Origin of the sequence: Providencia sp. CIM-Carb-044 (assembly GCF_033901115.1) — a bacterium.
In the GTDB taxonomy this organism is placed as follows: Bacteria; Pseudomonadota; Gammaproteobacteria; order Enterobacterales; family Enterobacteriaceae; genus Providencia; species Providencia hangzhouensis.
This window is the reverse complement of record NZ_JAXADV010000004.1, coordinates 20978-78648: the sequence shown is the minus strand read 5'-3', so window position 1 is coordinate 78648 and position 57671 is coordinate 20978. Positions and strand designations below refer to the sequence as shown.

Sequence of the window (57671 nt, the reverse complement as noted above, 5' to 3'; positions counted from 1 at the left end):
TTGGACAACTGGTCCCGGATTTATTTTGTGCTGTGTCGTATATACTTATATGGGTTTAAGTATTGATGCCTCAGCGACAACACCGGACAGTATTGCCATACTGATGACGTCTATTGCTAAAGTATATAATTTTAATGTTTTGCTTATTTTGCCACCTATCATTGTACTATACGGCTCTTTGAGCAAGAAACCGCCCATTCCAATGCTTTTTTTATCAACGTTAGTTTCAGTCATTTTAGCACTTGTTTTCCAGTCATTTACTCCTGCTTCTGTAGGAGAGTCTGTAGTAAGTGGCTTTAGGTTAAGTATGGCTGATGGCGTGAATATTTCGGCATTATCTTCAGATATGCCACGCTTACTAGAGCGAGGTGGGGCAATCTCCATGTTTAGCAGTTTCGTTACCGTATTTAGTGCGTTCAGTTTTGCTGGTGCTATGAGTGCAACAGGCTCTTTACATACGGTTATTCATAGAATGACTGAAGGGGTGAAATCTACCTTCAGACTAATACTTACAACGATTCTGAGTGCTTTTACTATATGCGCTTGTACTGCAAATGGCACATTACCATTGTTACTATGCGGGGATGCATTTAAAGATGAATATAAAAGGAGAGGGCTGGCTACTAAAAATCTTTCCAGAACCACAGAGGATGCAGGTACGGTAGTTGAGCCTATAATTCCATGGTCAGCTTCTGGGGTGTATTGTGCCACGATGCTGGGTGTTGCAACTCTCGATTATCTTCCTTGGGCAATTCTGTGTTACAGCGGTGTATTTTTTGCTCTGTTATGGGCCGCTACAGGTATTGGTATTGCTCCTTACGATAAAGATGACGACCCCGAATATCTGGCTGCATCCTGAGCTACAGAAAATTTAATTTAATATCGAGACAATGGTGTACAAAATATGTCTTTATTTGATCAAGCTATTTCCAGAGATCCTATATCCCGCAAAACTGGGCAAATGAAACAAATGTTTGGGACAGATACCGTTATACCTTTATGGATTGCGGATATGGATTTTAGTACTCCCGATGCTATTTTGTCAGAGATGAAATCCGTTCTTTCACAGTCAATTCAGGGATATAATATGGACTACCCTGGTTGGAAAGAGGCTATAATTTACTGGTATAAAAAGCGGTATGATTGCCAGATTAAAGAGGAGTGGATACATTTTATTCCGGGAGTAATAAAATCAGTTGTTTTATCTTTGCTTGCTCTATCTCAACCGGGGGATAATATTCTGACCTTGACACCGATATACGACCCATATCGAGAATTAGTGCCAGGGTGTGAGCGTACTCTTATACAGTCCCAGTTGATTGAAAGTCAGGGTTCTTATGAGATTAACTGGATTGATTTTAGAGACAAATTAAAAAAATCTAGATTATTTTTATTCGTCTCTCCTCATAATCCTGGTGGAGTCTTATGGAGCAAAGAGACACTTTCAAAAATAAAGCGTTACTGCCATGAAGAAAACGTTATCGTAATATCGGATGAAGTACATAGTGATTTAATATTTTCTAAAACATCACATATACCTTTTTTTAACTTAGATGATGACATGGTTAGCCAGTCGATAGTCTTGCACTCTCCCGGAAAAACATTCAATGTACCGGGGGTGCAGGGTGGGTTCATGATTATTAAGAACCCACAATTACGTGAAAAGGTATTTGGTTTTCTTGATCAATGTCATCTTGCTGAGACAAATTATCTTCAACAGGCAGTTATTTTTTCATCATTCATTCATTGTGAAGAATGGTATCAGAAATTACTGGGGTATCTGGCAGATAATATAGCATTTGTAAAAGCAACAATAGAAAAACATTGTCCAGACCTCTCTGTTGTACATGGAGGAGCTTCTTATTTATTATTTTTGAACGCTGAAAAATTAGGTATGGATGATGAACAACTAGCGACCTTTTTTACCAGAGATGCGGGATTGGGGCTCTCCCCAGGAAAGCAATACGGTCCCGGGGGGGAACAACATATGAGACTAAATGTTGCGTCTCCACGGGATGTACTGGATCATGCTATGGAAAACCTCAGGGCTGCTTATAAAAAACGGCATGTTTTACCCGCACAGTAAGGTTGATACGGGTAGGTTCGAGTTGAATTTAGTTAAGTTGAAACATTGGGCGAGTGCTGACTTCAAGTAGATACAAAGCAAAAACCCGCCTTTTGGGCGGGTTCTTTAAAGAAGTGGTGCCCGGACTCGGAATCGAACCAAGGACACGGGGATTTTCAATCCCCTGCTCTACCGACTGAGCTATCCGGGCAACGGAGCGTATTAAACCTGATTTCATTGGTTGAGTCAAGGCGCTTTCAATAAACTTTTGACTGTATGCGCTTTTTTTCAACATGTTAGCTAGTTTTTAATCGAAAACACATAAAATTATTAAGGTTAATGACTAATACCAGCCTTAAATCAGATTTTGGCTGGCATTCACTATTGGAAAATTTTAACGTAGATAATTTTTCTGTGCTTTGTTCACTTTAATCAGGTAATTACGTGACTCTGCAGCAGGGTGCTTAGTGGACAAGGTTTCATACACTTCACCCGGTTCTAAATTATTAATACGCTGCGCGGCTTGCTTTTTATCGCTGTGGAACACCCGCAGAACGCTGCCTGCGCCGCCATTATATGCGGTAATAACAGCATAACGGCGTGAGGTTTGATTACGAATATCGCCTAAGTAGCTGTTCTGCAATATAGCTAAGTAAGCCGTACCCGTATCAATATTTTTTTCTGGGTCAAACAAATAGCTACGGCTAGGAACACCAGATTTCCCTTGTGAGCGGAAAACATCTTTGCCGGCGGTATTTGGCATAATTTGCATTAAACCAAGCGCATCAGAGCGGCTAACTGCATAAGGGTTGAAACTCGACTCAATTTGCATAATCGCGAGGATTAATGACTCATCAACACCATATTTGGCCGCAGATTTCTTAATATAAGGTAAATATTTATGAGCCCGTTTATCTAAATGGTTTGGTACTAATTGCATAGTCACGGACCAAACAATATTCATACCAGACTGTCTGCGCTGCATTTTATTTTCAATCAGATAATCAGCAAACTTTGTGGCTCTCCATTCCCAACGAATCGCTTCTCCTGTGTTATCGAGCACTTGGCCAAATAAAAAGGGTTCTTTGCTGTGAGGAATATCATTGATATCAGAATAGAGGTCAATGGAATTGGGGTCGTCCCCCATTAATAAGGTGGTGACAATAGCTTTCTTTAAGTGCTGTGAAGGCTCTACCGCTGAAATAGTCTCAACCGTAATGGTCCCTGCATCAAAATTAATATGGCTACGAGTTCGGTATTCATCGGTATATTTTACGTAGTCTTTTGGACCCGCAATTAATACTTCTTTAATGCCCCAAATATTTTCAATATTGTGGGCAAATTGACCCATTAATATATCGAACCCATTGGTATCTTTGACATAATCAGGGTTAAAGTCAGATTTTTGCTTGCTAGAACAAGAAATAATTAGAGGGATCAACAAACTCAGCGCAAATAGTTTTTTCATACGATTCACAGTCTTGGGGCAAAAGTCTACCTACTAAGTAGGTAGACAAACAGATTATTTTTCAGGTGTATAGCCATCAATATGGATATCGTGGCCTTCAAACAAGAACTTAATCATTTCTTGTTCTAACATTTTACGGTCATCAGGGTTCATCGTATTAAGTTTCTTTTCATTAATGAGCATGGTTTGCTTTGCCATCCACTGGCTCCACGCCTCTTTTGAAATCTCGTTAAAAATACGTTTTCCTAACTCACCTGGGTAAAGCTGAAAATCTTGCCCATCTGCATCACGTTGTAAAAATGTACAAAAAATGGTTCTACTCATTAATTTTTCCTCAAATATCAGGTAGTAAGGCGAGCTGTTTTAGTAAACTTTCAACTGGGGCAGCAAGGCCGATAGTTGCGCCTAAGTGTAAGTTATACCAGAGTCCTTTGCCTTCATCCATGGCAGAATTAAATGCCTGAATCTTAACTTTTACAGGGATAATATCTAAATGAAAATGGCTAAATGTGTGACGGAAAGAAATTAATTGCTCTAATTGAGTATACTCAAAGCCAGATTCGTTCAGCCAATCATTGAGTTGCTCTAAAGAATCAAACTGTGGAAAGGCAAATAATCCCCCCCAAATACCGGATGGTGGGCGTTGTTCTAACCACACATCATCGTCGTGCTGAATAATTAGAAACCAAGCACTCTTTTCAGGGATTTTCTGTTTTGGTTTTTTACCTGGGTAGTTTTGCCATGAATGATTAGCATAGGCCATACAGCCAAAATTAAGCGGGCATAGTTCGCATTTTGGTTTACTGCGAGTGCAGATCATTGCGCCTAAATCCATCATCGCTTGGTTAAAAAATTCAACTCCCACTTGTGGGGTGACATCCGTGCTGATTTCCCACAAACGGTTTTCGACTTCTTTTTTACCCGGCCAGCCATCAACCGCATAAGCTCGAGCTAATACGCGTTTAACATTACCATCGAGGATAGGGTAATGCTGTTTTTGCGATAATGATAAAATTGCCCCAGCAGTGGACCGGCCAACCCCAGGCAGCGCTAAAACCTCATCAAATGTAGTGGGAAATGAGCCCCCATATTGAGTCGCGATCACTTGAGCGGCTTTATGGAGATTTCTAGCCCGGGCGTAATAGCCGAGCCCTGTCCATAAGTGCAAAACTTCATCAAGAGGAGCGTTGGCAAGGGCGCTCACATCTTCAAAGCGAGAGATAAACTTCTCAAAATAAGGGATTACAGTACTCACTTGGGTTTGTTGCAGCATAACTTCTGATAACCAAACATGGTAGGACGATTTTTCCTGTTGCCATGGCAACGTCTTACGACCATATTTGTGATACCAGTTAAGTACTGCAGATGAAAATTGTTGAGCTTCCATTAATAATTTTATTTTTTATTGATATTTCCAGTCATGGTAGGAATTGCAACATAGACGAAGGGGGCTGTAAACCGCTATTGTGTTGTTTAGTGTAAAGTTAGCGAATTATCAACTGCATCCTTGTGGAAGTTTTGCTAAACTCCGATATCCATCATGCCTCAAGGGTAAAGTTAATCACTACAACTTGGGCATTTAGGGCTGTAAATTGATAGGTTTGGTAACCAATCACCTTATAAACTTGATTGTTGGCACATTAACTTAATTGGGCACTCATTTTAGAACCTTTATTATGATCAATAATGTTATCTCCCCCGAATATAATGAAGATGGGCGGGTTATGCGCCGAGTCCGTAGTTTTGTCCGCCGTCAAGGGCGTCTGACAAAACGTCAGGAAGACGCATTAGAAAAAGAATGGGCAGAAAAAGGCATCGATTTTATCAATGAACCTTTTGATTTTGCCAAAGTATTCAATAACTCAAATCCAGTTACCTTGGAAATTGGGTTTGGGATGGGCGCCTCATTGGTGACCATGGCATCTCAGAATGCAGATAAAAACTTTTTAGGTATTGAAGTTCATGCTCCCGGTGTTGGCGCATGTTTAGCATCAGCAAAAGAAGAAAACGTCACCAATTTACGGGTGATGTGCCATGATGCAATAGAAGTTTTAGACTGCATGATCCCAAACGGTAGCCTTGCGATGGTTCAGTTATTTTTCCCTGACCCATGGCATAAAGCGAAACATAATAAGCGCCGTATTGTGCAAGTTCCGTTTGCAGAAAAAATTCGTAGCAAACTAGCTATCGGCGGTGTTTTCCATATGGCAACAGATTGGCAGCCTTATGCAGAGCACATGCTTGAAGTGATGACGAGTGTCGAAGGGTATAAAAACTTATCACCATCAGGTGATTACGTTCCTCGTCCAGAAACAAGACCAGAAACAAAATTTGAAAAGCGCGGCCAGCGGTTAGGGCACGGTGTATGGGATTTAATGTTTGAGAGGATCAAATAATGGCTAAACAACCACGTAGTCGTCGTTTACGTAAAAAATTACGCTTGGATGAGTTCCAAGAGTTAGGTTTTACTGTTAAGTGGAGCTTTAAAGAAGGTACGCCGATTGAGGAAGTTGACAGCACCGTTGACCAACTGATTGCAGAAGCGATTGAACCGAATGGTTTGGCGTTTGAAGCAAGTGGCTATATGAACTGGGAAGGGATTGTTTGCTTACAAAAAATTGGCAAATGTACCGAAGAGCACCGTCAAATTGTTGAAAATTGGCTAAAATCAAAAGGCATGAATGACGTCGTTGTTTCTGAGCTGTTTGATGTTTGGTGGGAAGAATAATTTTATTGAGTCAATCTCAATAAATAAACTGAGCTTTCAGTCGCTTGAAGAGGCATCCAAAAATTGGGTGCCTTTATTTTCTGTTGCAAATACTATCTGGAGTCAACGTTTTGAGCGCCATGTTTTCTAACCAGCTACTCAACGATATCCTAGACCAAGTTCGCCCACTGATTGGGCAAGGTTGTGTTGCAAATTATATTCCTGCTTTAGGTTGCGTACCTTCCCACCATTTAGGCATTGCGGTATCCACGATTGACGGTGATATTTTCACCGCAGGGGACGCATATCAACGTTTTTCAATTCAATCTATTTCAAAAGTATTAAGCCTCACGCTTGCAATGACACGTTATGAGGAAGAGGAAATTTGGAGCCGCGTAGGTAAAGAACCCTCAGGGCTACCCTTTAATTCGTTAATTCAAATTGAAATGGAAAAGGGGATACCTCGAAACCCGTTTATCAATGCGGGAGCCATTGTTATTGCTGATATGTTGCAATCACGTCTAAGCGCACCTAAACAGCGCATGCTAGAGTTTGTCCGAAAGTTGTCCTGCGAACCGGATATCAGTTATGACACGGTTGTCGCTCGCTCAGAATTGGAACACGCCAGTCGTAATGCAGCTATTGCTTATCTTATGAAATCTTTTGGGAATTTTGAAAATGATGTTTTAACGGTTCTCGAAACTTATTTTCATTATTGCTCTCTAAGTATGAACTGTGTTGAATTAGCGAGGTGTTTTTCCTATTTAACATCGCAAGGGATGTCATCTTGCTCCATTGACCCCATCATCACGCCACTACAATCAAGGCAAATCAACGCATTAATGATGACTTGTGGTATGTATGACGGTTCTGGTGAGTTTGCATTTCGGATAGGAATGCCCGGCAAGTCTGGTGTTGGTGGCGGTATTGTTTGTGTGGTTCCAAACCAATTTACCGTAGCGGTTTGGTCACCTGAGCTAGACTCGGCGGGGAACTCTTTAGTCGGCTGTGCGGCTTTAGAGTTATTATCGAAACGAATTGGGCGTTCTGTTTTTTAATTAATGCTCTACTAGGAGATTTTATGTTACGCCGTACATTAATTGCATTTTCACTCCTTGCTTGTGCGACGAGCCAAGCTGCAGATTATAACTGTTCTGTAACACCAAAGGATGACATCGTTATGACACCTGAAAGTGTGCAAGTTATTGGTGCAAGTGGCGATTTAAAAATTACGCCAAATGGTGATATCACGCTTAACGGTAAAAATGTTGCTGCAACAGAGGCCCAAAAGCAGCAAGCTATTCGTTACCAAGCCTCTATCCGTCAGGATTTACCTTGGATAAAACAAGAATCAGAAAAAAAATTATCAACTTCAAGGGAAACGATAGACAAAGTTGTCGTTAAAGTGGTTGGTAGCGATAGCAATATCCGTAACCGGTTAACAAAACTAGAAAAAGAGCTTAATGGGCAAATCAATCAAATTATTGAGACTCGCCCTAATGGTTATGTATTTCACCATGAAGCCATGAAAACTGTTGAAGCGAAAGGACGCGAGCTAGTTAATGAAAGCTTGGGGGGCATTTTACAAGACAGCATCAACGAAATGGGGCGCAAGCAATTATTATCGGGTGGTGATGCTAATAAAGCGCTACAAGGTATGTTAGGGAACTTAGGCGGGTTACAACAAGAGCTCGAATCTGAATGGAAAAAACAAGAGAAAAGCTTCCAGCAATTTGGCCAACAAGTTTGTTCTAAAGTAACCTCAATAGAGCAACAACGCGTCTCATTACTTAATTCAATCAAAAGTAGCTGATAGCACTAAAATCACAATAACCTTATGAGCAGTAATGTATTTTTTGTACATTACTGTTTTTTTATTTTATCTGTATTATCTCTATCATCAATTTGTGTGATATTAATTCCATTAATGGGAATGAAAATGAAATTGATTCTTATTTGATTGACATCTAAGCTGCTCACTTTACAATGCGGGTTTGGCTTAATGACTAAATTGGGATCATTTAAATGAAAAAGTTCATTCCTGCTCTGCTTGTTTCTGTGTTGTCATTCTCTGCGCCTTTCGCTCTCAGCGCTGAATCTACCACTTTCACGCCAAATGCGGTTACAGCACAAGGTGTTGAAAAAGTGACGATCAAACACCTATCAGGTGAAACTGAAGTCGTGAAAAAACCACAAAAAGTGGTTCTGTTTGATTTCGGTGTTTATGACTCAATGCAAAAACTCGGCTTAGGTGACAAGGTTGTTGCACTACCCACTGGCAATGCTCCCGCTTATATAAAAGGCAGCATTCCTGCATCAATGGAAAATGCAGGTGGAATGAAACAACCGGATTTAGCCAAAATCGCGCAATTAAAACCTGACCTGATTGTGATCACGGGTCGTCAAGGTAAGTCTTATGATGAGTTATCAAAAATTGCACCCACCATCAATTTAGGCTCTGATAGCAAGCACTATATTGATTCTGTAAAAGCCAACATTGGTGTGATTGGTGAGCTCTATGGTAACCAAAAAGCGGTTGATGAGCAGTTGGTTCAATTAGATAAAGTCATCGCAGACGCCCAGAAGAAAGCGGCTGATTCCAATAAGAAAGTTTTAGTACTGATGCATAATGACGGCAAATTAATTCCAAATAGCCAAGCCGTTGTTTACAACGTTGTGAAAGCGCAACGCGCTGACCTACCGGTTGATGAAAGTGCAGATAAAGCAAAACGCCGTGTTGTGGATACCAAAACTATTGCTCAAGCGAATCCAGACGTGATCCTGATTGTTGACCGTAGCGAAGCGATTGGTGCAGGTAAACTGGATAAAACGGTATTTGAAGACAGCAATATTCAAGAAACCAAAGCTTATAAAGACGGCAAAATTACTTACCTGCAATCTGACTTATGGTATTTGTCAGGTGGTGGTTTAGTTAGCTTAACTGAACAAGTTAATGCGGTAGTTAATGCACTGTAACTGATATCTGCCACTGTCTTATTGATGGTGGCAATATGTATTACCTCAATTGTTATTCTTGTCTATTTCATTTTTATCTCTAAACAAAAGCCCACGTCAAATAAAGTGGGCTTTCATCTAATTTATAAGTGAAATGATATTATAAATAAATCGAATAACCGCTACTCTTCACCTAAAAATAACTCTAATAGGGAATTGAGAAACAATTTTCCATGCTCTGTGATCTGCCATTCATTCACGGTTTCTGTGATATAGCCTTTAGCTAAGGCTTCATCAATAGCCGCTCTAACTGTTGATTCTGGTAACCCTGTATATTGGGTAAATTCAGCGCGAGGCATAGCTTCAAGCAGGCGAAAGCGGTTCATGAAATATTCAAATGGCCTATCGGAGGCATCAACATCATAGGATTGGTGCATATAACGCCCCTCCATATAACCTCGAGGGTGTTTTGTTTTTACGGTTCGTAAAATTTGACCATCTTCAAAAGAAATTTTTCCATGAGCACCACAACCGATGCCTAAATAGTCACCAAAGCGCCAGTAATTGAGATTGTGTTGGCATTGGTAACCGGGTTTAGCATAGGCGGATGTTTCATATTGCTGATAACCTGCCGCACTCAATAATTTATGGCCTTCGGTGTAAATATCCCACAGTGTATCGTCATCGGGTAATACCGGAGGACGTGAGCCAAACTGAGTGTTGGGTTCAATGGTTAATTGGTACCAAGACAGGTGCGGAGGTGCAAGCTCAATGGCTTGGCGCAGGTCAGATAAACCTTCAACTTGAGTTTGCGCAGGTAACCCATGCATTAAATCGAGGTTAAAGCTTCTTAAATTAAGATTAGTGGCCAACTGAGCGGCGCGTTTCGCTTCATCAGCGCCATGAATACGCCCTAAAGTGATTAATTTGTCATTACCGAAACTTTGTACGCCAATAGAAATACGGTTGATTCCTGCTGCTTGGTAACCTGCAAAACGGTCAGCCTCAACAGAGCCGGGGTTTGCTTCCATGGTGACTTCTGCGAGAGGGTCTAAATCAACTCTCTGACGTACGCCATCCATTAACGCTTGCATTGACTCAGCACTTAATAAACTGGGCGTTCCACCCCCAATAAAAATGGTTTTTACCGAACGCCCTGCAACTAATTTTGCATCAATGTCTAAATCGGCCAATAAGTGTGCCACATATTCTTGCTGAGGAATTTCCCCCTTAAGTGTGTGTGAGTTGAAGTCACAATAAGGGCATTTTTGCACACACCAGGGGATATGGATATACAGGCTCAGCGGGGGTAATTTAAGCATTCTTCAGCGCATCCAACATCATTGTGAGGGCTCTTCCACGATGTGAAACGGCTTGTTTTTCTGCTTTTGTTAACTCTGCTGAGGTGCAACCTAATTCAGGAACATAAAATATTGGGTCATAACCGAAGCCGCCTTGGCCTTTGCGTTCATGAGTTATGACACCGTGCCAACGACCATGAAAAACCAATGGCGTCGGGTCTTCTGCATGGCGTAAATAGACTAGAACGCAGTTGAATTGAGCCTGACGTTGGTCGTCAGGCACATTTTTCATTGCTTCAAGTAATTTTATCAGGTTTTGCTCATCGGTCGCATCTTCCCCTGCATAACGTGCAGAGTAAATGCCAGGTGCGCCACCGAGTGCATCAACAGAAATTCCTGAATCATCAGCAATTGCGGGTAACCCGGTTTGTGCTGCTGCATGGCGTGCTTTTAAGATCGCATTTTCAATAAAGGTTAAGCCTGTTTCTTCTGCAGATTCAACACCTAATGAGGTTTGTGCGACGATATCCATCCCAAAATCACGTAGTAGGTCAGCTAACTCATTCACTTTCCCGGGGTTACCGGTGGCTAAAACAACTTTTTGCATTATTTAAAACTCGTTTTTACATAATACCAATGGAATACATCATTGCAGTCAATGATGGGTCAATCATCAGTGAGATATCAACACGCAGATAATTCAGCGCGATTAAAATAAACATGACAATCATTGCGGAGAAATCTAACCCGCCCATAGCAGGGATAATACGACGAATTGGCGCCATTAAAGGTTCTGTTAATTGGTATAATAAATAGTCTACAGGATTACGGCCTTGGCTGACCCAGCTTAAAATTGCACGGATTAAAATCATCCAAAAAATCAATTTACCGGTATAGGTTAATAATAAAATCAGCCCCATAGGTAAAATACTTATGCCTAAAATAGGGAGCAAGTTAGTCGCCCACATACCAAAAATAATAGCTGCAATGGATAAAATAAATGCCACAACCACTGAAGCGGTATCTATCGCGCCAAAAGAAGGAATGACTCGGCGCAATGGTGCGACGATAGGCTGTGTTGCTTTGACAACAAATTTCGAAAAGGGATTGTAAAAATCTGCACGCACCCACTGCATCCATACGCGCAGCAGTAATACAAAAATATACAGTTGGATCAGGGTAGTAACGACGAATACTAAGGTCTGCATGGTGAGTTCCGCGATTAATTTAAAAAAGTTTTTCCATTTCTTCAGCTCTGTTTATTGCGCTTTGCATTGCATCGGCAACAATCTGCGGAAGATTTCCATTATAAAATTGCTCTAAAGCCATCGCGGTGGTACCGCCTTTAGAGGTGACTTGTTCACGTAGAGTCGAAAAAGCCGTGTCATTTTGTGACTTAGCAAGTTCTACAGCCCCCTCAATCGCATGAAGAACGAGCTCTCTAGCTTGTTGTTTATCATAACCGAGTTGCTCTGTTTTTTGCTGCATTGATTCCATAAATAGAAAAAAATAGGCAGGAGAGCTACCAGTAATAGCAATAATGTTATTGATTTCTTGTTCTTGTTGGCACCAAATCGTCGAGCCGACACTTTGCATCAGTTCTTGTGCAAATTGTTTGTCTTGCTCTGAAACTTTCCTTTGAGCAAATAATCCACTAACGCCTTTTCCCACCAATGATGGCGTGTTTGGCATGATGCGTACTAAATTCAGCGAATGAGCGAAATAGTCGTTATAACGTTCTGCTGGGATCCCAGCCGCAATGGTTAGGACTAATTTTTGCTCAAAATCAGCCGCATTTTGCAGTGGTTCACACACTTCTTTCATCATTTGCGGCTTAACGGCAAGGACAATCACATCCGCAGCTTTAACAGCGGCTAAGTTATCATGACTGCTGATAATGCCATATTGTTCAGCCAGTTTATCTCGACGCACAGGTGTAGGAGAACACACTGTGATCATCGATGCAGGGTAACCATGGTTAACCAGCCCAGCAATGATGGCGTGAGCCATATTTCCGGCGCCGATGAAAGCAATTTTACGATGTTGCATTCTGTTCTCCTATTTATTGGTGATATTGGCGCGCGCCAAAAATAGCGGTTCCTATGCGAACAAGTGTTGAACCGCAATGGATTGCTGCACGCATATCGTCAGTCATCCCCATTGAAAGAGTGTCAACCGTGGGATAAGTGGTTTTTAATTGTTCAAATGCCTCATTCATCTGATGAAACACGGCACACTGGCGTTCATAATCCGTTTCAGGCGCAGGGATCGTCATCAGGCCGCGTAACACTAGGTTTGGCATAGTAGCGACCTGTGCAGCAAGTTCTGCGACTTCTGCTAGTGTTATACCCGATTTACTGTTTTCATCGCTGATATTAATTTGAATTAGCACATTGAGAGGGGATTTTTCACTAGGACGTTGGTCATTTAAGCGCTGAGCAATTTTCGCTCTGTCTAAGGTATGAAACCAGTCAAAATGTTCAGCGACAAGGCGGCTTTTATTTGACTGTAATGGGCCAATAAAATGCCAAATAAGGTCATTTCTATGTGAAAAATATTGAATTTTCTCAACACCTTCTTGAACATAATTCTCACCAAATTGGCGCTGACCTGCCTCAATGGCTTCTGAAATAGCTTCACAAGGTTTTGTTTTACTTACCGCGAGTAGCGTAATGTCCTGTGGTGAGCGCTGACACTCTGCGGCAGCATGCTCAATACGCGCGGTGACATCAGAGATATTATTTTGAATGGTCATTATTTTATTCAATATGGTTTATTCAATACTATTTTATTCATGTCATACATGAATAGCGACTGTAGACCATAGTGTAAAGCAAATTACATCAGAACGGCACCATGGCGTGAGGTTAAGCTAAAAATAACCACGCAAAATACGCAATAATTACATCTGTTGTTCAAACCAGCTTTCAAGGATCACCACGGCAGAGGCTGAATCAACTTTACCTTTGCTTAGTGCTCGATAACCGCCTTGTTCAAAAAGGCCTGCTTTTGCTTCAACCGTGGAAAGACGTTCATCATGTAATTCGACTTTAACACCAAAACGGCCATGAATCCGATTTGCAAAATTACGGGCTTGGCTTGTAACAAGTTGCTCGGTACCATCCATATTAAGGGGAAGGCCGACAATAACCAACTGAGGTTGCCATTCTTTAAGTAACTTTTCGATTTGTTGCCAATCAGGACGGCCGTCACTGGCTTTTAGTGAGGTTAGTGGTCGTGCAGTACCTGTAATTTCTTGCCCAACCGCTACACCGATACTTTTGGTTCCAAAATCAAAGGCTAACAAAGTTCTTCCAGACATTAAGCATGCCCCGCTTGCATTGAAATTGTATGAATATCAACACCAATTAATTTAGCCGCGGCACTCCAGCGTTCATGAATGGGTGTGTCAAAAATAAGCTGAGGAGAAGCTTCAACGGTTAGCCAGCTATTTTCCATAATTTCACGCTCAAGTTGGCCTGGTTCCCAGCTTGCATAACCTAGCGCCACTAATGAGTTGGTAGGCGAGTGCTCACTTCCTAAAGTCTCTAAGATATCTTTTGACGTCGTCACCATAACGTCATCATTTAAATGCAGGCTAGATAAAAAGCCTTTAATTGGTGTGTGTAAGATAAACCCATGTTCTTCTGCAACAGGGCCTCCCGCAATGACGGGCTTTTTTAAATTACGGTTATCAATTTTATCTGAAATCGTAATTTCGAGTTTTTTGAGCATCGTATCGACAGAAAAGTCATCAATAGGTTTGTTAATCACGATCCCCATCGCCCCTTTTTCATTGTGCTCACACATATAAACGACCGACTGTTCAAAATAAGGGTCTGTTAAGGATGGCATGGCGATAAGAAAATGGTTTTGCAGATTCAAACTTAGACTCCAGCAAATTTAAAAACAATTGATAGAACACAATAAAAGGCAAAACTATAAGGTGGTAAATAAAACTGATGACTTTTACCGTTTGAAAACAATATATCGCGTGAGGTAATATCTCTTGTAAAAACAATATATTGCATGGAAAAAATAAAAATCATCAGTAAGAATAAACCACTGCTATAAATTATTTATTGAGACGGCGTTCAATGGCATCCATTAACATACCGGTAATGGAGATATCAAATGCGGCTTCAATTTCCCGTGCACACGTTGGGCTGGTCACGTTAATTTCAGTTAAACGGTCACCGATGATATCAAGACCAACAAAAATTAAGCCTTTTTCTTTTAATGTTGGCGCGACAGCACGCGCAATGGCCCAGTCACTTTCACTTAATGGACGCGCTTCCCCACGGCCACCCGCAGCAAGGTTACCTCGGGTTTCGCCTTGAGCTGGAATTCGTGCTAAACAATACGGAACGGGTTCACCATCAACAACTAAGACACGTTTATCACCATCTTTAATTGCTGGCAGGAAGTTTTGTGCCATGCAGTAGCGGGAGCTATGTTCTGTTAGCGTTTCAATAATCACACCCACATTTGGGTCATCTTGTTTGAGGCGGAAAATCGAAGCGCCGCCCATACCATCGAGTGGTTTAAAAATGACATCGCCATGTTTTTGGTGAAATTCTCTCAATTTTTGTGGGCTGCGAGTGACTAATGTGTCCGGTGTTAATTCAGCAAACCAAGCCGTAAACAATTTCTCATTACAGTCGCGTAGGCTTTGCGGCTTATTCACAATTAGGGTGCCGGCTTGTTCCGCTCTTTCTAAAATATAAGTCGCATAGATAAATTCAGTGTCAAAAGGCGGGTCTTTACGCATTAAAATGGCATCAAGTGAGCTTAGGGCGATATCTTGTTCGCCATGAAATTCATACCATTTTTCAGGGTTTTCTTCGACCGTCACGATTTTTGTTTGTGCGCGAGCTTCACCTTGGTGTAAATACAGGTCATTCATTTCCATATAATGGATTTCATAACCACGACGCTGAGCTTCCAACATCATTGCAAAACTGGTGTCTTTCTTGATTTTGATGGATGAAATAGGATCCATCACTATACCGAGCTTGATCATTTTTTCTCCTTACCCCAGATCACCTAAGCGCACTTGCAGTGCTGTGATAGCGGTTAGCGCAGTCGTTTCTGTTCGTAATACTCGAGGCCCTAACAGTATATCGGTAAATTGATAGTTTGCTGTCATGGCAATTTCGTCTGCTGACAAGCCACCTTCAGGGCCAATCAACAATCGTACTTTCTTTAGTTCAGTGGGTAGCGTATTAATACTTTCTGTCGCCCGTGGGTGTAAATTGACTTTAAACGCACCGTCATTCTCGGTGCACCAGGCTTCAAGGGTTTGCACTGGGCGAATTTCTGGAATTCGATTGCGGCCGCATTGTTCACAGGCTGCAATTGCAATTTTTTGCCATTGTAGTAATTTTTTTTCGAGTCGTTCGCCATCTAAGCGAACACCACAACGTTCTGATAATAAAGGTGTTATTGTATTAACTCCGAGTTCGACAGATTTCTGGATGGTAAATTCCATTTTTTCCCCACGAGACATGACTTGCCCTAGGTGCAAATCGAGCGGGGATTCTCTATCATCAATTTGGCTATTTTCAATGTGTACGAATACGTTTTTTTTAGTTGCTTCAGTAATTTCAGCACTAAAGGTCTGATTGCTGCCATCAAAAAGTTCGAGTTTTTGGCCTGCAGTCATGCGTAGCACCCGGCCGACATGGTTTGCGGCATCATCACCAAGAGAAATTGTTGTATTTATTTGAAGAGGCTCTGGGTGATAAATGCGTGGAATGCGCATAGCTTTTCCTTAGTACAAACTGGGTTAATAAATAATATAACTTTGATGAATATGGGGGTTGAATTGTTAAACTCAAGCGCTGCTACCTAGTTTATAACGAAATACAGGCCTTTTATAGTATGTCTGTGCCATTAGCGACATCTTAAACTGTGATGAAGTCCACTAGGGGATACTGATATTCGAATAAACCGATTCTACTCTACGGAATTAAAGTGTTGGGGGCATCGGAAATTCACAGTATATTTATTTTTATCTCCATAAAGGAATAAGGAGTTAATATGAGGGAACTAATCTGTATTTTTATATCATCAGCTATATCTATTATTTCACCTTCTGAGCAGTTTATATTATCATGCCAAAATGAGAAATTTACAAATCCGTTTGATTTTGTTTGTATTTTTTCTGTTTTGATTATGTTGTTAATCTCTTTTTTCTCGACTAAAAAGCTGCTTGTTTATTTACCAGTTGTTTTTTTTGATAAATCAAAAATTTTTATTAAAAATACTATTCTACTTCTAATATATGGCTTATTAATTTTTATAATATATTGGACGTCTGATGGTTTATATATGGTTTTATTTTTAACACTATATATTAATTTGATAATTCCATTATTCATCATTGATAATAAAATAGGTTATCTCCCTGATATTCTTACATACCCATTATTATGGTTGGGGCTGTTATATCAAATTCATTTGCCAAATGGGAATGTGGTTTCAGCTATTTACGCGGTGCTGATCAGTTACTTAGTAATGCTTATGGTGGTGACATTGGTTGAAAAACAAACGTCTCAGCCACAAATGGGGAGGGGGGATTTTAAACTCGTTGCCGCTTGTTCTGCCTGGCTTGGGGTTTGGCAGCTTCCTTACTTTCTGGGGACTGCCGCAGGGGTAGGGCTATTACAATATTGGGTAATCTATGGGTTATTGCCTAAAATATATCAAAAGAAGCAACAGGCGAATCAGGCCTACCCTGAGACATTATCTGGGGAAAAAATAGCTAAAAAAACGAAGACGATCCCATTTGGCCCTGCGCTAATTATTAGTGCTAGCATATGGTTGTATTTATCAATAATTGAATATTAAATTAAAAGACAACCATACGTGCATGCATGAAAGGGGTGAGTAAAAATCGGAGTTGTAGTTGTTAAGACGCTGCTGTTACTAGAGAGTCTAAAAACTGCTGCCATTTACTCGGCTCACCGAGGTAATTTTGTAATGGAACACGCAACCATCTATCCTGTTGTTGTATTAACAGTGTTGGAAAACCGGATGCACCTGACTGCGCTAACAGAGCCTTACTTGTTCCAATGTGGGCCGCAGTTTCATGTTGCTCACACTCACTGTAGTCGGACACATACTGGGTTACATCGAGGCCAATTTCTTTGGCGAGCTCAAGAAGTACCGCGGTATCTTTAATATGGCGTCCTGAAATATAGTGTGCTTTTTGAATGGCTTTAAGCATTTCAAAGCCTTTGCCTTGCTTGGTTGCCGCTAATATAGCGGTTTGCGGTGGTGTTGAGTCCATAACCAAATTAGGTTCGTGTAGCATTTTTATATAGTCATCGCCAAACACTTGCCCTGTCATTGATGCAATGCGCTTATCGGATTGCAGAATATATTGGCGAAAATTATCATCTAAATGTAGACGAGCGTCACCTGCTAGCATGCCACCACCATGCATTTCAATGTTGATACTTGGGTGTTGCTTGGCAATTTCGACTAAAGGCGCAGCGGCATAGCACCAGCCGCAATAAGGGTCATAAATATAGTGTAGGGTGATGTTACTCATAATCGTTCTCTTTATTTGCTATTTTTAAGTAATTTGAATTAAGTTGTATCATTATCATCAAAAGATTAATACCACTGTCATCTAGTTAAATCAGCCAAATTGTTTTAGGTAAGTCATTCAGTGTGTAGATACGGGACATACCGCGCAACTGGCTGAAATAGTGAATATTACTTAATTACTGAGGCCATTTCATTTCGCCTTTAATGACTTTTGCACTAAGTTCTAAGCTTGATTTATCATCTAATTGTGGATACTTCGCTGCAACTTTTTGGATGAGCTCACCTGAGTTTTTACTTGTTTTATATGCACTTTCAAAGTCCTGTAAATATTTTTGAGTGAAAGAAACCGTCGCTACATCTAATTTAGACGCCCCCGTAAAGTGGCCGGGAACAACGGTTGCTGGGTTCAGAGCTTTGATGTCTTTTAATGTTTGCAGCCAATTTTTGCGTGACTCTTCTGTTTGGGTATCCGCTACCCAAACATGAATATTGTCAGAAACAATAACGCCACCCACAACGGCTTTTAATGATGGAACCCAGAGATAAGTTCTATCTGGTGACACGCCATCAAGGCCTTTAATTTCAAGTTTTTCGCCATCAACGGTGAAGTAGTCTCCTTTAATCACTTCAGGGACGATAACATGGGCAGGGGCTTCATCTTTTAATACACCGCCCCAGTAAGCCAGCTTGCCATCTTTAGTGGCTTTAATGGCTTCAACTGTGTTTGCTGTTGCGATCACTTTAGCCTCTGGGAAGGCGTTTGTTAGGGTATCTAGCCCAAAATAGTAGTCTGGGTCAGAATGGCTAATGTAAATCGTAGTTAATTTTTTATTGAGTTTTTTAATCTTATCAACCAATTGTTGTGCATCATTTTTTTGAAATTGTGCATCAATCAACACCACTTCACTTGAACCGCTAATTATTTCAGAGGAAACTGGAAATACGCTGTTATTTCCAGGGTTATAAACATCTAGTGTGAGTGTTTCAGCTTGGGCCAGATTTATCGTTGTGGCAAATAGCGCGGTTGCCGCTAATAAGGTCAATTTCATGTTGTATCCTAAAATGAAGTTATACAGAAAAGTTTGTTTTGCATGTCGTGTATACTAAATTGCAATGATGAGATGAAAAACCCCATAATTAGGTGTTGTTTGTTGCATAATTCGGTCAAATGAGAATGGTATGGATAGATTAAAAGCGGCTGAGGTATTTATTACTATCGTTGAACAAGGCAGCCTAAGTGGAGCCGCAGAAAAACTGGATATGTCTAGAGCGATGGTGACACGCTATTTGTCAGAAATGGAGCAATGGGCGGGAGTACGTTTATTAAATCGCACCACACGGAAATTAAGTCTAACTTCAGCAGGGGAAGGGGTATATCAACAATCTTTGCAACTTAATGCTATTTCCCAAATGGTGCCTGTGCAGCAAGAGCTTGATGCAAAAGCATTATCTGGTTTAGTGCGTATTAGTTGTTCACAATCAATCGCCCAAAGTGCGCTTTCTGTGGCTATTTCTGAGTTTATGAAGCTCTACCCGAATATGGCTATTGATATGCAAATATCGAATAAATCGGTAAATTTGATAGAAGAACGAATTGATTTGGCAATCCGTATCACGAATCAATTGGAACCGAGTTTAATCGCAAAACCCTTGTCAACTTGCCATTCTGTCATTTGTGCTTCACCTGACTTTTTAAAAGGAAAAAAACAGCCTGAAAAACCAGAAGATTTAGTTTTGCTTGATTGCTTAACCTACAATTTTTTTGGTCGTAGCTTATGGGTATTTGAAAAAGCAGGCATGCAGCATAGTGTGTTAGTTGATGGGCGCTTAAGTGCTAACGAATCCGTATTTCTCGCTGAAGCAACATTGCAGGGAGCGGGTATCTCTATGCAACCTTATTATTCAGTTGCTAATCATTTGGCTTCGGGTGAGTTAGTTCAGTTATTACCTGAATATACACCAATGCCACTAGGTATTTACGCTGTGTATACTAGCCGCCAAAAAATGCCAACCGCCCTGAGAGTGGTGATTGATTATCTCGCTAATTGGTTTGAAACTTCACCTCATTGGCAGTTATTGATGCAACAGCGCGGAAGTTAGCTGAGTTTTTATTTGATTAAAGTTATCCTCTAAATGTTGAGTAAAAATATTGGTCAATTGTGATGAAGGGCGGTGAATTGGCCTTATTAAACTAACAGTAAAAGGAATCGAAAAACTGAGTGGGCGTAGAGCTAACTTCCCAGCTGATTGCTGATGAAAATCTAATGCAGTTAACGGGTTAACAATAGAAACTCCAATCCCTTTTAGTGCCATGGCGCAAATGGATGATGCCGAATGTGTTTCCATGACCATTTTTCGTTCGACGTGGTGTTCCGCAAAGGTTGAGTCAATCAACTGACGGTAGCTGTCAGTTAATGACAGGCTAATAAAACGTTGGCCTTGAAAATCGCTGGGTGTTAACACTTCTTTTTGGGTTAAAGGGTGGCTCGCCGGTAAGACACACACTTCATTTAAACTTCCTAGTGTTTGTTGTTCAGTTCCTGGTGGCATTTGTAGATGCTCTGTTAAGCCGAAATCGTAACGCTGGGCTGACAACCATTCCTCTAATACAGGGGACTCTTGTGGGATCACCGTGATACTGACATCAGGGTAATTTTCCATAAACGATTGGCAAACCTGAGGTAATAAAGATTGGGCGAAAGCCGGTAGACAGGTTATCGATATTTGCGCATGTTCGAAGCGCCGGATGGTTTCCGCTGAATTTTTAATGCGCTCTAAGCCATAATAGGAGCGTTCAACCTCTTCAAGAAACCGTAAACCTTGTGCAGTAGGTTGTAACCGCCCTTTGACTCTATCGAATAACTTAAACTGCAAAAGGTATTCTAAGCGTGCAAGTTCACGGCTAATAGTGGGTTGCGAAGTGTTCAGCAGCGCAGCGGCTTCCGTCAGGTTGGGGGTGGTCATCACCGCACGGAATATTTCGATGTGCCGCCATGAAATGGCTTGCATAAAAAGTCCTTAAATAAAGTCTATATCAAATATGAATAGACTTTAGCAAAATAGATATTTTTTTTCCCGTATTATTCTTTGAATAATAGCTTTTAATATAATAAAAACTTGCAAACGAGAAAGACAATGACTTCATTCGCAACGACAACAAGCCAATATTTAACCCCTGAGTATTTACGTGTATTACCTGAGCAGTATGGTAGCCCTGTTTGGGTTTATGATAGCGCGGTGATCATTGAGCGTATCAAGCAATTACAAGTTTTTGATACTGTGCGCTTTGCACAAAAAGCGTGCTCGAATATTCATATCCTGCGCTTAATGAAGCAGCAAGGCGTTAAAGTCGATTCCGTTTCCTTAGGGGAAATTGAACGTGCGCTGGTGGCAGGGTTCCAGCCTGGGCGTGAAAACTCAGAAATCGTCTTTACAGCGGATGTGCTCGATAGAACGACATTAGCGAAAGTCACTGAGTTAGATATCCCTGTGAATGCTGGCTCGATTGATATGCTTGAACAAATTGGCGAGCAAAAAGCTGGCCATCCTGTTTGGCTGCGTATCAACCCTGGTTTTGGTCACGGTCATAGCCAAAAAACTAATACTGGCGGCGAAAATAGTAAGCACGGTATTTGGCATGAAGACTTATCTTTAGCGTTAGAAAAAATTCGCCATTACAATTTGTCATTGGTTGGTATTCATATGCATATTGGTTCTGGGGTTGACTATCAACATCTTGCCGATGTGTGTGATTCTATGGTGGCGCTAGTCACAACCGCAGGGGTTGACCTTCATGCCATTTCAGCAGGTGGTGGGTTATCAACCCCTTATCGTGAAGGTGATGAATTAATCGATGTGCAGCATTATTACAGCTTATGGGATAACGCTCGCCAACGTATCGAACAACACTTAGGGCACAAAATTGAACTTGAAATAGAACCTGGCCGATATTTGGTTGCGGAATCAGGCGTATTGTTAGCTGAAGTGCGAGCCGTTAAAGATATGGGTAGCCGCCACTATGTGCTTGTAGACAGTGGTTTTAATGACCTAATGCGCCCAGCGATGTATGGCAGCTATCACCATATTTCAGTATTACCCACGGATGGACGTAACGTTGATGGGGCTCAACTAAAAGACACTATTGTCGCTGGCCCTCTGTGTGAATCAGGAGATGTATTTACCCAGTTAGAGGGCGGTTTAGTGGTAACCCGCGCTTTACCCGAGGTGAAAGTTGGCGATTTTCTGGTTTTTCATGACACTGGCGCTTATGGTGCATCCATGTCATCAAACTACAATAGCCGCCCATTATTACCCGAAGTGATGTTTGTGAATGGTAAACCAACACTAATTCGCCGCCGCCAAACTATAGAGGAATTATTGGCGTTGGAGTTGTAATTTAAATAATTCCTCAAAAAATTAATGGGTCCAGCTATTAAATAAATGGCTGGATTTTTTTGTTTTTAATTAAGGTTAAAACTACTCTTTTAGGTTATTTACAATACTTTTTTATATGTAAAAATAAATTTATTTTCTTCTAATGATTGATTTTATTTAAATGAGAATAATATGAAATTGATGATTTTTATACTTGGCTTAGCCTTTTTAGAGTGTAAAGCTAATGATTTTAAAAGAGATATCATTATGCCATCATATAGGATGTTATCATTTAATTATGATAGTAAGTATTTAATATATGAACCATCTATTAGTGATGAGTACCCACCACCAAGAAATGAAAAAGATTTCTTTTTGTTAGTTGAAAAGGCTGCATCAGGAGATTCAAATAGTAATTTATTATTATTTAAATTATTCCTTAAGGATTCTAATTGCAAGTATTTTGATTTTAAGCCTTCGATACCTAATTTCATATGTAAAAAAGCTGTTAATTACTTAATTGAATCAGTTAATATAAATCCTGATAATAATATGGCGTTATTTGAAATGAGTAAACTTTATCATAAAGGGGTTGTATTGAATGAAAATGTAAATAAAGCAAATCTAATTCTAGATAAGATAATAAAAAAAGGAGGGAGAGATTCTGTATTAGTCTGTGATTACTTAGTTGAAATTACTCTTTTTGATGATGATGGAAATATAAAAAATATTGATAAATCTAGATATTATGCAGATATTGGTGCTAAAAATGGTAGCGAAAAATGTAAAAAATATCTCAATGATATAGATAACTATATGAAAAATTAATAGAGATAAAAGGGGGGATGTATGGATGTTAAAGAATATATACCAGAACATTATTTACAAAGCGTAAATGAAGGTGATAGTCGATTGTTTGAATTAGATGATAATGGTTTCTCTAGCTATGGAGGACCTAGCTTTACTATATTTGTTTCTCCGCCAGATAGCCAATATATAGATGTTGTAGGTGATAATACAAATATAGGGGATTCTTCTTTTGGTCATGTGTTTATTGGTCTTAAAGGCATAAATCCGGAAAGTAACCAATTTGAAAGCGTATCTATAGGTTTTAGTGCTGGTAATAGTTTTTTGACCAATACGGATAATATTTCATTCGATGAACATAATAAGTATTCAGAAGCATCATCTTTGACAATTGTGGGACAAGGACCTGTGTTTGATAATGATTTAAATAATTTATTTAAGACATATAATTCAATCAAAAATAATTCGGATGGTAATGAAAATTATAACTTGATATCAAATAATTGTATTGACTTCGTGAGTGAGTTTCTTGAGAAGTCTGGTGTCAATGGTATTAAATTAGCAGGAACACCGAAGAAAAACTTAAAGAAAATAAAGGAAATAGCAAAGGACTATAAAACACCTTTAATTATTGACTTAAATAATAATGGAGTGGAAACTTTATCATATGATTTTGGTGTGCTATTTAAATTTAATGGAGAGCTAAAAAAAACCGGATGGGTTTCTCCCAGTGATGCATTATTGGTGATGGATAAAAATAGTGATGGAATTATTAATGATTCTAGTGAGTTATTTGGGGGTGATTATCTGAAAGAAAATGGTTGTTTTGCATTAAATGGCTTTGATGGCTTAATGGATTTTGATAGCAATAATGATGGATTTGTTAGTAATGATGATTTTCACTGGGAATATCTTAAGTTATGGCGAGATAAAAACAGTGATGGTAAAACGCAGTCTGAAGAATTATTAGGTTTGAGTAAGGCCGGTATTTCATCAATAAGCTTAAATTATTCATTTTCTGATTATGTGGATGGAAATAGTAATCAACATAAATTAATATCAGAGGTAACTTGGATTGATGGAAAAAAAACAGATATTGTTGATGTGTGGTTTAAACAAAAAGATATAGCTCATCCTGAAAATCAACTAGCAGAGTTGATTTCATTATTTAATAGTGAGTCATCTATAAGCTTAAATAATGTATTAATGACTACAATGAAAAATACACTACCATTTTTAAAATCAAATAACGATCGCGTATTTAATGGGTTAATATGAAATGGTTATTGGTTGTGCTAGTTTTTATTCTCAGTGGATATGATTCATATTCATACAGTGAAAATTTTTTACAAAGTAGTGACGTGAAACCTCCGTCGTATAGGATGCTTGCTTTTTCTACTAATAATATGAAGCATGAAGAAGAGAAAAATTTTTTTCAGGCCATGACACCAATTGAGACAGCAGAGAAATTTTATTTACTCAAAAATAAAGTAGATGAAGGTGACGCCAAAACCCATTATCTTTTATTTTTATTATATTTTGATGATTCGACCTGTTCTGAAAAAAGTCTAGTCAATTTAAAGCGAATTGCAGATGAAAATTGTTTAATTGGTTTAGAATATTTAAATAAAGCTGTAATGATTGATCCTAATTTCCAGCTGGGTTTATACCGATTAGCTTACTTTAATAACCACGGAGTTGGTATGGAGATTGATTTGGAACAGTCAATAAAATATTGGGAAAGGTTGATAGAAACTAAAGGTTATTACCGTCTATTAGCGTTAGAGGCCGCCTCTGAAATCTATTTTTATGAATTTGGAAAAATAGACAAAGCAAAAGAGTATCTAACAATTTGTGCAAATGAAGGTAGGGAGATTTGCCAATTTAAGCTAGGTGACTGGGATAATAAAATTAAATTACGACCTTATATATTAGAGGCTAAACAACGAGCAAACTCCCCGAGTACGTAGAAAATTGATGTATAATTTGCACTAATAAAAAACTCAAGGGGCGAATAACTCCTTGAGTTTTTTTATTACTTAATAAACTTAATAATTAATTAAGCCGCTTTCTTTTTCTTACTAGTTTCTTCATTTGAAGGTTCATCTGGTGACTTTTTTGTCGGAAGTACACCCAAATCATCAAACTCAAACTCATCGACATTGATCGTCCGTAACCGGCTTGCTTCTGCTTTACGCAAGATATCAGCTTCTTCTTGCGTAATTACGTTTTCAGGAAGTAGTTGGTCAGCAAGCTTATCTAAGCGAGTAAAGCTGAGCTTACGCTCTTTTAAGCGGCAAATACGTTCGAAAATAGGTTCAGCGGCAATGATATCCAGCAAGGCTTGGTTAACTAAGCCATGAGGGTTGTTTTCCGTAGGTGTTAAATACTGCCCACGGCCCAATCTGTCGCGTGTTTCTGATGGCTCCATCAGAATTTGAGCCAGTTTATGGTCTAGTCGGTCTGATGGTGTCGACATCGCACGGCCAGTAGGGAACAGTGTGATGCGCATGATCCCGGCAACCAATTTGTTAGGGAAGTTTTTCAGGAGGTCATCCATCGCTTTTTCTGATTGATATAAACAATCTTCAACCGCCCATTTCACTAATGGTAAGTCTGCTTTCTGGCGACCTTCATCTTCATAACGTTTTAAGGTTGCAGATGCGAGATACAAGTGGCTTAAAATATCCCCTAAACGAGCAGAGATACGTTCACGGCGTTTCAAGCTACCGCCTAACACACCCATGGCAACATCGGATAGCAATGCTAAGTTGGCACTTTGGCGGTTTAGCATTTGATAGTAACGACGTGTTTCATCTTTGGTTGGTGCATGACTTCCACGGCCATTGGTTAAACCAAGCCAGAAGCTACGGAATTGGTTACTAACCACATGTCCAATATGCCCAAATACGGCTTTATCGAATTTATGTAAGTTATTGTCCTGCGCTGCGGCCATTTCTTCTAATACAAAAGGATGGCAACGGATAGCGCCTTGACCGAAGATGATCATACTGCGGGTTAGGATATTTGCCCCTTCAACTGTAATGGCGATAGGTGCGCCTTGATAGGCTCTGGCAACAAAGTTTGAATCCCCAAGACAGATTCCTTTACCACCCGTAATATCCATGGCGTCAATAATTGCGCGCTGGCCTCGGTGTGTACAATGGTATTTAACAATAGCAGACAGAACGGCAGGTTTCTCACCTAACATAATCCCAGAGGTAATGAGAGTTGCAGCTGCATCCATTAGATAAGTATTACCAGCAATACGTGCGAGAGGCTCTTCAATACCTTCCATTTTACCAATAGGTAATTTGAATTGACGGCGAATATAGGAATAAGCGCCCGTTGCCATTGCAATGCTTTTTAAGCTCCCCGTTGAATTGGATGGCAATGTAATGCCACGACCCACTGAAAGGCACTCAACCAACATTCTCCAACCTTGGCCAGCCATTTTTGGCCCACCAATAATGTAATCGATTGGAACAAAAATATCTTTTCCACGTGTAGGACCATTCATAAATGGAATATTTAGTGGGAAGTGGCGGTGACCAATTTCAACACCTGGGGTATTAGTTGGAATTAACGCACAGGTGATACCAAGGTTTTTCTCGCCACCTAAGAGTTTATCAGGGTCTGAAAGTTTGAATGCGAGACCTAATACAGTGGCAATTGGCGCTAAGGTAATATAGCGTTTGTTCCATGTTAAACGCATTCCTAATACTTGCTCACCTTGCCATTCTCCCATACAAACGACACCTGAATCTGGGATTGCACCAGCATCTGAGCCTGCTTCAGGGCTCGTTAATGCAAAACATGGAATTTCTTCACCCGTCGCTAAGCCCGGTAAATAGCGTTGTTTTTGTTCGTCAGTCCCATAATGCTGTAGTAGTTCGCCAGGGCCTAATGAATTTGGAACACCAACAGTGATAGCAAGAATACCGGATACGCCAGCGAGTTTTTGTAGAACTTGAGACTGTGCATAAGCAGAAAACTCAAGGCCACCATATTCTTTTTTGATGATCATAGCGAAGAAACGGTGATCACGTAGGTATTGCCACACTTCAGGAGGAAGATCCGCAAGTTCATGGCTAACTTCGAAGTCATTGACCATACCACAAACAGTTTCAACGGGCCCATCCATAAAAGCTTGTTCTTCTGCGGTTAATTGTGGTTTTGGGTAGTTATGCAGTTTATTCCAATCTGGAGCACCACGGAAAAGGTCACCTTCCCACCACGTTGTCCCTGCGTCAATGGCTTCTTTTTCTGTACTTGACATTGGCGGCATGACTTTTTGGAACATTTTCATCGCGCGGATAGAGAAAAGCGATTGACGTACGGGAGTGAAGACAAAAGGAAATAAAACCAAGGCAACTGGCAGTAACATCCAGTAGCTCCAAATATTGATGACCCCCATAACCGCGGTATAGGCCAATAATAATATTGAGCTAAAAACTAAAGAGGTTTTGTGGTAACAAAGTACGCCGATTAAGGCGAGAAATAACACAATGCTGAGAAGGATCATAGTTAAGCTCCTGTCCACTTGTAAGAGGTCTGACCTGTTTGTTACTTTAATCTATACCTATTAATAAAGGATTAGCAATGTATTTACATCTTAATTACAACTTAGCTCACAAAAACGTCATATAAAGGAAATTATCGTAGTAATTAGTCTTATTTGTTTTATGAAAAGTCAGGTTATTGGTTATGAGATACGGTGAATTTTGTCGATAGGGTCATGACAGCACAATCAAAAGTAGAAACAAAATTATCCCTGTGCAACAATCTGACTATTAAAGATTAATTACTGATATCTATCTGAGTTTTGCCATGGAACGCCATTTTTCTTTTAGGATAATTTGGATGTAAATTAATCGTAATTTCTGTAACGTATTCTTAATTAAGAGGAAATCTCATGTATCAAGACTTAATCCGCGGCGAGCTGACTGAAGCGGCCGAGACGTTATCGAATTTCCTTAGCGATGATGCCAATATTAATGCTATCCAACAGGCTGCAGTTCTACTTGCTGACTCTTTTAAAGCAGGTGGCAAAGTATTATCTTGTGGTAATGGGGGCTCTCACTGTGATGCAATGCATTTTGCTGAAGAATTAACAGGGCGTTACCGCGAAAACCGCCCAGGTTATCCTGCGATTGCTATTTCAGATGTGAGTCATTTATCTTGTGTGAGTAATGACTTCGGCTATGAGTATGTTTTTTCGCGCTTTATCGAAGCTGTTGGCATGAAAGGTGATGTTTTACTCGGAATTTCTACCTCAGGTAATTCAGGAAACATTATTAAAGCGATTGCCGCTGCGCGTGAAAAAGGTATGAAAGTCATCACGCTAACAGGTAAAGATGGCGGGAAAATGGCTGGAACCGCGGATATTGAAATTCGTGTTCCACACTTTGGGTATGCCGACCGTATCCAAGAAATTCATATTAAAGTTATTCATATCTTAATTCAGTTAATCGAAAAAGAGATGGTGAAGTAGCGTTATTATTGTTTCAGGAGCTTTTAAATGTGCGAGTTACTTGGCATGAGTGCCAATGTTCCAACCGATATTTCGTTTAGCCTAAGTGGGTTAATTTCCCGAGGGGGGCAAACAGGCCCACATAAAGATGGTTGGGGAATTACCTTTTATGAGGGGCTCGGGTGTCGCACATTTAAAGATCCTCAACCCAGTTTTTTATCACCTGTCGCTCGTTTTGTGCAGGAATACCCGATTAAATCAGAAAGTGTTGTTGCGCATATTCGCCAAGCAAATCGGGGGGATGTGTCGTTAGCAAATACTCACCCCTTTACTCGTGAGCTATGGGGACGTAATTGGACTTATGCACATAATGGGCAATTAAAGGGGTATCGTACACTGAAAACTGGACGTTATTGCCCAATAGGTGAAACTGATAGCGAATGGGCATTTTGTTGGATACTTCATCAACTCAGTGAAAAATACCCACGCAGGCCATCGAATTGGAAAAGTGTGTTCCGTTTTATTGCGACATTAGCTGACCAATTACGTCATAAAGGGGTATTTAATATGTTGCTGTCTGATGGGCAATATATGATGGCCTTTAGCTCGACGAATTTACATTGGTTAACGCGTAAGGCACCGTTTGGTAAAGCAAAATTACTTGACCAAGATATTGAAATCGATTTTGAGCAGTGCACGACCCCCACTGATGTGGTCTCTGTTATCGCAACGCAACCACTAACGGGTAATGAAAACTGGCAGCGAATTGACCCAGGTAATTTCGTCTTATTCTATCTTGGTGAGCGCATATTGTGATTTAGACCCTAACAATTTTGTTGGGGTATCAGCTTGGTCAATAACCGCATATTTACCTAAAGCGACCGACACCTCGGCAGGCCTTCCTGTGCGGTTGAAATACTCGTAAGCGGGTTGTAGCTGCTTCCAGAAGGCATAATGGCTGGAATTACGGTAGCGCAGCATATTTTCATTTGTCATTTTAAATGGGTAAATGTTGACATTAATGACCGACTGCCCGCTGAGTAAGGCCGTTTCTACTGTTTGGTAAATCTCACCCATATATTTATCGGTCATGGCATAACATCCCACCGAAACGCAACTGCCGTGGATCATGAGATAGCTACCGCTATAGCCTTGCGCTTTATCAAACTCATTAGGAAAACCAATATTGATAGATCGGTAATACCGACTATTAGGATTGAGCTGTTCCGCTGTAATTTGATAAAATCCTTCTGGACTTTTCAGGTCGCCTTCAATTTTTTTGGGACCTAGCCCTCCTGAAAACTTACAAATTGGGTAAGTTTTCGACAGTTTATATTTTCCTGATGGTGTTTTTTGGTAGAGTTCTAATAAACCTTCTTGCTTAAATATTTGAATAAAAATGGATGAGTTTGAGCTATCCGAGACGTTATTATTAAGTAGAAATGAATAGTTACTTGCCTGAATAGCAGGAGAATATATGAGTACAAATAAAAAAATTGCACTAAAAAATTTACTTAATTTCATATTTAAGCCATATCAAGAAAATGTTTTTGAACAAAAAGAGTACATATTTTATGCATTCTAGACGAGTAAATCGAAAATTAATATAGTTTGTTAATAGTTTTTAAATGAACCTTTATTGTGTAAATAATAAACAATGATCGATAAATATGAGCTTAAATATCGATAATACCGAATTGTTAACAGAAAAATTTAAATATTAATGCAATTTGCTTGAACTATGTCACTTCTATAGCCGGACATAGAGAGTGGGAACTGATAAAATTGTGGGTGGCAGAAGATAAAATTTAGTAACAATTATGTGAGAATACCTGCTTAAGTGATGACGATTACTTGAGCTATTTTTTATTTAATGAGTCGCTATCATTCATTGCTGAATCGTTAGCTTAGGGTTTAACTGATAAACTTGTGCAGATCTTATGATTAAAATTAAAAAAGGCCTCAACCTTCCTATCGCAGGTGAGCCAGCCCAAGTGATAGAAGACGGCCCGAAAATTCAACACGTAGCTGTGCTAGGTGAGGAATATGTCGGAATGCGTCCTTCGATGCTGGTTAAAGAAGGTGAGCGTGTAGTTAAAGGACAGGTTCTTTTTGAAGATAAAAAGAACCCAGGGGTTTTATTTACAAGCCCAGCCTGCGGTAAAATTGTTGCTATTCATCGTGGTGAGCGTCGTGTGCTTCAATCTGTTGTCATCGAAATTGATGGTGATGAACAAGAAACATTTGCAGCTTATACTCGTGATGAGCTATCAACATTAACGCAACAACAAGTCGAAGATAACTTGATCAAATCGGGTCTGTGGACATCTTTAAGAACGCGTCCATTTAGCCGTTCACCACAACCGGGTTCTTCACCTATCGCTATTTTTGTCACTGCAATGGATACTAACCCACTTGCAGCGGATCCTGTTTTAATTATTAAAGAGCAAGAACAAGCATTTAACGATGGGCTTTTGGTTCTAAGTCGTTTAACAGAAGGTAAAATCCATGTGTGTCATGGAGAGGGAGACTTACCGAAGAATACGGCACATAACCAAATTTCTTATACTCAGTTTGCAGGGCCGCATCCTGCTGGTTTAGCGGGAACTCATATTCATTTCTTAGAACCTGTGAGTATTAAGAAAAAAGTTTGGAGCCTTAATTACCAAGACGTTATTGCTATTGGTAAGCTATTTGTTACGGGTCACCTATACACAGACCGCGTGATTTCATTAGCAGGGCCACAAGTTGAAAAACCTCGTCTTCTGCGTACTCGCCTAGGTGCTGATTTATATGAATTAACACAAGGTCAGCTTAAAGCGGGTGAAAATCGTATTATTTCCGGTTCAGTCCTTTGGGGCGTGACATGCGATGATACCCATCACTATCTTGGTCGTTTTCATAATCAAGTCTCAGTGTTAGCCGAAGGTCGCAATAAAGAGTTATTTGGCTGGATTATGCCTGGTGTTAATAAATTTACGATTACTCGTACCACAATCGGGCATTTCCTGAAAAATAAACGTTTTAATTTTACAACGACAATGAACGGTGGCGAGCGTTCGATGGTGCCAATTGGTAACTACGAGCGAGTCATGCCTCTCGATATCATGGTCACTCATTTATTGCGCGATCTCCTTGCTGGAGACACTGACTCATCACAAGAATTGGGCTGTTTAGAGTTGGACGAAGAAGATTTAGGTTTATGTACCTACGTTTGCCCAGCGAAATATGAATATGGTCCGGTGCTACGCGATGTTCTGACCAAGATTGAGCTAGAAGGGTGATTCCATGGGTCTGAAAAATTTATTTGAAAAGTATGAGCACCATTTTGAGCCCGGTGGAAAGCTAGAAAAATACTATGCGTTATTTGAAGCAGTTTCGACTGTTTTTTACACGCCGGGTACGGTAACAAAAGGGCGTTCTCATGTCAGGGATACTATTGACCTGAAACGTATGATGATATTGGTGTGGCTAGCGGTTTTCCCAGCTATGTTCTGGGGAATGTATAACGTTGGTAACCAAGCCATCCCAGCTTTGCATCAATTATATAGCGGGGCTGAATTACAGCAAGTTCTAGCTAGTGATTGGCATTATAGCTTAGCGCAGTTTTTAGGCGCATCACTTTCGATGGATGCGGGATGGGGAAGTAAAATGCTGCTGGGTGCAGTGTATTTCCTTCCTATTTATGCAGTCGTTTTCTTAGTCGGTGGTTTCTGGGAAGTGTTATTCGCCATGATCCGCGGCCATGAAATAAACGAAGGCTTCTTTATTACCTCGATTCTATTTGCCTTAATTGTGCCGCCAACCATTCCTTTATGGCAGGCTGCATTAGGTATCACGTTCGGGGTTGTTATTGCGAAAGAAATTTTTGGCGGTACTGGGCGTAACTTCTTAAACCCGGCATTGGCTGGACGTGCTTTCTTATTCTTTGCTTATCCTGCTCAAATATCAGGTGACTTAGTTTGGACCGCTGCAGATGGTTTCTCTGGTGCAACACCATTATCACAATGGGCAACAGGTGGTGAGCATGCGCTAATGAACACAGTGACTCATGAGCCTATTACTTGGATGCAAGCCTTTTTAGGTAATATGCCAGGTTCAATTGGTGAAGTGTCAACTCTGATGCTGTTTATTGGTGGGGCTCTTATCATGTTCTTCCGTATCGCATCATGGCGCATTGTTGCTGGTGTGATGGTTGGTATGATTGCAATGTCCTACCTATTCAACGCGATTGGCTCTGATACCAACCCGTTATTTGCTATGCCATGGTGGTGGCACATAGTACTCGGTGGCTTCGCATTCGGTATGATTTTTATGGCGACAGACCCGGTATCAGCTTCATTCACAGACAAAGGTAAATGGGCGTATGGCATTCTGATCGGTGTAATGTGTGTTCTTATCAGGGTTGTTAACCCAGCTTATCCAGAAGGGATGATGCTGGCGATCCTATTCGCCAACCTGTTTGCTCCTCTGTTTGACTATCTGGTCGTTCAAGCAAATATTAAGCGGAGAAAAGCTCGTGGCTAATGAAAAACCAATTAATAACGATAGCGTCGGCAGAACATTTCTAGTTGTTTTTATTCTTTGTCTAGTGTGCTCTATTGTCGTCGCAGGTGCTGCCGTTGGTTTAAAACCACAGCAGCAAGAACAGATTCAGTTAGATACTCAACGTAACATTTTAAGTGTTGCTGGGTTGCTACAGCCTAAAATGACCGCTGAGGAAGTTCAAAATGTGTATAAGGATCGCATCGAACCTAAACTTTTGAATTTTAAAACTAATGAATTATCTGATAGCACTAGCCGTTATGACTTAAATAGCGAGCTACGCAGCGAAGAAACGAGTATTGCACTCTCTCCTGCAGAGGATATTGCAAAAATCCGCCGTCGTGCAAATAGCGCTGAAATCTATTTGGTTAAAGATGAAGCAGGAAAAGTATCACAAATTATTTTACCTGTTTACGGTTCTGGTTTGTGGTCTGTCATGTATGCCTTTATTGCGGTAGATGTAGATGGTGTTACCTCTCGTGGTATTACTTACTACGCACATGGTGAAACACCAGGGCTGGGTGGTGAGGTTGATAACCCTCAGTGGAAAGCACAATGGCCAGGTAAAAAGCTGTTCAATGAACAGGGGGTTCCGGCAATTAAAATCGTGCGCGGTGGTGCTACAGATAACCCATACGGTATCGACGGCCTTTCAGGTGCGACTCTAACATCGAACGGGATCCAACATATGTTTGATTTCTGGTTAGGGGATAACGGTTTTGGTCCGTTCCTGAAAAAAGTACGTGAAGGAGCGCTGAATAATGGCTGATTCAAAAGAAGTAAAACGCGTCCTACTTGGGCCGCTATTTGATAACAACCCAATTGCTTTACAGGTATTAGGGGTTTGTTCTGCACTTGCAGTGACAACGAAGTTAGAAACCGCACTCGTTATGACGATTGCTGTAACCTTAGTAACGGCTTTTTCTAACTTCTTTATCTCACTTATCAGGAACTATATTCCGAGCAGTGTGCGTATTATTGTTCAAATGGCGATTATTGCGTCTTTAGTTATTGTCGTTGACCAAATTTTACGTGCATACGCCTATGAAATATCAAAACAACTTTCTGTATTTGTTGGCTTGATTATTACTAACTGTATCGTCATGGGACGTGCTGAAGCTTACGCAATGAAAGCACCACCAATTGAAAGCTTCATGGACGGTATTGGTAACGGTCTTGGTTATGGTGTGATCCTTGTTTTAGTCGGCTTTTTCCGTGAGTTATTTGGTTCCGGCAAATTGTTTGGTATCACAGTTTTTGAATCACTACAAACCGGTGGTTGGTACATGCCAAATGGCTTGTTCCTCCTCGCGCCAAGTGCATTCTTTATCATTGGTATGCTGATTTGGGGACTACGTACTCTGAAACCAGCTCAGGTAGAGAAGGACTAATCACATGGAACACTATATTAGCCTGTTTGTTAAAGCCATTTTTATTGAAAATATGGCATTAGCGTTTTTCTTGGGAATGTGTACTTTCCTTGCGGTGTCGAAGAATGTAAAAACCGCTTTTGGACTGGGTATCGCTGTAACGGTAGTTCTGGGGATCTCTGTCCCAGCCAATAACTTAGTATACAACTTGGTGTTACGTGATGGTGCGATTGCCGAAGGTATCGATTTATCCTTCTTGAACTTCATCACTTTTATCGGTGTTATTGCCGCGTTAGTTCAGATTCTTGAAATGATTTTAGACCGCTACTTCCCGTCACTGTATAACGCGTTAGGTATCTTTTTGCCATTGATTACCGTTAACTGTGCCATTTTCGGTGGTGTTTCTTTCATGGCTCAGCGTGATTATAACTTTAGCGAATCGATTGTGTATGGGTTCGGTTCGGGGATCGGTTGGATGCTCGCAATCGTATTGCTGGCGGCTATCCGTGAGAAGATGAAGTACTCAGATATTCCATCGGGTCTAAAAGGGTTAGGTATCACCTTTGTGACAACCGGTTTAATGGCATTGGGCTTTATGTCCTTCTCCGGTGTGCAGCTATAAAGGCGAGAAGAATTCATGGAAATTATTATTTTAGGTGTCGTGATGTTTACCCTGATTGTCTTGGTGCTGACAGGTTTAATCCTGTTTGCTAAATCCAAGCTAGTCAATACAGGGAACATCAAAGTTGAAGTTAATGGCGATCCAGACAAAAGTTTTGAAGCTCCGGCGGGCGACAAACTGTTAGGCATGCTATCAAACCAAGGTATTTTTGTTTCATCAGCATGTGGCGGCGGTGGCTCTTGTGGTCAGTGCCGTGTGAAAATCAAAGAAGGCGGTGGTGATATTCTGCCAACTGAGCTTTCACACATCAACAAACGTGAAGCAAAAGAAGGCTGCCGATTAGCGTGTCAGGTCAACGTTAAGCAAGATTTAAAAATTGAGCTTCCAGAAGAAATTTTTGGTGTGAAAAAATGGGAGTGTGAAGTTATTTCTAATGATAACAAAGCCACTTTCATTAAAGAGCTTAAACTGAAAATTCCAGAAGGAGAGGTAGTTCCTTTCCGTGCGGGTGGTTTTATTCAGATTGAATGTCCGGCACATGTTGTCAAATACGAAGATTTTGATGTACCAGAAGAGTACCGCGAAGATTGGGATAAATTTAACCTGTTCCGTTATGTGTCTGAGGTTAAAGAGCCAACTGTTCGCGCCTATTCGATGGCAAACTACCCGGAAGAGTATGGCATTATCATGCTAAACGTGCGTATTGCTACGCCACCACCTCGTAATCCAGATGTCCCACCGGGGATCATGTCTTCTTATATTTGGTCATTAAAGCCAGGGGATAAAGTCACTATTTCTGGGCCGTTTGGTGAATTTTTTGCTAAAGAAACGGAAGCAGAAATGGTGTTTATCGGTGGTGGTGCGGGAATGGCGCCAATGCGTTCTCACATATTTGACCAACTGCGTCGTTTGGATTCTAAACGTAAGATCAGTTTCTGGTATGGTGCGCGTTCAGTCCGTGAAATGTTCTACACTGAAGATTTTGACCAACTTGCCGCAGAACATGAGAACTTTACATGGCATGTCGCGCTTTCAGACCCTATGCCTGAAGATAATTGGGATGGTTATACAGGTTTCATCCATAATGTCTTATATGAAAACTACTTAAAAGACCATCCAGCGCCAGAAGATTGTGAGTTCTATATGTGTGGACCTCCAATGATGAATGCTGCTGTGATTAAAATGTTGAAAGACCTCGGTGTTGAAGATGAAAATATCCTGTTGGATGACTTCGGTGGTTAAGCAACTTAGCTGATTTTATTAGACTTATCAAAGTCAGTAGACAGTAACACTTTAAAGAGGGAAAATATTTTCCCTCTTTGTGATTTTAGTAAATCTATTAAGTGCTAATTAGTTAGCGCTTAATAGGTAGATTTATAATTATTTTGACTGGAACATTCTCTGCATGGGTGACGATGTAAAGTGTGTTAATAGTCTGGGCGGCCTTAACAAAATGCGCTCATGATTGACGCGGAGAAAATTATGCTAAGTAAAAGAATCTATACCCCAATACTGCTATTTGTTGCAGCTCTGTTTCTTACTGCCTGTGGTGGACCTGAACAACAGAATCTTCAGGGGCAAACGATGGGGACGTACTATTCGGTTAAATATGTTACAGATTCTTCGGAGCCAAAGCCTGAAGTCATTCAAGCCGAAATAGATAAACGTTTGGAAGAAGTTAACGACCAAATGTCAACATATCGCCCAGATTCAGAATTAAGTCGTTTTAACCAATTTAAAGAAGTGAATACGCCGTTCCCAGTTTCTGCAGCAACCGCAACTGTGGTTAAAAAAGCCATTGAAATTAATAAACTTACTAATGGTTCATTAGATGTAACGGTTGGGCCTTTAGTTAATTTATGGGGTTTTGGCCCTGAAGGAAGAGTGACTAAAGCGCCTTCTGATGAAGAGTTGGCTAAGCGTAGAGCCTGGACTGGTATCGAGAAACTCTCGGTTCAGGATAATAACCTAATTAAAACGATCCCTGAGCTGTACGTCGACCTTTCCTCAATTGCTAAAGGTTATGGTGTTGACGTTGTTGCTGAATATTTAGAATCATTGGATATCAATAATTATATGGTTGATATTGGTGGTGAAGTGCGTACGAAAGGAACAAATGGTAAAGAAGTACCATGGCGTATTGCAATAGAAAAACCTGTCGCGGATGGGGTAAGCCAAACAGCACAAGAGATTATTGAACCAGGTGACCGTTCTATCGCTACATCAGGAGATTACCGTAATTATTTCGAGCAAGATGGTGTTCGTTTTTCTCATACCATTGACCCAAAAACAGGCAAGCCAATCACTCATAATTTAGTTTCTATTACGGTGATTGCAGAAAATTGCATGAGTGCTGATGGCCTATCTACGGGGCTAAATGTTTTAGGGCCTGAAGTTGGCTTTGATTTAGCTGAAAAAATGAATATTCCTGTTTTTATGATTGTTAAGACAGATAAAGGTTTTGAAGAGCGTTATACTAAGGCATTCGAACCATTTTTAACTAAAAAACAGTAGTTTTGGGAGGATAAAAGATGCTAAATGTTTTTATTGCAGCCTTTGTACTGTTTTTGCTGGCCTTTTTAGGCATGTCACTTGGATATATTATTAAGCGTAAGAGTATCCAAGGTAGCTGCGGCGGGTTAAGCAGTATTGGTGTTGATAAAGTGTGTGATTGCCCTGAGCCTTGCGATGCACGTAAAAAGCGTATGGCACGTGAAGAAGCCCGCCAAAAAATACTGGATAAAAACCGTATTATTTGAATAGTAATATTTAACGGTTCTATAACTAGTAATGAGCCGGAGATGTCTAAATATAGTTATTAGACATCTCCAAATATTACTTTCCCGTTATACAGTCTAAATTAATTGCATTTTCTTAGCACATGAAACAGAGACAGGGTAATTAACATGCATGCTTTTTGTCTCACCATCAAATCTAATCGTGACCTTTCCATTATCATTGTTGTTAATTTGGCAAGGTAAAAAATCACCACTACTCCACAGTTCATTACTTTTCGTAGTAATTTTAGCTTTCCAAGCACTTTTACCTGTTGTTGAGTAAGGGAATGAATTTACGTTAGAGCTAGATGTGGCATGTGCTAGATTATAAAATATAAACACATTATCATAGGGGTTATCACTATTATGATAATGTATTTCAACTTTCCTTAATGTTTCATTCCAATAATTCTCGACAATCATTGTTCCAATATTTGACATATAAAACCTTTTTTAAATTATTTTAAATAGAATTTTTGTGATGGATTAAATATATCAAGTTTTCTATAGCAGTAAATTAAGAACAATTATTATTAATTGATGAAAAGAATGTTTTTAAGATGTGATTTAATTCCTAAGCTATTATTAAAGTAATAATAGCTTAGGTGATGTTATTAGATTATTTTTTAAATGCTTTTGGGGAATCAACCATTACAGCATCAACACCAATTTCTTTTGCGAGTTGGTAGTCACTGTCATTATTAACACCAAAGACAATGATATAGGCATTACCATTTTTTCTAAAACAGTCGATGGCCTCTTTATCCCATGAAAGGGTAGCTGGTGAGCGTGCCTCACCTAATGTATATTTTTCAACTACTTCAACTTTACGATGTAGCTCAAAGCCATACCAACGAGTAGTGGTTTTGTCATTTTCTATTGAGCATTGATGGTTCATCACGATATTTGCCAACATAGTCCGAGTTTCATCACGGCTTTCAAATAGTGAAATTTTTGATGAAAGGGATTTTAGCGCTTTTAAAAATTCATCATTAGTGGAATAAAAACGTACTTGGCTAAATGAATTAGTTTTATCTAGTAATGCAAGGATAGCTTGTGCTTGGATATTAGGGTCTGCATCAGGTGATTTTAAATCAATATAAAAAGTCGTATCAGGGTATTTTTTTAAAATAGTTTCTAGTCTACTAATAGTAGTATCTTGCATAGGTAGTTGCAGGTTATTTTTTATATTGTATTTATATGCAGCATTTATACGGTTAAGTTGCAGGGCACTATATTTTGATACTGGACCTTCATGGTCTGTAAGTGAGCTTAAGTCACTTGGACGATATAAAACGAGTTGATTATCTTTACTTAACTGAACGGTAAGCCAAATAGCGTCAGCATTATTTTTCTTTGCTAAATCAATTGCATAAATTGTATTTTCTGGTGCATCAGCCGTTCCTGCACGGTGAGCAACAATTTTAGGGGATAGTGCAAAAACGGTTTGGCTAGCAAACAGTATTATGAGAGTTGCCATAAATTTAAAATATTTTGATGTTGATGTAATTGCCATAGAGATGATCCATAAATAGTTTTTCAAGGTATTGTCGTTGGTAAAACAACTCTTTTTATTACTTTTTTGTTTAAAAGTAAGTATTAACACTTATTTTTAAGACAAACTTTAAATAAAATCTTTATTGGATAGATTGGCAGATGATTATTGCAATATGATGAATTACCTAGTTATCATTAAGTTAGCTTGTTATTCATCCATTTATGGTGGTCTGATAATAATTGCATGGCTATTAAAGATACTGTATATTTAAACAGTTGATTGATTGTTAGGGTATACTCGTGCGTAAAATTATTCATATTGATATGGACTGCTTTTATGCCGCCATCGAGATGCGTGACGACCCAAGCCTTCGCAATGTACCTATTGCGGTGGGAGGTAGCGCAGATCGCCGAGGAGTGATTAGTACTGCAAATTATGAAGCACGTCGCTACGGTGTTCATAGTGCGATGTCTACAGCGATTGCACTTAGGCTTTGCCCTCACTTGAAAGTGGTTCCTGGGCATATGGCACTTTATAAAGAAACCTCTCTTCATATTCGAAAAATATTTGCGCGTTACACAGACCTCATAGAACCGCTTTCTCTTGATGAGGCTTATTTGGATGTTACGGATTGTACGCAATTACACGGCTCTGCAACGTTAATTGCTGAGGCTATCCGTAAGCAAATCTTTGATGAATTACAGCTCACTGCTTCAGCGGGGATCGCTCCAATAAAATTTTTGGCAAAGATTGCTTCCGATATGAACAAACCGAATGGCCAATTCGTGATCACACCACAAGATATCGATCAATTCGTTCTTAAATTGCCGCTAAAAAAAATACCAGGAGTGGGTAAGGTAACAGCCCAAAAATTAGCGGATATGGGGTTGGTGACTTGTGCCGATGTTCAAAAATATGATGTAGTTGCGTTGATTAAAAGCATGGGGAAATTTGGGCAGGTACTTTGGGAGCGTTGCCATGGTATCGATGAACGTGCGATTAACCCTGATAGGCTTAGGAAATCGGTAGGAGTTGAACGTACACTTACAGAAGATATCTATCAATGGGAAGATTGCTTGCCGTTGTTGGATAAATTATACGATGAACTCCAACTGCGTTTAGCAAAGGTAAAGCCTGACCTTCGTATTGCTCGCCAAGGTGTAAAATTTAAATTTGCAGACTTTCAGCAAACGACACAAGAACATGTATACCCAGTTCTCAATAAACAAGATTTGGTACAAATAGCGAAAAAAGCTTGGGATAATCGCCGCTTAGGGCGTGGCGTTCGGTTAGTTGGTTTGCATGTGATGCTGCAAAGTCCTCAGCTTGAACGGCAATTATTACTTGAATTGTAAAAAACACCCATCGTATGATAGGTGTTTGATTTACAATTAATTAGTTGTTTATTCTTTAACTGGAATTGCTTTTAAAACCGCAGTTAATAATTTCCAATACTCACCAACGCTTGCAATATGCACACGCTCATCAGGGGAGTGCGCACCACGAATAGTTGGCCCAATTGAAACCATATCCATGTCTGGGTAAGGCTTTTTGAATAAGCCACACTCAAGGCCTGCGTGGATCACCATCACATTAGGAATTTTACCGAATAGTTTGTTGTAGGTATCACTGACTAAATGCATCACTGGTGAGTCTGCATCGGGCTGCCAACCAGGGTAACTGCCTTCTGCTCGATATTGGGCTTGTGCTAATTTACTGATAGATGTCAGCATGTTAACAACGTAGTTCTTGCCGCTATCGATAAGTGAGCGAACAAGGAAGATAATTTCTGCTTTATCTTCAGTTAGGCGTACCACACCTTCATTAAGTGACGTTTCAACCACGCCAATAGCCACATCGCTCATGCGAATTACACCGTTCGGTGCTGCATTTAAGAAGAAAACAAAACGCTTTTGGCAATCATCAGAAAGGGCTTTTAGCTCACTTTGCGTTTCGTCAAGTAGCAGAACAAGGTTAGGCTCAACAACAGCTAATTCATTTTTCAGAATATCTTCATAGCGCGTTCTCAGTGCCGTTAATTCAACAACTTTGTCTGCTGGAACAGCAATAATGGCATAGGCTTCACGAGGAATCGCATTGCGAACAGTACCCCCTCTAAAATCTAATAATTTTAGGCTTAAATCTTCTTCGTGCCCTGCTAGAAATCGAGCTAACAGCTTATTGGCATTACCTAAACCTAAATGTACATCACCACCGGAGTGACCACCTTTTAGGCCTTTTAGGGTCATTGTGAAGGTTTTATAGCCTTGTGGTAATGCTTCACGAGTCAGGTCAAACGTGGTTGTAAAATCAACACCACCAGCGCAACCCATGTAAATTTCACCTTCTTCTTCGGAGTCGGTGTTTATCAAAATATCTGCTTGTAACCAGCCTGCTTTCAAGCCAAAAGCACCTTCCATACCGGCTTCTTCGGTCATGGTCAGGAGAACTTCCATTGGCCCATGCTCAACGCTATCGTCAGCAAGAACAGCCAAAGCAGAAGCTAAGCCAATGCCGTTATCAGCACCTAAAGTGGTGCCTTCAGCAGTAACCCACTCACCATTAACATAGGGACGAATTGGATCTGTTTTAAAGTCATGTACCGTGTCGTTATTTTTTTGTGGCACCATGTCCAAGTGAGCTTGTAAAACAACACCTTTACGGTTTTCATAACCAGGCGTAGCAGGTTTACGGATCAGAATATTGCCTACTTCATCACGTTCAACGTGAAAGCCTTTTTGTTTTGACCAATCAACAATATGCGCGGCTAAGGCTTCTTCGTGATACGAAGGGTGTGGGATAGAACAGATTTTAGCGAAGATATCCCATAGCGGTTGGGGGGATAATGTAGCTAGCTCAGACACGTCTCTCTCCTTTTATTTTCCCTTTATATTTCAATCTGTAGCGTTGTTGGCTTCATTCATAAATCCCAGTCACATACTTATGTATGCTCCTAGGATTTACTCATTTGCCGCCTAGCTACAAATTGAACTATTTAGGGATAATATCCTGAATAACCCAGTAGGAGCTGATTGGCAACCAACGTTAATTTCAGCTTCAATTTTAAAAGGAATATTGCTGTAATTATGACCTAACAGCCTGAAGTTTCGAATTAAAGGCTGCCTCTTTTATAAACTCAGGATAACACTTTCTTTTGAGCAATGGACAGTGTAAATGATAATAATTAATGGCGAATGGTGCTTTTTGCTGGTTTTTAACCGGCCAAATCACTATAATCTCGCGCAACCTTTTTTCCGCAAGACACTTTTCAGATTTACTCAGCAGTCGGGACCCGAATTTTATGAGCGAAAAATATGTCGTAACGTGGGATATGTTGCAAATACATGCCCGTAAACTCGCACAACGTTTATTACCAGTAGAACAATGGACCGGTATTATCGCGGTTAGCCGTGGTGGCCTTGTTCCTGGAGCACTGCTTGCACGCGAACTTGGTATTCGTAACGTTGATACCGTTTGTATTTCTAGCTATGACCATAATAACCAGCGCGAATTAACCGTGATTAAACGTGCAGAAGGTGATGGTGAAGGCTATATTGTCATCGATGATTTAGTAGATACAGGCGGCACAGCTCAAGCTATCCGTAACATGTACCCTAAAGCACATTTTGTCACCATCTTTGCAAAACCTGCAGGCCGTCCATTAGTTGATGACTACGTAGTTGATATTCCACAAGATACATGGATCGAACAACCATGGGACATGGGTGTCGTTTTTGTTAAACCATTGTGTGAACAAGATAAATAAATCTGTTTTTCATGAGCGTTTTAGGTGAAAACATTGTAATTATAAAGCGTTATAGGTTTTATTGATTGCAAAAACACATTAATACCTAAAATTTTTGAGCTAAACACGATATAATTTGGGGAGTGCATTTTTGCATTCCCTTTATTTTTGGCCAAATTCAACTCTGATCGACAAGGAAATAGGGATGACTCAGCAAAACCTTTCAGAAAAACTTTTCAAACCTAAAGTCAGACAAGTTGAAACATCAACATTAGTCTCTTATTCATCTCAAACAATTTCTCAAATTAAAGAACACAGTGTGTTAAGTGGCTCCCATCATGCGGGTTGGTATCGTATGATTAATCGCTTAATGTGGATTTGGCGAGGAATAGACGCCTTAGAAATTGAAGAAGTACTAAGTCGTATTGCTATCTCAGATGCTGAGCGTAGCAATGATAACTTGTTGGATACGGTCATTGGCAACCGTCGTGGAAACTGGTGTTTCGAATGGTCCCAGCAAGCCATGCGTTGGCAGCAAAAAGCATTAGAATTTGAAAAAGGTGCAGAGGCAGGGGAGGCTTGGTTACGTTCTGCTAATTTGTACAGCATTGCCGCTTATCCTTTTATTAAAGGTGACGAGCTGGCTGACCAAGCTATTTTGCTGGCTTGCAAAGCTTATGATAGTGCCGCAAAATTTTCTCAATATCGCCTAAAGAAAATTCCTTTCAAAGTTGATGGTGGGAAAGAAGTTTGCGGTTTTTTACATATTCCTTCACAGGGGCAAGGGCCTTATCCGACAGTGATGATCTGTGGCATGTTAGATAGCTTACAGATTGATTTTTGTCGCTATTTTCGCGACTACCTCGAACCACTCGGTATTGCAATGCTAACACTGGATATGCCGTCAATTGGTTATTCGGTTAAACACAAGCTTACGCAGGAAACGAGCACCTTACATGAGCAAATCGTTCGCCAGCTTGGGGATATTGCTTGGATTGACCATACGCGTTTTGGCATCGTTGGTATGCGTTTTGGCGCAAATATAGCGTTAAGATTAGCTTATATGTGCCCTGATAAGATTAAAGCGGTTGCTGTCATAGGGCCAATTGTCCACAGTTTATTGCATGAAGAGAAATATCAACAAGATATTCCTCGGATGGTTTTGGATGTATTCGCCAGTCGTTTGGGTATTTATCAAGTTGATGGTTCTGCTTTACGTCATGAATTAAGTTGCTATTCACTTAAAAATCAAGGGCTTTTGGGGCGGCGCAGTAAGGTTCCAATGCTATCGGTTAGTCTTAAAGATGATATTTACAGCCCCAAAGCAGAGTCTGATTTAATTCGACGTTCATCGATGGATGCTGACACGATAATGCTACCAAGCCAGCCCGTTTTTGCTAATTTTGAAAAGGCGCTAAGTGAAACTACTAATTGGTTAAAAGCAAAAATACTTTAATTTTATTTAATAACTTGCTTATTTTTTCCCATTTGTTAAAAAGGTGTCTTCCCAAGAAGGAGATCCTTAACATGGCTTTACCGACTGATTACTCAAATGGAAAGTATTTAAAGAAGTTTGCTTCGATAGGACCTTATTTACGTGAAAAACAATGTTTAAATGGCTGTTATATATTCGATAGCCTCGTTGTTTGCGTGAATGCAAATATTGCCCCAGAAAAACGTGAATTTTGGGGGTGGTGGCTAAAATTGGTTGCAACTGATAAGGGGTTTGAATTTACTTATCATTTGGGCCTATACAACAGCCATGGTAGTTGGCAAGTTAAAGCATTAAAAGATGCACCAACCATTGAGGCGACAGAGCAAAATTTAGTGTCTTTTCACCAAGCCCTTGCAAAACAACTATCTGAACTTGAGTTAAGCCTCTTTCCCTCCCCGCTAATGACAGAATTAAAACTGGAATTAAGCGCATAAATTTGTTTTAAACCAACTTTTGTTGAATTTTGCGTTATGCCTGTTGGCATAACGCGCTTCTCCTGATAAAAATGATACCTACTTTTTGGTTTATTAATCCTAATGGCAGAAAAATGATGAAAAATAGCCAGACGCTGGTAGTTAAATTAGGGACCAGTGTATTAACAGGGGGCTCGCGCCGTTTAAATCAAGCTCATATTGTTGAGCTGGTTAGGCAGTGCGCGCAGCAATATGAAAAAGGGCATCGTATTATTATTGTGACTTCTGGGGCAATTGCCGCAGGTCGCGAACACTTAAATTACCCCGAACTGCCGGCTACCATAGCATCTAAACAGTTGCTTGCGGCGGTCGGTCAAAGTCGTTTAATCCAGTTATGGGAACGGTTATTCTCCATTTATGGCATTCATATCGGGCAAATGTTACTGACACGAGCCGATTTAGAAGACAGAGAACGTTTCTTAAATGCACGAGATACCTTGCAAGCACTGCTAGATAACGGAATCATTCCAGTTATCAATGAAAATGATGCTGTGGCTACCGCAGAAATCAAAGTCGGTGATAATGACAATCTATCCGCTTTGGCCGCGATTCTTGGCGATGCAGATAAACTGCTATTATTGACAGATATCGAAGGCTTATATGATGCTGATCCACGCAGTAATCCAAATGCAAAATTGATCCCTGAAGTGTATGGTATCAATGATGAACTTCGCGAAATGGCGGGGGGAAGCGTTAGCGGGTTAGGAACCGGTGGAATGGCAACTAAATTACAAGCAGCAGATGTCGCGGGCCGCGCAGGAATTGATGTTATCATTGCAGCAGGCAATAAACCGGATGTTATTAATGCGGTTATTGAAAATCTTCCAGTTGGTACCCGTTTTTATGGGCAAAAAAATCCAATGGAAAATCGTAAACGTTGGATTTTCGGTGCTCCAGCAGCTGGAGATGTGTACATTGATGATGGTGCACAACTGGCAATTATGGAAAAAGGCAGTTCATTATTGCCAAAAGGTATTAAGAAGATTGAAGGCGATTTCTCCCGAGGCGCAGTGATCCGTATTCGTAATATGGTAGGGAAAGATCTTGCTCATGGGGTCAGCCACTATAACAGTGATGCACTTAGAATGATTGCTGGGCACCATTCACAAGAAATCAGCAAAATACTTGGCTATGAACACGGTTCTGTGGCTGTTCATCGTGATGATATGATAGTGAGTTAATTATGTTAGAGACAATGGGTAAGGCAGCAAGAGTTGCTTCATGGCAATTAGCTCAGTTAAGTACCAAACAAAAAAATGCAGCACTATTACAGATTGCTGATCTACTAGAACAAGATAATGCAATTATACTTGCAGCGAATCAAAAAGACATGGCGCAGGCAAAAGCAAGCGGTATGACTGAGGCGTTACAAGACCGCTTATTGCTGACGCCAGAGCGTTTAAAAAGTATTGCTGATGATGTTAGAAAAGTATGTCAATTAGCTGATCCTGTTGGGCAAATTATTGATGGAAGCCAATTGGATAGCGGCTTAAATTTACAGCGCCGCCGTGTCCCATTGGGGGTTGTTGGTGTTATTTATGAAGCTCGCCCTAATGTTACCGTTGATGTGGCTTCGTTATGTTTAAAGACAGGTAATGCGGTCATTTTACGTGGCGGTAAAGAGACACACCATACTAACCTTGCGGTGGTGGAAGTTATTCAAAAAGCATTGGAAAATAGCGGCTTGCCAGCAGATGCAGTACAAGCTATTAATAATCCTGACCGTGAATTAGTTGCACAATTACTCAAATTAGATCGCTACGTCGATATGCTAATCCCTCGCGGCGGTGCGGGTTTACATAAATTATGTCGTGAGCAATCAACGATCCCAGTAATTACTGGGGGAATTGGTGTTTGCCATACATTTGTTGATAAATCGGTAGATTTTAATAAAGCCATTAACGTGATTATTAATGCAAAAGTTCAGCGCCCAAGCGCTTGTAACTCACTGGAAACATTATTAGTTCATAAAGAGATTGCGAATGAGTTTCTGCCGTTTTTAAGTGAAAAAATGGCACAACAACAAGTCACATTACATGCGAGTGAAAAAGCGCTTCCATTGCTAAAACAAGGTCCAGCTAAAGTTGTTGATGTAAAACCTGAAAACCTTGTCGATGAGTGGCTCTCACTGGATCTTAACGTAGACATTGTTGAAGATATTGACGCTGCTATCGACCATATTCGTCATTATGGTACAGCTCATTCTGATGCTATCTTGACAGAATCTATTCACCAAGCTGACTATTTCGTTCAATGTGTAGATTCAGCCGCGGTATATGTTAATGCAAGCACTCGCTTTACCGATGGTGGGCAGTTTGGTTTAGGTGCAGAGGTCGCAGTGAGTACGCAAAAATTACATTCACGTGGCCCTATGGGGTTAGATGCACTAACAACGTACAAATGGATCGGGTATGGTGACTTTTTAAGTCGTCCATAATGAGTAAAAATGATGAGATAGCCACACTTGTGTGGCTTTCTTTTTTTATTTGCCAAACTAGGCAGTTTATCATAAGCAAATTTGTAATCGGTATTGCTTAGTATTTATGATGATGGGATGAAATTTAATGTTTTACATTATCGGTCCAAGAGGTTCGGGTAAAACCACAATTGGTAAAAAATTTGCAGAATCTAAAGGTTATCAATTTGTTGATACAGATAAATTGATTTTAGAAAAAGCGGGAAAAAGTATCGCAGAAATTGTTGAACAGCACGGGTGGGATTACTTTCGCCAGCTAGAGACTGACGTCCTTAAGTCGATTACGCAAAGCGATATGATTGTTTCAACTGGTGGGGGGCTTGTTCTTGCAGAAGAAAATCAGCAAATTATGCGTAATAACGGCACCGTGATTTACTTAAATACCCACCCTGAAGTTTTAGCAAAACGCCTTGCTGCGGAACCGCAAGCGGATCAGCGACCAAGTTTGACAGGAAAATCTTTAGTTGAAGAAATTGAAGAAGTGATGCAACAAAGGGAGCCTATCTACCGTGCGACAGCACATCATATTATTGATGCGGCTCAGCCTGTCGACGACATCATCGTACAACTTAATGATTTAACTTAAACTCATGAGTGATAAGCCAGCGGTGTTTTCGGAATATACTAATTAGAGTAAAGGGAGTAGCTCAGTAAGATAGAAGTCACTAAAGGTATAGTCGTATCACACTAATATATAAAAATATAATCATAGTATAGGGACTCATTATGTTGGCAAAGATAGTCAAAACAGTACTTAAATTTTTGTTTCGCGTACAAGTTATTGGCGACGCGAAAGAATTTAATCAAGATAAATGCTTAATTACGCCCAATCATGTTTCTTTCCTAGATGGTGTATTAATCGCACTTTTTTTGCCTGTCAAACCTGTATTTGCTGTTTATTCAACATTTGCCACACCGAAAATGGTGAAGCGCCTTAAGCCCTATGCGGATATTGTCCCTCTTGATCCTGCCAACCCTCTAGGTATTCGTCATCTAGTTAAAGAGGTAGAAAAAGGGCGCCCAATAGTTATTTTCCCAGAAGGCCGAATTTCGGTTCATGGCTCTTTAATGAAAATATACGAAGGAGCGGCTTTTGTGGCAGCAAAGTCAGAAGCAAAAGTTGTTCCTATTCGTATAGAAGGTGCACAATATAGCCATTTTGGGCGGCTGAAAGGAATTTTTCCATTAAAATGGTTCCCGAAGATCACATTGCATATCTTGCCAGCACAAGAAATTCCAATGCCAGAAGCTCCTAGAGCGGTAGAGCGTCGTGCTCTGGCTGGTGAAAATCTGTACCAAATCATGAAGTCCGCACGTATGTCTTGTTTACCACAAGTCACATTAGTTGAAGAATTTATTCAAAGTGTTCAGTTTTTTGGGCGTCGCACGCCTTGTATTGAAGACATCGCATTTAAAGAGGATTCATATCAATCTCTATTGAAAAAAACCTTAGGGGTTGGCCGTATTATTGAACGTTATACTCATGAAAATGAAAGAGTTGGCCTATTATTGCCAAATGCGACAGTCACCGCAGCTGCGATTTTTGGCGCTTTAATGAGAGGCCGAGTACCTGCCATGCTTAATTACACTGCTGGCAGTCACGGTATTAGTAACGCTTTAAAAGCTTCAGCAGCGAAAGTGGTCTTTACTTCCCGCCAATTTTTGGAAAAAGGCAACTTAACGCATATTCCAGAACAAGTGCCAGAAGCAAGTTGGATTTACCTTGAAGATTTAAAAGACACGGTAACATGGCAAGATAAAATATGGATTATTAAGCACTTATTTAATCCTAAAAAAGCCATTATTCCCCGAAAACCGTCCGATGAAGCGATTGTTTTATTCACATCCGGCTCGGAAGGTACACCGAAAGGTGTTGTCCACAGCCATGCCAGCTTGATGGCAAACGTAGAGCAAATTAAAACGATCGCTGATTTTACACCTCGTGACCGTTTTATGTCGTCACTTCCATTATTTCACGCATTTGGTTTGACGGTTGGCTTATTTATCCCTCTATTTTCAGGTAGCCGAGTTTTCCTTTATCCAAGCCCATTACATTACCGGATCATTCCTGAATTAGTCTATGACAAAAACTGTACGGTATTATTTGGAACATCAACCTTTTTAGGTAACTACGCACGATTTGCTCATCAGTATGATTTTGCACGTTTGCGTTATGTGGTTGCGGGCGCAGAAAAATTATCAGATAAAACCAAAAAAATCTGGTTCGATAAATTTGGCATCCGAATTCTTGAAGGCTATGGGGTAACTGAGTGTGCACCTATTGTTTCAATTAATGTGCCAATGGCCGCTAAAGAAGGCTCTGTAGGGCAAATTTTACCCGAAATGGAAGCGCGAATTATCCCCATTTCTGGTATTGAACAAGGTGGTAAATTACAGCTTAAAGGCCCAAATATCATGAAAGGGTATTTGCGTGTGGAAGCGCCTGGGGTACTTGAAACACCACGAGCTGAAAATGCACAAGGTGAAATAGAGGAAGGTTGGTACGACACAGGTGATATCGTTGAATTAGATCATAAAAATTTCTGTACGATAAAAGGCCGTGTTAAACGTTTTGCTAAACTTGCGGGTGAAATGGTTTCTCTCGAAAGTATTGAGCAAATGGTGGCATCTCTTTCTCCTAATGCAAATCATGGTGTGGTTACAAAGCCAGATAGCAGTAAAGGTGAAGCGCTTGTTTTGTTCACAACAGATAAAGAACTAGAGCGTAGCGCATTATCTAGTGCAGCCAAAAGCAAAGGGTTAACCGAGTTAGCGGTTCCACGTGATATTCGTTTTGTTAAAGAGTTGCCAGTACTGGGTAGCGGTAAAACGGATTTTGTCACATTAAAGCAAATGGCATTAAAGGATGAATAATATGCAAGAGAATGCGTCCAATGTACCGTTAATGAGCAGAGGAATGAAAGCTGTACTTGCTTCACAGTTTCTTTCTGCATTTGCAGATAATGCTTTATTATTTGCCATATTAGCCCAACTTAAAGCCGAGTTTTATCCTGAATGGAGTCATCCTATCTTACAAATGGTGTTTGTTTTCACTTACATCGTTTTAGCGCCATTTGTTGGGCAAATTGCAGATAGGTTCTCAAAGGGCCGAGTGATGTTGTTTTCTAACATCTTTAAGTTTATTGGGGCATTAGGGATTTGTTTTGGCCTAAACCCATTCCTTTGCTATGGGTTAGTGGGAATCGGCGCTGCTTCATATTCACCAGCTAAATACGGTATTTTAGGTGAGCTCACTGGTGGAGATAACCTTGTTAAGGCCAATGGTGTCATGGAGGCTTCAACAATCGCAGCCATTTTAGTGGGATCGGTTGTCGGAGGAATGCTTTCCGATATTAACTTAATCTTAGCGTTAGGCACATGTGCTGTATTGTATGCGTTAGCCGTTATTGCGAATTTTTTCATCCCACACTTAGCTGCCGCGAGGCCTGGAAAAGGTTGGGATCTTAAACTGTTAATTACTTCTTTTTTCAATGCCTGCCGGGTGCTATGGGCTAACCAAGAAAGCCGTTTTTCACTAGTTGGAACCAGCTTGTTCTGGGGAGCTGGGGTAACGCTGCGTTTTCTGCTCGTTGCATGGGTGCCTGTGGCATTGGGATTACAAGACAATACAACGCCGACTATTTTAAATGCGATGGTTGCCGTGGGAATAGTTGCAGGAGCCGGGCTTGCTGCCAAGTTTATTACCTTAAAAACGGTTTATCGCTGCATTCCTGCGGGAGTTATTATAGGTGTGATGGTGGTGTTACTTTCGTTGCAAACTAATATTATTCCATCCTATTTTATTTTAATCATCCTTGGGATCTTCGGCGGTTTGTTTGTTGTTCCGTTGAATGCATTATTGCAAGAAAAAGGGAAGGAAACCGTTGGAGCAGGGAATGCGATTGCAGTACAAAACTTAGGTGAAAATAGTGCAATGCTAATTATGTTAGGCTTGTACTCATTAGCAATTAAAGCAGGTTTGTCAGTTGTGAATGCCGGTATTGGTTTTGGTGCTGTATTCGCAATTGCGATTGCGGGTTTATGGGTTTGGGATCGCGCTCGTAAAAAAATGGCATAAAGGTAGATAACATCATGATAGATGAGAAGCGGCTTGAAACTCTGAGTATTCAGGTTGGGCTGAAACTGAAAGAACAGGGTAAAACAGTCACAACCGCAGAGTCATGTACCGGGGGCTGGGTTGCCAAAGTTTTAACCGATATATCGGGTAGCTCAGATTATTTTCAGCGTGGCTTTGTGACATACAGTAATGAAGCAAAGCATCAAATGATCGGTGTTAAAGATGAGTCTTTACAGCAGTATGGCGCTGTAAGCCAACAAGTCGTTACTGAAATGGCGACAGGCGCTTTACAAGAAGCCTGTGCAGATTTTGCTGTTTCAGTTAGTGGAATAGCAGGCCCTGGGGGCGGTAGTGTAGAAAAACCTGTTGGTACAGTATGGTTTGGTTTTGCACAGAAACAGGCAGACCAAACGGTATTAGTCACAACACAACATCAAGTGTTTCAAGGAAACAGAAATGAAGTTCGTTTTCAATCAACACTTTATATACTTGAAACACTTTTAAAGCAGTTAAGTTAAAAATTTCCTTGATACTGTATGATTATACAGTATAATTAATTTCAACAAACCGAATTCAATCGTTTTATTTGCAGTGGTCAAATCATTGCACTTAGGGAGTAAACATGGCTATTGATGAAAACAAACAAAAAGCACTTGCAGCAGCATTAGGCCAAATTGAAAAGCAATTTGGTAAAGGTTCCATTATGCGTCTTGGTGAAGACCGCTCTATGGATGTTGAAACTATCTCAACAGGCTCCTTATCCCTTGATGTTGCATTGGGTGCTGGTGGCTTGCCACTAGGTCGTATTGTTGAAATCTACGGCCCTGAATCTTCAGGTAAAACAACACTAACTCTGCAAGTTATTGCTGCAGCGCAACGTAGTGGTAAAACATGTGCTTTCATCGATGCTGAACACGCTTTAGACCCTATCTATGCTAAAAAATTAGGCGTTGATATCGATAACTTACTATGTTCTCAACCGGACACCGGTGAGCAAGCGCTAGAAATTTGTGATGCATTAACTCGCTCAGGTGCGGTTGATGTGATCATCGTTGACTCCGTTGCTGCATTAACACCAAAAGCTGAAATTGAAGGTGAAATTGGTGATTCACATATGGGCCTAGCTGCTCGTATGATGAGCCAAGCAATGCGTAAGTTAGCTGGTAACTTAAAAACATCTAATACCTTACTGATCTTTATCAACCAAATTCGTATGAAGATTGGTGTTATGTTTGGTAACCCAGAAACAACAACAGGTGGTAATGCATTAAAATTCTACGCATCTGTTCGTTTAGACATCCGCCGTATTGGTGCTGTTAAAAATGGCGAAGAAATCGTCGGTAGTGAAACTCGCGTTAAAGTGGTAAAAAACAAAGTTGCAGCACCGTTCAAACAAGCTGAATTCCAAATTTTGTATGGTGAAGGTATTAATACCTTCGGCGAGCTAATTGACTTAGGTGTAAAACATAAGTTAATTGAAAAAGCAGGGGCTTGGTATAGTTATAACGGCGATAAAATTGGCCAAGGTAAAGCTAACTCAACAAATTATTTAAAAGAGCACCCTGAAGTTGCTCAAGAAATTGATACCAAACTGCGTGAAATGTTATTGAATCACACTGGTGAATTTAGTAGTGCAGCAACAGACTTTATCAGTGATGCTGATGAAGAAGAAACACCAGAAGAATTTTAATTTTAATCTAATTAATTGATTAATAAGTAAATTATAGGCGCTCCGCTGATGTGGTGGCGCCTATTTTATTTTTAACCTATTACATTAATAGTTTATTGAACAGTTTTTCTGTGGAAAAATACACCAGTGCAAGGTATAAACATACTTTCAGAAAATATCTAGACGCTTTACAATGAAAGCTGCGAATGGATGTATCTATATTTTACTTCTGCACAAAGAGACTTTATCTTATCAGTCACTTTTTAATCGGAGAGTTGATTAGAGGTGATGTTACATTCCATCTCAACAATTCGTAATTCTGTTTCCAGCTTGATATCGGGATAAATATGAGTAAAAGCACCGCTGAGATCCGTCAAGCGTTTCTCGACTTTTTTCATACAAAAGGTCATCAAGTGGTCTCTAGTAGTTCACTAGTGCCAAATAATGACCCTACACTATTGTTCACAAACGCAGGGATGAACCAGTTCAAAGATGTATTTCTTGGTCTGGATAAAAGAGCATATTCCCGAGCGACAACCGCGCAACGCTGTGTGCGTGCAGGTGGTAAACATAACGACTTAGAAAATGTAGGCTATACTGCCCGCCACCATACATTTTTTGAAATGTTAGGCAATTTTAGCTTTGGCGATTACTTTAAGCATGATGCTATCCGTTTTGCTTGGGAGTTATTGACTAGCGAAGAATGGTTTAACTTACCAAAAGAAAGGTTGTGGGTGACCGTTTACGCAACTGACGATGAAGCTTATGATATCTGGAATAAAGAAATTGGTATTCCAGTTGAGCGTATTATTCGTATTGGTGATAACAAGGGCGCACCATATGCGTCAGATAACTTCTGGCAAATGGGTGATACCGGTCCCTGTGGCCCATGTACCGAGATTTTCTATGATCACGGTGACCATATATGGGGGGGGCCTCCAGGAAGCCCAGAAGAAGACGGTGACCGCTATATTGAAATTTGGAACTTAGTCTTCATGCAATTTAACCGTCAGTCTGACGGGACAATGGAGCCTCTACCAAAACCTTCAGTTGACACAGGAATGGGCTTAGAGCGTATTTCTGCGGTATTGCAGCACGTTAATTCAAACTATGAAATTGATATCTTCCGTGACCTTATTGCTGCGGCAGCTAAAGCAACAGGTGCGACGGATTTAGAGAATAAATCATTACGTGTTATTGCTGACCACATTCGTTCTTGTGCATTCCTTGTTAGTGATGGTGTTATTCCATCAAATGAAGGTCGTGGTTATGTTCTGCGTCGTATTATTCGACGTGCTGTTCGTCACGGTTATATGCTTGGTGCCAAAGACACTTTCTTCTACAAATTAGTCGCGCCACTGATTAAAGTCATGGGGCCTGCGGCCGATGAACTTGCACGCCAGCAAGCTATGGTTGAAAAAGTTCTCAAGACCGAAGAAGAGCAATTTGCACGCACGTTAGAACGCGGTCTTCAATTATTAGATGAAGAACTTGCTTCACTGAAAGGGGATACTCTGGATGGTGAAGCGGCATTCCGCTTATATGACACCTATGGCTTCCCAATCGATTTAACGGCAGATGTTTGCCGTGAGCGCAATATTAAAGTCGACGAAGAAGGTTTTGAGCGGGCGATGGAAGACCAGCGTCGTCGTGCGCGCGAATCCAGTGGTTTTGGTGCGGATTATAACTCTTTAATTAAAGTTGATAAGCGTAGTGAATTCTCCGGTTATCAATATGATGAGCAACAAGCCACTATTACTGCATTATATAAAGATGGCCAACCTGTAGACAGTTTGAATGCGGGTGAAGAAGGCTTAGTTATACTAGATAAAACTGCATTTTATGCAGAGTCTGGTGGGCAAGTCGGTGATACTGGTTACTTAAATAATGACAATGCGAGCTTTAAAGTCACTGATACACAAAAATATGGTCAAGCAATTGGGCATATTGGTAAGGTAGAGGCGGGTTCACTGGTTGTTAACCATAGAATTACCGCTTTTGTGGATAGCGCTAGACGTGATGCGATCCGTTTAAATCACTCAGCAACACACTTACTGCATGCGGCATTACGCCAAGTATTAGGCGACCATGTTTCTCAAAAGGGTTCATTGGTTAATGACAAATACTTGCGTTTTGACTTCTCTCATTTTGAAGCGATGACACAAGAGCAACTACGTCAAGTAGAAGATATTGTGAATGCACAAATCCGTAAAAACTCAGAAATTGAAACTGAACTGATGGATTTAGAAGGCGCTAAAGCAAAAGGTGCTATGGCATTATTCGGTGAAAAATATGAGGAACGTGTACGTGTTCTGAGTATGGGTGATTTTTCTATCGAGTTATGTGGTGGTACACATGCGCGTCGTACAGGAGATATTGGTTTATTCCGTATCTTGAGTGAATCTGGTACGGCTGCAGGTGTTCGTCGTATTGAAGCGACTACAGGCTCAATGGCGATTGAAAGCATTCACAATCAGTCAGAGCAACTTTCAGCAATTGCACACTTAGTGAAAGGTGATATTAATAGTCTTGTCGAGAAAGTAAAAGCGGCGTTAGACAAATCTCGCCAACTCGAAAAAGAAATTGTGCAACTAAAAGATCAACAAGCATCTCAAGAAAGTGCTTCACTAAGTAGTAAAGCGAAAGACGTGAAAGGCATCAAATTATTAGTCACTCAATTAGCGGATACTGATCCTAAGTTGTTGAGAACTATGGTTGATGACCTTAAAAATCAGTTGAAATCAGCGATTATCGTGCTTTCAACAACAAGTGGTGATAAAGTCAGTATGATCGTTGGGGTAACTAATGATTTGACTGCTAAAGTTAAAGCAGGGGACTTAATTTCCTATATTGCAAGTCAGGTAGGTGGTAAAGGTGGCGGTCGCCCAGACATGGCTCAAGCGGGAGGTACTGACGTTAGCGCATTACCTGCTGCTATGGCAAGTGTCGAAGAATGGGTCGAAGCGCGTCTGTAAGCACTTACAAAGTTGCCTCATTAAAATATGAGGCAACTTTAATCTGTTGCGGCATTGTTAATGTATCGTTTGTAGTGCTATATTTTGCTTGTAAATAATTAGAATGCTTGTATTGATGGCATCAATGCTTTAGGTGAATGTCATTGCTTTACGTTTTCACGGTGTGTGATGGACAATAGCGGGGATACCTAGAGACCCGACTCTTTTAATATTTCAAGGAGCAAAGAATGCTTATTCTGACTCGTCGAGTTGGTGAAACACTCATGATAGGCGATGAGGTAACAGTTACTGTATTGGGTGTCAAAGGCAACCAAGTTCGTATTGGTGTTAATGCCCCAAAAGAAGTTTCTGTTCACCGTGAAGAAATTTATCAACGGATCCAGGCTGAAAAGACTCAACCAGATAATCAATAATAATGAATAAGCGTCCAATGATTGATCACACAGCAAGAATGGGCGCTTGTCTTACTCACATTATTTCTAAAAATATCCTTTCGTTTTTATAATTCTCTAGCATCAAACTCACTTTATTGTTTAGTCTTCGGTTCTCTTGTACGAAATCTTGTTTTCCTTTGTATGAAATATAGGCTAATCAATCCAGTGAGCTCATTTTTATTCACTTATAGAATAATTTTTTTTCTGTATTTTTGTTTATAAAGTTAGTGTCATAAGGGCTGAAAAATATCTTTTTCGGTGTTAAACTAAGCATCTTGCTTGTGAAATGTGCAAACAGACAACGGAATGCAAAAAGTTTGGAAAAATTGTTTGACTTCTAAGTCTAGGAAAGTAATATGTGCGCCACACAGCAACGAGATGTTTGAAAAAACAAATCGTGTGTAACTAAAATATGGTGAGGTGGCCGAGAGGCTGAAGGCGCTCCCCTGCTAAGGGAGTATGCGGTCAAAAGCTGCATCGAGGGTTCGAATCCCTCCCTCACCGCCATTTTAGATTATGCATCCGTAGCTCAGCTGGATAGAGTACTCGGCTACGAACCGAGCGGTCGGAGGTTCGAATCCTCCCGGATGCACCATCTTTAACCCTATGAGAGAATCTGATGGGGTTTTGTTTTGGTTTTAGCAACCAAACAAAGCAGTAACTAAGAAGTTGATTTATAGAAGTAGAAGTTGATAAAGAAGTTTGAGAGAGCAGCACATCTTGCATTAAGTATGCATCCGTAGCTCAGCTGGATAGAGTACTCGGCTACGAACCGAGCGGTCGGAGGTTCGAATCCTCCCGGATGCA

The 57671-nt window shown here is 40.3% G+C and carries 56 protein-coding genes and 4 tRNA genes (1 of these 60 cut by a window edge); 39 read left to right on the top strand and 21 right to left on the bottom strand.

Translation table 11 applies throughout. The features are described 5' to 3' along the window. Together nhaC and SJ312_RS09835 are read left to right on the top strand one after the other, a co-directional pair. Nucleotides 1-859: the 3' portion of a Na+/H+ antiporter NhaC gene (nhaC, locus tag SJ312_RS09840; RefSeq protein WP_110592358.1), read on the top strand. It extends 590 nt beyond the left edge of the window; 859 of the gene's 1449 nt are visible here — the last part of the coding sequence; its start codon lies beyond the left edge, outside the window; it ends in the stop codon at nucleotides 857-859. A gap of 45 nt (nucleotides 860-904) precedes the next feature. Continuing rightward, a complete protein-coding gene (locus tag SJ312_RS09835; RefSeq protein ID WP_110592357.1) occupies nucleotides 905-2086 on the top strand; it encodes a MalY/PatB family protein in 1182 nt (393 codons plus the stop codon). A gap of 114 nt (nucleotides 2087-2200) precedes the next feature. Here the strand turns inward: SJ312_RS09835 and SJ312_RS09830 are convergent. The 4 genes from SJ312_RS09830 to mutY form a co-directional block, all read right to left on the bottom strand. Further along, nucleotides 2201-2276, bottom strand: a tRNA-Phe gene (locus SJ312_RS09830). A 183-nt stretch (nucleotides 2277-2459) separates the two neighbouring features. Next, nucleotides 2460-3533, bottom strand: a complete 1074-nt coding sequence (gene mltC / locus SJ312_RS09825; RefSeq protein WP_004264664.1) for a membrane-bound lytic murein transglycosylase MltC — start codon at nucleotides 3531-3533, stop codon at nucleotides 2460-2462. A gap of 54 nt (nucleotides 3534-3587) precedes the next feature. Next, a complete protein-coding gene (locus SJ312_RS09820) occupies nucleotides 3588-3857 on the bottom strand; it encodes an oxidative damage protection protein (RefSeq protein WP_042848738.1) in 270 nt (89 codons plus the stop codon). A 10-nt stretch (nucleotides 3858-3867) separates the two neighbouring features. Continuing rightward, complete coding sequence (gene mutY / locus SJ312_RS09815; protein WP_110592329.1) at nucleotides 3868-4920, bottom strand: A/G-specific adenine glycosylase; 1053 nt, start codon at nucleotides 4918-4920, stop codon at nucleotides 3868-3870. 289 nt (nucleotides 4921-5209) lie between these two features. On the opposite strand from mutY, the gene trmB reads away from it, so the two are divergent. From trmB to SJ312_RS09790, 5 genes are all read left to right on the top strand, one after another. Further along, nucleotides 5210-5929, top strand: coding sequence for a tRNA (guanosine(46)-N7)-methyltransferase TrmB (gene trmB / locus SJ312_RS09810; protein ID WP_004264669.1), 720 nt, complete (start codon nucleotides 5210-5212; stop codon nucleotides 5927-5929). Next, nucleotides 5929-6261, top strand: coding sequence for a YggL family protein (locus SJ312_RS09805; protein ID WP_004264672.1), 333 nt, complete (start codon nucleotides 5929-5931; stop codon nucleotides 6259-6261). Before trmB ends, SJ312_RS09805 begins: the two co-directional genes overlap by 1 nt. A 110-nt stretch (nucleotides 6262-6371) precedes the next feature. Further along, nucleotides 6372-7298, top strand: a complete 927-nt coding sequence (glsB, locus tag SJ312_RS09800; RefSeq protein WP_094962054.1) for a glutaminase B — start codon at nucleotides 6372-6374, stop codon at nucleotides 7296-7298. A 23-nt stretch (nucleotides 7299-7321) separates the two neighbouring features. Then, nucleotides 7322-8053, top strand: coding sequence for a DUF2884 domain-containing protein (locus SJ312_RS09795; protein ID WP_136134823.1), 732 nt, complete (start codon nucleotides 7322-7324; stop codon nucleotides 8051-8053). Between the two features lie 212 nt (nucleotides 8054-8265). Then, entirely contained in the window at nucleotides 8266-9216 is a 951-nt protein-coding gene (locus SJ312_RS09790; RefSeq protein ID WP_004264683.1) for a siderophore ABC transporter substrate-binding protein, read from the top strand. Between the two features lie 161 nt (nucleotides 9217-9377). Here SJ312_RS09790 and hemW read toward each other — a convergent pair whose 3' ends face one another. The 9 genes from hemW to rsmE all read right to left on the bottom strand — a co-directional run bounded on the left by hemW (nucleotide 9378) and on the right by rsmE (nucleotide 16260). Beyond that, nucleotides 9378-10517: a radical SAM family heme chaperone HemW gene (gene hemW, locus SJ312_RS09785; protein ID WP_319867560.1), complete on the bottom strand. Its 1140-nt coding sequence runs from the start codon at nucleotides 10515-10517 to the stop codon at nucleotides 9378-9380. Next, nucleotides 10510-11103 carry an XTP/dITP diphosphatase gene (locus tag SJ312_RS09780; RefSeq protein WP_094962051.1) on the bottom strand — a complete coding sequence of 198 codons (594 nt, stop codon included), beginning with the start codon at nucleotides 11101-11103 and terminating at the stop codon, nucleotides 10510-10512. Before SJ312_RS09780 ends, hemW begins: the two co-directional genes overlap by 8 nt. Nucleotides 11104-11119: 16 nt before the next feature. Then, on the bottom strand, nucleotides 11120-11704 hold the full coding sequence (locus SJ312_RS09775; protein WP_004264688.1) for a YggT family protein: 585 nt from the start codon (nucleotides 11702-11704) through the stop codon (nucleotides 11120-11122). Nucleotides 11705-11723: 19 nt separating this feature from the next. Continuing rightward, nucleotides 11724-12545: a pyrroline-5-carboxylate reductase gene (proC, locus tag SJ312_RS09770; RefSeq protein WP_319867557.1), complete on the bottom strand. Its 822-nt coding sequence runs from the start codon at nucleotides 12543-12545 to the stop codon at nucleotides 11724-11726. A gap of 13 nt (nucleotides 12546-12558) precedes the next feature. Then, on the bottom strand, nucleotides 12559-13251 hold the full coding sequence (locus SJ312_RS09765; protein WP_319867555.1) for a YggS family pyridoxal phosphate-dependent enzyme: 693 nt from the start codon (nucleotides 13249-13251) through the stop codon (nucleotides 12559-12561). 147 nt (nucleotides 13252-13398) lie between these two features. Then, on the bottom strand, nucleotides 13399-13818 hold the full coding sequence (gene ruvX / locus SJ312_RS09760; RefSeq protein ID WP_004264697.1) for a Holliday junction resolvase RuvX: 420 nt from the start codon (nucleotides 13816-13818) through the stop codon (nucleotides 13399-13401). Continuing rightward, complete coding sequence (locus SJ312_RS09755; RefSeq protein WP_036958900.1) at nucleotides 13818-14381, bottom strand: YqgE/AlgH family protein; 564 nt, start codon at nucleotides 14379-14381, stop codon at nucleotides 13818-13820. The genes ruvX and SJ312_RS09755 overlap by 1 nt, the downstream gene beginning before the upstream one ends. A 190-nt stretch (nucleotides 14382-14571) precedes the next feature. Next, on the bottom strand, nucleotides 14572-15519 hold the full coding sequence (gshB, locus tag SJ312_RS09750; RefSeq protein WP_004264707.1) for a glutathione synthase: 948 nt from the start codon (nucleotides 15517-15519) through the stop codon (nucleotides 14572-14574). 9 nt (nucleotides 15520-15528) lie between these two features. Beyond that, nucleotides 15529-16260 carry a 16S rRNA (uracil(1498)-N(3))-methyltransferase gene (gene rsmE, locus SJ312_RS09745; RefSeq protein WP_004264709.1) on the bottom strand — a complete coding sequence of 244 codons (732 nt, stop codon included), beginning with the start codon at nucleotides 16258-16260 and terminating at the stop codon, nucleotides 15529-15531. Nucleotides 16261-16538: 278 nt separating this feature from the next. Here rsmE and SJ312_RS09740 point away from each other — a divergent pair, with 278 nt between their 5' ends. Next, on the top strand, nucleotides 16539-17348 hold the full coding sequence (locus SJ312_RS09740; protein ID WP_319867552.1) for an A24 family peptidase: 810 nt from the start codon (nucleotides 16539-16541) through the stop codon (nucleotides 17346-17348). 61 nt (nucleotides 17349-17409) lie between these two features. Here the strand turns inward: SJ312_RS09740 and SJ312_RS09735 are convergent, their stop codons facing one another. After that, nucleotides 17410-18054: a DsbA family protein gene (locus SJ312_RS09735; protein ID WP_004264718.1), complete on the bottom strand. Its 645-nt coding sequence runs from the start codon at nucleotides 18052-18054 to the stop codon at nucleotides 17410-17412. Nucleotides 18055-18229: 175 nt separating this feature from the next. After that, the gene (locus SJ312_RS09730) at nucleotides 18230-19102 is read right to left on the bottom strand and encodes an MBL fold metallo-hydrolase (protein ID WP_153673751.1); all 873 of its coding nucleotides are present in this window, start codon (nucleotides 19100-19102) and stop codon (nucleotides 18230-18232) included. Between the two features lie 130 nt (nucleotides 19103-19232). On the opposite strand from SJ312_RS09730, the gene SJ312_RS09725 reads away from it, so the two are divergent. After that, nucleotides 19233-20153 carry a LysR family transcriptional regulator gene (locus SJ312_RS09725; protein ID WP_094962045.1) on the top strand — a complete coding sequence of 307 codons (921 nt, stop codon included), beginning with the start codon at nucleotides 19233-19235 and terminating at the stop codon, nucleotides 20151-20153. Here the strand turns inward: SJ312_RS09725 and SJ312_RS09720 are convergent. Further along, the gene (locus tag SJ312_RS09720; protein ID WP_094962044.1) at nucleotides 20127-21062 is read right to left on the bottom strand and encodes a LysR family transcriptional regulator; all 936 of its coding nucleotides are present in this window, start codon (nucleotides 21060-21062) and stop codon (nucleotides 20127-20129) included. The genes SJ312_RS09725 and SJ312_RS09720 overlap by 27 nt on opposite strands. Before the next feature lie 126 nt (nucleotides 21063-21188). Here SJ312_RS09720 and lysA point away from each other — a divergent pair, with 126 nt between their 5' ends. The 4 genes from lysA (at nucleotide 21189) to SJ312_RS09700 (ending at nucleotide 25204) form a co-directional block, all read left to right on the top strand. Then, nucleotides 21189-22448 (top strand): diaminopimelate decarboxylase, encoded by a 1260-nt coding sequence (lysA, locus tag SJ312_RS09715; protein ID WP_319867548.1) that lies wholly within the window; start codon nucleotides 21189-21191, stop codon nucleotides 22446-22448. A 171-nt stretch (nucleotides 22449-22619) separates the two neighbouring features. After that, a complete protein-coding gene (locus SJ312_RS09710; protein WP_096864767.1) occupies nucleotides 22620-23255 on the top strand; it encodes a hypothetical protein in 636 nt (211 codons plus the stop codon). 21 nt (nucleotides 23256-23276) lie between these two features. Further along, nucleotides 23277-24512, top strand: a complete 1236-nt coding sequence (locus SJ312_RS09705; protein ID WP_319867546.1) for a hypothetical protein — start codon at nucleotides 23277-23279, stop codon at nucleotides 24510-24512. Beyond that, entirely contained in the window at nucleotides 24509-25204 is a 696-nt protein-coding gene (locus tag SJ312_RS09700) for a hypothetical protein (protein WP_094962040.1), read from the top strand. The genes SJ312_RS09705 and SJ312_RS09700 overlap by 4 nt, the downstream gene beginning before the upstream one ends. 89 nt (nucleotides 25205-25293) lie before the next feature. On the opposite strand, the gene fadE is transcribed toward SJ312_RS09700, so the two are convergent. Then, nucleotides 25294-27759 carry an acyl-CoA dehydrogenase FadE gene (gene fadE, locus SJ312_RS09695; RefSeq protein ID WP_198633783.1) on the bottom strand — a complete coding sequence of 822 codons (2466 nt, stop codon included), beginning with the start codon at nucleotides 27757-27759 and terminating at the stop codon, nucleotides 25294-25296. 390 nt (nucleotides 27760-28149) lie between these two features. On the opposite strand from fadE, the gene lpcA reads away from it, so the two are divergent. Both lpcA and SJ312_RS09685 read left to right on the top strand, forming a co-directional pair. After that, a complete protein-coding gene (gene lpcA, locus SJ312_RS09690; RefSeq protein WP_004264745.1) occupies nucleotides 28150-28728 on the top strand; it encodes a D-sedoheptulose 7-phosphate isomerase in 579 nt (192 codons plus the stop codon). Nucleotides 28729-28755: 27 nt separating this feature from the next. Further along, nucleotides 28756-29523 carry a class II glutamine amidotransferase gene (locus tag SJ312_RS09685; RefSeq protein ID WP_004264748.1) on the top strand — a complete coding sequence of 256 codons (768 nt, stop codon included), beginning with the start codon at nucleotides 28756-28758 and terminating at the stop codon, nucleotides 29521-29523. Here the strand turns inward: SJ312_RS09685 and SJ312_RS09680 are convergent. After that, nucleotides 29494-30231 carry a L,D-transpeptidase family protein gene (locus tag SJ312_RS09680; RefSeq protein ID WP_094962038.1) on the bottom strand — a complete coding sequence of 246 codons (738 nt, stop codon included), beginning with the start codon at nucleotides 30229-30231 and terminating at the stop codon, nucleotides 29494-29496. The genes SJ312_RS09685 and SJ312_RS09680 overlap by 30 nt on opposite strands. A 416-nt stretch (nucleotides 30232-30647) precedes the next feature. On the opposite strand from SJ312_RS09680, the gene SJ312_RS09675 reads away from it, so the two are divergent. The 8 genes from SJ312_RS09675 (at nucleotide 30648) to nqrM (ending at nucleotide 38003) form a co-directional block, all read left to right on the top strand. Then, on the top strand, nucleotides 30648-31991 hold the full coding sequence (locus tag SJ312_RS09675) for a Na(+)-translocating NADH-quinone reductase subunit A (RefSeq protein ID WP_004264753.1): 1344 nt from the start codon (nucleotides 30648-30650) through the stop codon (nucleotides 31989-31991). Nucleotides 31992-31995: 4 nt separating this feature from the next. Further along, the gene (locus SJ312_RS09670) at nucleotides 31996-33234 is read left to right on the top strand and encodes an NADH:ubiquinone reductase (Na(+)-transporting) subunit B (protein WP_319867541.1); all 1239 of its coding nucleotides are present in this window, start codon (nucleotides 31996-31998) and stop codon (nucleotides 33232-33234) included. Further along, nucleotides 33227-34021, top strand: a complete 795-nt coding sequence (locus SJ312_RS09665; RefSeq protein WP_110592315.1) for a Na(+)-translocating NADH-quinone reductase subunit C — start codon at nucleotides 33227-33229, stop codon at nucleotides 34019-34021. The genes SJ312_RS09670 and SJ312_RS09665 overlap by 8 nt, the downstream gene beginning before the upstream one ends. Further along, on the top strand, nucleotides 34014-34643 hold the full coding sequence (locus tag SJ312_RS09660) for an NADH:ubiquinone reductase (Na(+)-transporting) subunit D (protein ID WP_004264762.1): 630 nt from the start codon (nucleotides 34014-34016) through the stop codon (nucleotides 34641-34643). Before SJ312_RS09665 ends, SJ312_RS09660 begins: the two co-directional genes overlap by 8 nt. Nucleotides 34644-34647: 4 nt before the next feature. Continuing rightward, nucleotides 34648-35244, top strand: a complete 597-nt coding sequence (gene nqrE, locus SJ312_RS09655; protein ID WP_004264764.1) for an NADH:ubiquinone reductase (Na(+)-transporting) subunit E — start codon at nucleotides 34648-34650, stop codon at nucleotides 35242-35244. 15 nt (nucleotides 35245-35259) lie between these two features. Then, entirely contained in the window at nucleotides 35260-36486 is a 1227-nt protein-coding gene (gene nqrF, locus SJ312_RS09650) for an NADH:ubiquinone reductase (Na(+)-transporting) subunit F (RefSeq protein ID WP_004264766.1), read from the top strand. Nucleotides 36487-36726: 240 nt separating this feature from the next. After that, entirely contained in the window at nucleotides 36727-37758 is a 1032-nt protein-coding gene (locus tag SJ312_RS09645) for an FAD:protein FMN transferase (RefSeq protein ID WP_036958908.1), read from the top strand. Nucleotides 37759-37775: 17 nt separating this feature from the next. Continuing rightward, nucleotides 37776-38003, top strand: coding sequence for a (Na+)-NQR maturation NqrM (nqrM, locus tag SJ312_RS09640; RefSeq protein WP_004264769.1), 228 nt, complete (start codon nucleotides 37776-37778; stop codon nucleotides 38001-38003). Between the two features lie 96 nt (nucleotides 38004-38099). Here the strand turns inward: nqrM and SJ312_RS09635 are convergent, their stop codons facing one another. Together SJ312_RS09635 and SJ312_RS09630 are read right to left on the bottom strand one after the other, a co-directional pair. Then, nucleotides 38100-38462 (bottom strand): hypothetical protein, encoded by a 363-nt coding sequence (locus tag SJ312_RS09635; protein ID WP_110732236.1) that lies wholly within the window; start codon nucleotides 38460-38462, stop codon nucleotides 38100-38102. A gap of 178 nt (nucleotides 38463-38640) precedes the next feature. Further along, entirely contained in the window at nucleotides 38641-39537 is an 897-nt protein-coding gene (locus SJ312_RS09630; RefSeq protein ID WP_319867537.1) for a glycerophosphodiester phosphodiesterase family protein, read from the bottom strand. Nucleotides 39538-39818: 281 nt separating this feature from the next. Between SJ312_RS09630 and dinB the strand changes: the two genes are divergently transcribed. Continuing rightward, entirely contained in the window at nucleotides 39819-40874 is a 1056-nt protein-coding gene (gene dinB / locus SJ312_RS09625; protein WP_036958912.1) for a DNA polymerase IV, read from the top strand. Nucleotides 40875-40922: 48 nt separating this feature from the next. Here dinB and pepD read toward each other — a convergent pair whose 3' ends face one another. Next, on the bottom strand, nucleotides 40923-42383 hold the full coding sequence (gene pepD, locus SJ312_RS09620; protein WP_165879164.1) for a beta-Ala-His dipeptidase: 1461 nt from the start codon (nucleotides 42381-42383) through the stop codon (nucleotides 40923-40925). Nucleotides 42384-42820: 437 nt separating this feature from the next. On the opposite strand from pepD, the gene gpt reads away from it, so the two are divergent. From gpt to SJ312_RS09545, 15 genes are all read left to right on the top strand, one after another. Then, nucleotides 42821-43285 (top strand): xanthine phosphoribosyltransferase, encoded by a 465-nt coding sequence (gene gpt / locus SJ312_RS09615; protein ID WP_036958965.1) that lies wholly within the window; start codon nucleotides 42821-42823, stop codon nucleotides 43283-43285. A 184-nt stretch (nucleotides 43286-43469) separates the two neighbouring features. Then, nucleotides 43470-44720 (top strand): esterase FrsA, encoded by a 1251-nt coding sequence (gene frsA / locus SJ312_RS09610; protein ID WP_004264784.1) that lies wholly within the window; start codon nucleotides 43470-43472, stop codon nucleotides 44718-44720. Nucleotides 44721-44791: 71 nt separating this feature from the next. Beyond that, on the top strand, nucleotides 44792-45193 hold the full coding sequence (gene crl, locus SJ312_RS09605; protein ID WP_036958914.1) for a sigma factor-binding protein Crl: 402 nt from the start codon (nucleotides 44792-44794) through the stop codon (nucleotides 45191-45193). Nucleotides 45194-45309: 116 nt separating this feature from the next. Then, complete coding sequence (proB, locus tag SJ312_RS09600; protein WP_319867771.1) at nucleotides 45310-46413, top strand: glutamate 5-kinase; 1104 nt, start codon at nucleotides 45310-45312, stop codon at nucleotides 46411-46413. 2 nt (nucleotides 46414-46415) lie between these two features. Further along, nucleotides 46416-47669, top strand: a complete 1254-nt coding sequence (proA, locus tag SJ312_RS09595) for a glutamate-5-semialdehyde dehydrogenase (RefSeq protein WP_319867533.1) — start codon at nucleotides 46416-46418, stop codon at nucleotides 47667-47669. A 127-nt stretch (nucleotides 47670-47796) separates the two neighbouring features. Next, nucleotides 47797-48294, top strand: coding sequence for a shikimate kinase AroL (aroL, locus tag SJ312_RS09590; RefSeq protein ID WP_096864774.1), 498 nt, complete (start codon nucleotides 47797-47799; stop codon nucleotides 48292-48294). Nucleotides 48295-48434: 140 nt separating this feature from the next. Next, the gene (aas, locus tag SJ312_RS09585; RefSeq protein ID WP_110592309.1) at nucleotides 48435-50582 is read left to right on the top strand and encodes a bifunctional acyl-ACP--phospholipid O-acyltransferase/long-chain-fatty-acid--ACP ligase; all 2148 of its coding nucleotides are present in this window, start codon (nucleotides 48435-48437) and stop codon (nucleotides 50580-50582) included. A 1-nt stretch (nucleotide 50583) separates the two neighbouring features. Continuing rightward, nucleotides 50584-51786 (top strand): lysophospholipid transporter LplT, encoded by a 1203-nt coding sequence (gene lplT, locus SJ312_RS09580; RefSeq protein ID WP_036958917.1) that lies wholly within the window; start codon nucleotides 50584-50586, stop codon nucleotides 51784-51786. Nucleotides 51787-51800: 14 nt separating this feature from the next. Continuing rightward, nucleotides 51801-52304 carry a nicotinamide-nucleotide amidase gene (pncC, locus tag SJ312_RS09575; protein WP_004264808.1) on the top strand — a complete coding sequence of 168 codons (504 nt, stop codon included), beginning with the start codon at nucleotides 51801-51803 and terminating at the stop codon, nucleotides 52302-52304. 104 nt (nucleotides 52305-52408) lie between these two features. Beyond that, entirely contained in the window at nucleotides 52409-53476 is a 1068-nt protein-coding gene (gene recA / locus SJ312_RS09570; RefSeq protein WP_094962029.1) for a recombinase RecA, read from the top strand. A 326-nt stretch (nucleotides 53477-53802) separates the two neighbouring features. Further along, nucleotides 53803-56430, top strand: coding sequence for an alanine--tRNA ligase (gene alaS / locus SJ312_RS09565; RefSeq protein ID WP_094962028.1), 2628 nt, complete (start codon nucleotides 53803-53805; stop codon nucleotides 56428-56430). Nucleotides 56431-56657: 227 nt separating this feature from the next. Beyond that, nucleotides 56658-56843, top strand: coding sequence for a carbon storage regulator CsrA (gene csrA, locus SJ312_RS09560; protein ID WP_004264815.1), 186 nt, complete (start codon nucleotides 56658-56660; stop codon nucleotides 56841-56843). A gap of 435 nt (nucleotides 56844-57278) precedes the next feature. Beyond that, nucleotides 57279-57371, top strand: a tRNA-Ser gene (locus SJ312_RS09555). An 11-nt stretch (nucleotides 57372-57382) separates the two neighbouring features. After that, nucleotides 57383-57459, top strand: a tRNA-Arg gene (locus tag SJ312_RS09550). Nucleotides 57460-57597: 138 nt separating this feature from the next. Continuing rightward, nucleotides 57598-57671: transfer RNA gene (locus SJ312_RS09545), tRNA-Arg, on the top strand.

Excerpts from the sequence above, each read along its gene's own strand:
- SJ312_RS09835 (WP_110592357.1), top strand. The coding sequence starts at position 905 with ATGTCTTTATTTGATCAAGCTATTTCCAGAGATCCTATATCCCGCAAA.
- mltC (WP_004264664.1), bottom strand. The coding sequence starts at position 3,533 with ATGAAAAAACTATTTGCGCTGAGTTTGTTGATCCCTCTAATTATTTCT.
- SJ312_RS09820 (WP_042848738.1), bottom strand. The coding sequence starts at position 3,857 with ATGAGTAGAACCATTTTTTGTACATTTTTACAACGTGATGCAGATGGG.
- mutY (WP_110592329.1), bottom strand. The coding sequence starts at position 4,920 with ATGGAAGCTCAACAATTTTCATCTGCAGTACTTAACTGGTATCACAAA.
- trmB (WP_004264669.1), top strand. The coding sequence starts at position 5,210 with ATGATCAATAATGTTATCTCCCCCGAATATAATGAAGATGGGCGGGTT.
- SJ312_RS09805 (WP_004264672.1), top strand. The coding sequence starts at position 5,929 with ATGGCTAAACAACCACGTAGTCGTCGTTTACGTAAAAAATTACGCTTG.
- SJ312_RS09795 (WP_136134823.1), top strand. The coding sequence starts at position 7,322 with ATGTTACGCCGTACATTAATTGCATTTTCACTCCTTGCTTGTGCGACG.
- SJ312_RS09790 (WP_004264683.1), top strand. The coding sequence starts at position 8,266 with ATGAAAAAGTTCATTCCTGCTCTGCTTGTTTCTGTGTTGTCATTCTCT.
- hemW (WP_319867560.1), bottom strand. The coding sequence starts at position 10,517 with ATGCTTAAATTACCCCCGCTGAGCCTGTATATCCATATCCCCTGGTGT.
- SJ312_RS09780 (WP_094962051.1), bottom strand. The coding sequence starts at position 11,103 with ATGCAAAAAGTTGTTTTAGCCACCGGTAACCCCGGGAAAGTGAATGAG.
- SJ312_RS09775 (WP_004264688.1), bottom strand. The coding sequence starts at position 11,704 with ATGCAGACCTTAGTATTCGTCGTTACTACCCTGATCCAACTGTATATT.
- proC (WP_319867557.1), bottom strand. The coding sequence starts at position 12,545 with ATGCAACATCGTAAAATTGCTTTCATCGGCGCCGGAAATATGGCTCAC.
- SJ312_RS09765 (WP_319867555.1), bottom strand. The coding sequence starts at position 13,251 with ATGACCATTCAAAATAATATCTCTGATGTCACCGCGCGTATTGAGCAT.
- ruvX (WP_004264697.1), bottom strand. The coding sequence starts at position 13,818 with ATGTCTGGAAGAACTTTGTTAGCCTTTGATTTTGGAACCAAAAGTATC.
- gshB (WP_004264707.1), bottom strand. The coding sequence starts at position 15,519 with ATGATCAAGCTCGGTATAGTGATGGATCCTATTTCATCCATCAAAATC.
- rsmE (WP_004264709.1), bottom strand. The coding sequence starts at position 16,260 with ATGCGCATTCCACGCATTTATCACCCAGAGCCTCTTCAAATAAATACA.
- SJ312_RS09740 (WP_319867552.1), top strand. The coding sequence starts at position 16,539 with ATGAGGGAACTAATCTGTATTTTTATATCATCAGCTATATCTATTATT.
- SJ312_RS09735 (WP_004264718.1), bottom strand. The coding sequence starts at position 18,054 with ATGAGTAACATCACCCTACACTATATTTATGACCCTTATTGCGGCTGG.
- SJ312_RS09730 (WP_153673751.1), bottom strand. The coding sequence starts at position 19,102 with ATGAAATTGACCTTATTAGCGGCAACCGCGCTATTTGCCACAACGATA.
- SJ312_RS09725 (WP_094962045.1), top strand. The coding sequence starts at position 19,233 with ATGGATAGATTAAAAGCGGCTGAGGTATTTATTACTATCGTTGAACAA.
- SJ312_RS09720 (WP_094962044.1), bottom strand. The coding sequence starts at position 21,062 with ATGCAAGCCATTTCATGGCGGCACATCGAAATATTCCGTGCGGTGATG.
- lysA (WP_319867548.1), top strand. The coding sequence starts at position 21,189 with ATGACTTCATTCGCAACGACAACAAGCCAATATTTAACCCCTGAGTAT.
- SJ312_RS09710 (WP_096864767.1), top strand. The coding sequence starts at position 22,620 with ATGAAATTGATGATTTTTATACTTGGCTTAGCCTTTTTAGAGTGTAAA.
- SJ312_RS09705 (WP_319867546.1), top strand. The coding sequence starts at position 23,277 with ATGGATGTTAAAGAATATATACCAGAACATTATTTACAAAGCGTAAAT.
- SJ312_RS09700 (WP_094962040.1), top strand. The coding sequence starts at position 24,509 with ATGAAATGGTTATTGGTTGTGCTAGTTTTTATTCTCAGTGGATATGAT.
- fadE (WP_198633783.1), bottom strand. The coding sequence starts at position 27,759 with ATGATCCTTCTCAGCATTGTGTTATTTCTCGCCTTAATCGGCGTACTT.
- lpcA (WP_004264745.1), top strand. The coding sequence starts at position 28,150 with ATGTATCAAGACTTAATCCGCGGCGAGCTGACTGAAGCGGCCGAGACG.
- SJ312_RS09685 (WP_004264748.1), top strand. The coding sequence starts at position 28,756 with ATGTGCGAGTTACTTGGCATGAGTGCCAATGTTCCAACCGATATTTCG.
- SJ312_RS09680 (WP_094962038.1), bottom strand. The coding sequence starts at position 30,231 with ATGAAATTAAGTAAATTTTTTAGTGCAATTTTTTTATTTGTACTCATA.
- SJ312_RS09675 (WP_004264753.1), top strand. The coding sequence starts at position 30,648 with ATGATTAAAATTAAAAAAGGCCTCAACCTTCCTATCGCAGGTGAGCCA.
- SJ312_RS09670 (WP_319867541.1), top strand. The coding sequence starts at position 31,996 with ATGGGTCTGAAAAATTTATTTGAAAAGTATGAGCACCATTTTGAGCCC.
- SJ312_RS09660 (WP_004264762.1), top strand. The coding sequence starts at position 34,014 with ATGGCTGATTCAAAAGAAGTAAAACGCGTCCTACTTGGGCCGCTATTT.
- nqrE (WP_004264764.1), top strand. The coding sequence starts at position 34,648 with ATGGAACACTATATTAGCCTGTTTGTTAAAGCCATTTTTATTGAAAAT.
- nqrF (WP_004264766.1), top strand. The coding sequence starts at position 35,260 with ATGGAAATTATTATTTTAGGTGTCGTGATGTTTACCCTGATTGTCTTG.
- SJ312_RS09645 (WP_036958908.1), top strand. The coding sequence starts at position 36,727 with ATGCTAAGTAAAAGAATCTATACCCCAATACTGCTATTTGTTGCAGCT.
- nqrM (WP_004264769.1), top strand. The coding sequence starts at position 37,776 with ATGCTAAATGTTTTTATTGCAGCCTTTGTACTGTTTTTGCTGGCCTTT.
- SJ312_RS09635 (WP_110732236.1), bottom strand. The coding sequence starts at position 38,462 with ATGTCAAATATTGGAACAATGATTGTCGAGAATTATTGGAATGAAACA.
- SJ312_RS09630 (WP_319867537.1), bottom strand. The coding sequence starts at position 39,537 with ATGGCAATTACATCAACATCAAAATATTTTAAATTTATGGCAACTCTC.
- gpt (WP_036958965.1), top strand. The coding sequence starts at position 42,821 with ATGAGCGAAAAATATGTCGTAACGTGGGATATGTTGCAAATACATGCC.
- frsA (WP_004264784.1), top strand. The coding sequence starts at position 43,470 with ATGACTCAGCAAAACCTTTCAGAAAAACTTTTCAAACCTAAAGTCAGA.
- crl (WP_036958914.1), top strand. The coding sequence starts at position 44,792 with ATGGCTTTACCGACTGATTACTCAAATGGAAAGTATTTAAAGAAGTTT.
- proB (WP_319867771.1), top strand. The coding sequence starts at position 45,310 with ATGAAAAATAGCCAGACGCTGGTAGTTAAATTAGGGACCAGTGTATTA.
- proA (WP_319867533.1), top strand. The coding sequence starts at position 46,416 with ATGTTAGAGACAATGGGTAAGGCAGCAAGAGTTGCTTCATGGCAATTA.
- aroL (WP_096864774.1), top strand. The coding sequence starts at position 47,797 with ATGTTTTACATTATCGGTCCAAGAGGTTCGGGTAAAACCACAATTGGT.
- aas (WP_110592309.1), top strand. The coding sequence starts at position 48,435 with ATGTTGGCAAAGATAGTCAAAACAGTACTTAAATTTTTGTTTCGCGTA.
- lplT (WP_036958917.1), top strand. The coding sequence starts at position 50,584 with ATGCAAGAGAATGCGTCCAATGTACCGTTAATGAGCAGAGGAATGAAA.
- pncC (WP_004264808.1), top strand. The coding sequence starts at position 51,801 with ATGATAGATGAGAAGCGGCTTGAAACTCTGAGTATTCAGGTTGGGCTG.
- recA (WP_094962029.1), top strand. The coding sequence starts at position 52,409 with ATGGCTATTGATGAAAACAAACAAAAAGCACTTGCAGCAGCATTAGGC.
- alaS (WP_094962028.1), top strand. The coding sequence starts at position 53,803 with ATGAGTAAAAGCACCGCTGAGATCCGTCAAGCGTTTCTCGACTTTTTT.
- csrA (WP_004264815.1), top strand. The coding sequence starts at position 56,658 with ATGCTTATTCTGACTCGTCGAGTTGGTGAAACACTCATGATAGGCGAT.